Below are 55,219 nucleotides of genomic sequence, written 5' to 3' on the forward strand. Positions count from 1 at the left end.
CGGAGCCGGCGCCGGCGGGGCGGCCGGCTGCCCGGCGCTCCCCGCGGGTGCCGCCGTCGGCCAGCCACCCGGCCGCCGGCCGCCCCCCGCAGGAGTGGCGGTGGGCCAGGCGCCGGGCGCGGAGGGCTGGGCGGACGCAGCGGGGGCGGCAGCGGCGGCGGCAGCGGGGAAAGGAGCCGGGGCAGGAGCGGGAGCCGGTGCGGAGGCAGCCGTGGCGGCACCTCCGTCACCGGAACCGCCCCCGAAGCCCGTCCCCTGGCCCTCGGCTGCCGCAGCCCCGCGCTGGAAGACAGCACCGCCCCCCGTGTCGGCACCCCCGGGCCCGCCCATGCCCGCGCCCTGCCCCGCCGGTCCCTGCCCCGCCGGTCCCCGGACCGCGGCCCGGGCCGCGGCGGCACCGCCGCCCGGCGGCACCGGAGCGGCCGGAGCGCCGGCGTGGGTCTCGGGCCCCGGCACGTACCCGGCGGCCGGCAGCTCCGCCCCCGACGAGAAGTTCACGCCGCGCTCCATACGGTCCAGCCGGGCCATCACCGACCGCTCGTCGCCGTAAGCCGCCGGCAGCAGCACGCGCGCGCAGATCAACTCCAGCTGCAGCCGCGGCGAGGTGGCGCCCCGCATCTCGGTGAGCCCCTCGTTGACGAGGTCGGCGGCGCGGCTCAGCTCGGCGGCGCCGAAGGACCGCGCCTGCGCCTGCATCCGCTCCACGACGTCGGCCGGAGCGTCGATGAGCCCCTTCTCGGCGGCATCCGGAACGGCGGCGAGGATCAGGAGGTCCCGCAGCCGCTCCAGCAGGTCGGCCACGAAGCGCCGCGGATCGTTGCCCCCCTCGATGACCCGGTCCACGACCTCGAAGGCAGCTGCCCCCTCCCCCGAGGCGAACGCCTCGACGACGGAGTCGAGCAACGAGCCGTCCGTGTACCCGAGCAGGGCCGTCGCCATGGCGTACGTCACACCGTCCGCACCGGCACCGGCCAGCAGCTGGTCCATGACGGACATGGAGTCACGCACGGACCCCGCGCCGGCCCGCACGACGAGCGGCAGCACACCCTCCTCGACCGGGATGTCTTCCTTCCCGCACACCTCACCGAGGTAGTCCCGCAGGGTGCCGGGCGGAACCAGCCGGAAGGGATAGTGGTGGGTGCGCGACCTGATCGTCCCGATGACCTTCTCGGGCTCGGTGGTCGCGAAGATGAACTTGAGGTGCTCCGGCGGCTCTTCGACGACCTTGAGCAACGCGTTGAAACCGGCCGACGTGACCATGTGGGCCTCGTCGATGATGTAGATCTTGTACCGGCTGCCGGCGGGTCCGAAGAACGCCTTCTCGCGCAGGTCACGGGCGTCGTCGACGCCACCGTGCGAGGCGGCGTCGATCTCGATGACGTCGATCGAACCCGGTCCGTTCCTCGCCAGGTCGCGGCATGACTGGCACTCACCGCACGGCGTGGGCGTCGGTCCCTGCTCGCAGTTCAGACACCGCGCCAGGATGCGCGCGCTGGTCGTCTTGCCGCAGCCGCGCGGACCGCTGAACAGGTACGCGTGATTGACCCGGTTGTTCCGCAGCGCCTGCTGCAGCGGGTCGGTGACATGCTCCTGCCCGATGACCTCCGCGAAGGTCTCGGGGCGGTAGCGGCGGTAGAGCGCGAGAGACGACACGCGTACGAGGTTATAGGCGACGACTGACAACCGGCCCGGTGCCGCAGATCCCCGGACATCCGCCGCAGATCCCCCGGACGTCCCCCGGGCACTCCCCGGAGAACCCCGGGAACGCAGACGCCCCCCACGCACCCGCCAGAGCCGACCTACCCTTGCTGCCTTCCGGCCCTGGGGGAGTTCAGTCAGATAGCGCCGCGTGAGGGGCTGCGCCCAGCCTACCTGATCGCGGACCCCCGGAACGAGTTCGCGAGCACCCTCCGACGTCATGTAATGTCTCCAGCGGAGGATTCGCCTAGAGGCCTAGGGCGCACGCTTGGAAAGCGTGTTGGGGGCAACCCCTCACGAGTTCGAATCTCGTATCCTCCGCCAGTGCCTCACCGGGCACGATGTCGAAGGGCCCCACCGTTCGCGGTGGGGCCCTTCGGCGTTGTCCGTCTCGGTTTCCGTCTCAGTTCGCCGTCGGCGACTCCCAGATGGCGTCCCCGACTTGCCGCGCGACCTTCCGCAGCATGGTCCCCGTCACATGCATGTAGCGAGCGCGCATCCGGGCCGCTCCCCCGGGCTCCCATCCCATGATCGAGTCGACCACGACGTCCGGGACGCCGAGGATCAGCAGGACGGTCGCGGCGGTGTGGCGAGCGTCATGGAGACGGCCGTCCCGCACGCCGGCGTCCCGAAGCAGCCGTTTCCAGACGTGGAAGTCGGTGTTGGGGCTCAGCGGCCCACCGGTCGGCGAGGCGAACACGTACCCCTTGCCCTCCCAGTCCGCACCGGCCGCGAGCCGCTCCCGTTCCTGGGCCTCCCGGTGCTGCCGAAGGATCTTGATCAGCGGATCGGGCAGGCCGATGGTGCGCCGCCCGGCCCGGGACTTGGTGGACTTGTGCTCACGCCGGGTCTGCTCCCGCTGAGGGCAGTAGCCCGCCTTTCGGCCACACGGGTCGGCGCCGCAGCCGTGCGCGTACTTGGGGCGCAGCCGGTTCTTACGGATGCGGACGTACCCCGCCTCCAGGTCGACGTCTTCCCAGTGCAGGCCGAGCGCCTCGCCCTGACGAAGGCCGAGCGCCAGGGCGACGACCCAACGGGCGCTGTTACGGAGCTTCGCCGCTTCGACGAGCAGGCTCTGTACTTCTTCGATCGTGTACGGCTCGATGTCCTCCTCTTCGAGGTGGGGCGCCTTGGCGATCTCGGCGGCGCTGGTGGCGACGTGCCCGCGCCGGACCGCTTCCCCCAGGGCGACCCGGATCGTGCGGTGAGCGTGGTGCGCGGTGCCGGCGGAGCTCCCGGCCGCCTGCATCTTCCGGTAGAAGCGTTCGAGGTGCTCGGGCTCCAGGCGGTCGAGCTTGTGGGCGCCCAGGCCGGGGACGAGGTGGACGCGTACGTCGACCTCGTAGCCGTCGTACGTGTTCTCGGAAACGTACGGCTTGGCGATGTTCTCGACCCAGTGCTCAAGCCAGCTCTGCACGGTCCAGCCCTTGCCCGGCTTGCGGAGCTTCTTGTCGTCGCGGGCCCGCTCCATCTCGCGGACGGCCCTGGTCACTTCCGCCTTCGTCTTCCGTTCGATGTGGCGGCGGTCGGGCTTGCCGTCATCGCGGACGCCGACCGTCACCCGGCCGTGCCACTTGCCGTCCTTGCCGAGATAGATGGAGGAGGCGCCGTTGGGCTGGCGGGTGCGCTTCTGCTCTGTCATGCCCGTGCCTCCCTCTCAGGCCGCGACGGCGGGACGGTGGCGGAGCTTCGCCACGTAGGCGGGCAGGGCATCGGCCGGGACCCGGCGCAGCCGGCCGACGGTCACCGACTCGATCTCTCCGGCCAGGACGAGCCGGAAGCAGGTCGTACGCCCGATGCGGAGCCGCCGGGCCGCTTCTTCAACGGTCAGCAGCACCAAGGACGGGTCGGCCGCCTCAAGGACGGTGACCATTGCGGTGGTGGCGGACTCAGGCACGGGTGGGTTCTCCTTCCGTGCCGGGTGCGGGGGTGAGTGACTCGGTGAGCCAGGCTTCGGTGTCGGTGAGGCCGGTGCCGGCGTAGACCCAGTGGGCGAGGACGAGAGTGGTCGTCTCCGGGCCGTCCTCGTGCGCGGCTGCTGCTGCGGCTTGGGCGCGGGCGGTGCGCAGGGCGCCGAGGGTGGTGGAGTAGCGGCGGGATTTGGTGGAGAAGTGGCCGCGGAAGCCGAGCATGTGGGGCCAGGCGCGCAGGGCGGAGGTGTTCGAGGTCCTTGCGGGCGCCGAGGGTCCAGGCGGTGCGGATGAGGCGGCGGGCGTGGTCGGTGATGTCGAGCTGGGCGAGTTCGGCGAGAAACCTCAGCGGCCGGTCCAGGGCGCCGGTGGCGGTTTCGGCGCCCTTGGTGGCGTACTTGGCGATGTACGCGGCCACGGCGCGTTCGGTCAGCTCCTGGCCGCCGCTGAAGTCGGCGGAGCGGATGGTGCGGACGTCGAGCTGACGGCCGAAGGCGAAGGTGTGCGCCCGGCCGTCGATCACGGGCCCGTCGACGCGGGCGGCGGTGGCGGCGGCGCGGATGGCGTCGGTCAGCAGTTCGGCGGTGGCCCAGGCGGGAGGCGGGGTGTCGCCGCCGTCGGGGCCGTCGATACGGATCACGGCGTGGAAGTGGACGGCTCCGCGTTTCTGGTACTCGGCGACCTTGGCGAAGGACACCCGGGCGTGGTCGCGGAAGTCGCGTTGGGTGAGGCCGGCGCGCTTGGCGACCTCCCGGCGGAGGTAGATGGAGAAGCGCCGCCACAGGAGGCCGGCGTGCGCGTTCCACAACACGGCCGCTTCGTAGTCGTAGGTGTCGGGGTCGAGGGCGGTGCCGAGGGTGGGGTCGTCGGGGTGGTGGAGGGTGCCGCAGCGGCAGGGGCGGATGGTGCGGGCGGGGCCGGTGGGGCGGTTGTGGACGGGCAGGGGCGACGGGACGCCGAGGCGGGCGCGCAGCGTCGGGGTGTCGATGGCTGTCCCGGTGCGGGTGTGGTGCTCGGTGGCGACCTTGCGGGCGTGTTCGAGCAGGGCGGCCGGGACGGGTACGGCCGACGGAGCCGGCACGTCCGGGGTCGGCTCGGTGACCGGCGGGGCGGGGAGTTGCGGCCCGGGGACGGGGGCGGGCTCTTGGTCAGCGGTCGTGCCGGGGTGCGCCTCGGTCTCTTCGTCGTGTTCCTCGACGGGGTCGTGCGGTGCCGGTGCCGAGTGGGCGAGGAGGGTTCCGCCGAGGAAGGCGACGGCGGGCCAGCCCGCGACGAGGATGCGGAGCCAGGCCGGTACGTCGTCCAGGTCAAGGAGGCCGGCAGTGGCGACGTTGGCGCCCAGCGAGGCGGCGAGCGCGATCACGAACCAGCACCATCCCGCGGCTTTCGCATCACCGGAGCGCAGGCGACGCCAGGCGGCGACGAGCAGCAGGTCGACCGAGACGGGATAGGCCCACGCCTTCCATCCGTCCTGTCCGGCCGCGAGGGCGATGTCGTGCAGGTGGGCGAAGGACAGCGCGGCGGCGATGACCGCCTGGACGAGCACCGCGTCGACGCGGGCCAGCAGGGCGCGCATGCTGCGGCTCCTTCCGGTTTCGGGCATGGGAGGGGTAGGGACGCGGCGTGAGGCGGTCACACCGACCGGGTGGAGAGGGGTGGCTCAGGTCACCGGGCGGGGCCGGGTGACCGGGGCCGCCGGGGACGTGGCCGGCGGTACGGGCGCGAGGGGCTGGAAGGGCTTGAGCGCGGGCAGGTCGGGGACCAGGTGGGCCGAGGCGTGGCAGGTCGCGGCGGCGTCGGCGAGGGAGAGGTACGGCGTGCGGATGCGGGACCAGCCGCCGGAGGTGTCGCCGGCCACGGCGAGGCCGGGCCGTTCGGGAGCGATGGCGCAGGCGGCGGAGACCGCTTCGGGGGCGATGTCGCCGAGGGCCATCTTGGCGGAGGCTTCGTCGTTGACGCGGTGGCAGACGCGGCCGGTGAGCTGAGCACGGAGCATGGTGGCGCCCTTGCCGAGTTCGGCGCCGAAGCGCTGCCCGCAGACCTCCAGGTAGATGCCGGCGGCGCGGCCGAGCTGGGCGAGGCGGATGAGCTGGGTGACCATCTCGTCGCGCCGGTCCTCGTCCTTCCTGCTCGCGACGAGGAAGAGTTCGGCCACCTCGTCGACGAAGAGGACGACGGGCACGGGGCGTTCGTGCTCGGGCAGGCCCCAGATGTCGGAGGTGATGTCCTCGTACCGGGTGCCGGGGGCGATGCCCTGCCGGGCCTTGATCAGGTCGTAGCGGTCCTCCATCTCCTGGATGAGCACGGGCAGCAGGGCGGCGGCCTGTGCGGGGTCGGTGGCGAGTGCGGACAGGCGGGCGGCGAAGGGGGCCAGTTCGACGCCGCGCTTGCAGTCGATGCCGACCAGGGCGACGGGCTGAGGGGCGAGTCCGGCGATGAGGTGGCGCAGGTACATGGACTTGCCCGAGAGGGTGGCGCCGAGGGTGAGGCCGTGCGGGACGGTCCGGTAGTCGCGTACGAACACGGTGGCGTCCTCCCGCAGCGCCACCGGTACGCGCAGCGGACCAGCCGCCGTCTTGCGCGGCATCCGTACCCGCTTGAGTACGTCGAAGCCGACGAGCCGCAGGTCGACCACTCCCGGCTTGACCGTGGTGACGTAGACGGCGTGGACTCCCCAGGCGTGCCGCAGCCGCTCCGCCGAGGCGGCGACGTCGGCGGGTTCCTGCCCGGGGGCGAGACGCAGGCGCAGCCGCAGGCCGGTCGTGGTCGGGCGGATGAGGCCCCGGCGGGGAGGAACGGGCCGGACCTCTCGGCGGGTGGTGGCCTTGACCGCCAGGACCCGCAGCCGGGACGGTGCCACGGTCAGGCCGCACGCCTCCATGACCGAGCCGTACGAGCCGAGCAGCCGGGCCGTGGATATCGGCAGGCCGACCGTGGACCAGTAGACGCCGGGGTGACGGGCCCGGGTGTAGGCGGCCCCACCGCCGAGCGCGGCGACGGGACCACCCACCTCCAGGAGCGTTGCCAGGTCGGTCATCAGGCCGTGGCCCCCATCGCGGCCGGGAAGGCGGCCGGGGTGACGGCCGCGGCGCGGTAGGCGATGCCGTGGCGCTGCTGCCCGTTGAACACCGACTCCCACGGGCGGGCGGCCAGGCCGGGCAGCGAGACCGGCGCCCCGAGGCTGACCCTCGGACACCCCGCTCTCCGGAACGGTCACCTTGATCAGGGACGACTCCCCGTCCTCGATGTAGACGACGCCGAGGGTCATCAGCGCCTCCCCGCTGACGGCGTCCTTCGCGATCTCTCCGGTCTGCCGGTCGCGGACCTTGGGCTCGGGCGCCTCGGTCAGCAGGATCGTCGCGGCCGAGGTCTCCACGCGGATGGTGCGCAAGATTTCTTCCTATCTACTCGTCTAGGCAAGTTGCAGTCTGTGTGCCCGAGTTCGCCGGACACGTTGATCACCTTGCCACACAACTTGCCCACTCGTCTATACGAGTATGCGTGTTGAGGTGTACGAGTCCGGGGAAGTGGCCTCGCGCACCATCGGTCAGGTCGCCGGGAGTTGGTAGGAAAGGACGTACGCGTCTGCCGCCATCACCGTGTCGCAGACCTCCACGGCCCGCTTCTCGGTGTCGTAGGCGGTGCGGATCAGGTGGATCACGGGGACGCCGGAAGCCAGTTGAAGCGTCTTGACCTCGGAAGGAGAGGGCATCCGGGCACGGATCTCCTCCTCGAAGTGGTCCAGGCGGTGACCGAGTTCTTCGAGGCGGGCGTAGATGCCGCCGGGGCCGGGGTTCGGTTCGGCGATGGGGGTTCCGCGGGCGATGTCGAGCGGGAGGTACGAGGTGGCGAACTCGACCGGCCGGCCGTCGAGGAGGTAACGGCGCCGACGGGCGAGGACACGACGCACCGAGCCGAGCCGCGCGGAGATGTCCTGACTGGCCTTCTCCTCCTTGACCTCCAGGCTGTCCACCCTGGGGTGACTGCCGGCGGCGTCGGCCTCCACAATGAACGCGGACTTGCCCTGCTCACGATGACGCCGGGCGAACCGGTCGGAGGCGAGGCGCCGGACGGGCGGCCGGGGGCGGACGAAGACGCCCTTGCCATGCTCGGCGTGGACCAGGCCCTCACCCTGGAGGATGGAGAAGGAGTTGCGAACGGTCATCCGGGAAACGCCGTAATGCTCGACCAGCTCGGCTTCCGAAGGAAGCTTCTCCCCCTCTCCGAATCGCCCACGGTCGATGGCGTCGCGCAGCTGGTCGGCGATCTGCCGGAACACCGCACGATCGCTCGTGGGATCCAGCCCCCCGAGGATGCTCGGTAGAGACGTCACGACGTACTCCTTTAGGTATCTAGACGAGTGGGCGAGTGTTGTTGCTACGGTGGGCAGCCTAGTCAGCCGAGAGGGCCGAGGAACGTGAGCACAGACCGCCCGCACTCCGTGAGCGTCGCCGGGGTCGTCGTCGACGACCAGGGCCGCGCCCTCTTGATCAAACGCCGCGACAACGGCCACTGGGAGCCCCCGGGCGGCGTCCTCGAACGTGAGGAAACCATCCCCGAGGCCCTGCAACGCGAAGTCCTCGAAGAGACCGGCCTCAAGATCGCGCTTCCCGCGACCCTGACCGGCGTCTACAAGAACATGACCGGCCTGATCGTCTCCCTCGTCTTCCGCTGCGAGGCGGCCGACGGCACCCTGACCACCGGGGACGAGACGCGCGCACTGCGTTGGGCCACCCGCGAAGAAGTCATCGAACTCGCCGACGAGGCGTACGCGATACGCGTCCTGGACGCACTCGACGCGGCGTCCCCGCCGGCCGTCCGCGCCCACGACGGCGTGAAACTCGTCTAGCCCGAACTCGCTGCACATGGCGGCCTACCAGCATGAAGGAACTTGTATGCACGAGTATACGAGTAGGGCACGGGTCTGGGGGCTCAGTTGCCCAGGTCTCCCGGAAGAGGTCAGCAGGGCCCGCCGCTGGACCCGCGACATCCTGCGCGGTGGCGCGCTCCACCTTGACGCCCTGAACCACGCCCGCTCCACACGGTGTGTGGGTCGACGGCGGACGGGACGGAAGCTGGGGTGAGTGGTGGGTGCGGAGTGGTGGGACTCCTCAAGCAGCACACAGTTCGAGCCATTCGCCGATTTATGAACGTTCTATATGTACCGATATGGAGTGCTCTTTTTGGCAGTCCAGTCCGCCTCAAGGAGCACCCAGCCCGGCTCAAGGAGAACCCAGCCCGCCCCAAGGAGCACCCGGCCCGCCTCAAGGAGCACCCAGCCCGGCTTCTGTCATATGCCCGAGCGCCAAACGTGCAGGTGGGAGCCCTGCGCAGTTTTGCTGCCCAGGCAGTCCGTCAGCCTCGTCGTGTAGCGCTTACGCCAGCCAAAACATGCTTGTGCGGCTCTCTGCGCTAAGGGACAGCTGGTACGTTCCGTGGCCATAAAGAGCCCCGCCCGCATTGTCTGGCCAGACCCGGACGGGGCTTCGAACGCAACTCATAGAGAGCGTTAGGAAGAAGCGGCATGGAAAAACCCGGCACCCCTACCCGGCGTGAGCCTAGTGGAACGCCCAGGCCCGTTGTAAGCGCGTTGAGCTCAATTATGGCGGGCGCGGGAACTTTCCTTATCGGTGTTGCTGCGGTGATCACGGCAATCCGATAGCGACAGCGGTATAGCAGCGCAGTACCGCAACCACAGCAACCGCCCATGTCTGCTACCGACTCTCCGGAGCCTCGTACAGGCTGGTATGACCGTCCCTGACCGATCTGGTTAGAACTACGGATCAGAGGGTCGACGTAGTGGGAGGCGGTGGCCAGTTCTCGTCTGGCCACCGCCCGTCATTCTCAGAGTGCCTCGGGCACCACCATGCGATGACCGCGGCTGGTCGCTACACGCAGCACGTCCCCCAGGGCGCCGGCCAACTGGGCGGCAAGCAGGTCCAGTGCCTCCAAGTCCGCGTCTCCGTCGTCGAGCACCTGACCAGCGTCCTCCAGCAGTTCGGACGCCATCCCGAGTTGTGCCGCCTCGATGTGATCCGCCAGACGGGACATGAAGCTGTCCGCATCACTGGCGCTTAGGTAACACGGCTTGCCGTCCGGCCCCGCCCACGGGAGGAGCCTCAGTTCGTCATGAGTCGTCATCCCTAAGCCTGCCCCTCCGTACTCTTGGTGTCGGATGCCAGCGTGCCACCGCACGACCGGCCGTTCACTGCTCCACCTCCACCACGGACCCGCTCGTGCCGGGCATCGAGTGACACGGGCAGTCACACGCCTCGTAGACCACCGGAATGTCGACCGGCGCCAAGGCCGGGGAGGACACCGCGCACTCCCGGTGCGTGCCGATCCGGCAGGCAGTCGACCGGTAGGGCGCTACGCCCGGGGTGCATCGAGGGCGGGACATCAGCGCGCCCCCAGGAGAAGCGACCGCGCGTCGGCCGGCAGGTGGGGAGCGACGACCACCGCCGGGTGTCGTCGTGTACGCCTCTCCCAGGCCAGCACGTACGAGCGGACGAGCGCGTTGTCCTCGCCCGTGAGTCCGTAGCGGTGGCCCGCTCCGTCGGAAGGTCGCCGTAGAGCGACCGTCGGCGCGTCAGCGGACGCACGGGAGGCAGGGGTGACCGGCGGCCGAGAAGGTGTGACGGGGCGGCGGTGCCTGCCTCTGGAGGGGTGCCGCCCTCTGGTGAGCGTGAAGGCTCGGCGGATACGGTTGAGCACGCTGATCAGCTCCTATCGCTGATGGCTCGGTCCCCCGACATCGCCCGTCGAGGGGACCGCTTTGCGTACGACCGCCCAAAGGGTGCGGCCGTTCAGGCTGGTGACGTGAAGCCCGAAGCGGTCCGCTTCGGCCACCGCTTCCAGGACCTCCCGCCAGGACTCGGTGGTGAGGGACTCCGGTACTTCCGCCTCGACCGACGTGTGCCGGGCGTGTTCTTCCACGTGTGTGGTGAGCCCGGCGGCCGATAACCGCGCTGCGATGGCCTCCGCGCTCACACCTGAAGCAGGCACAGGGCAGCCTCCGTCACCGGCGATCACTTTCAGTGAAGCTAGTTAACTAGATTAGAGCTAGTGGACTAGATTTTCCATATGCCTGAGCAGCCGCCCTATCTCCGCATCGCCGACGAACTCCGGCGGCGGATCGCGGAGCACGAGTGGGAGCCGGGAGACCGCCTGCCCTCCCGCGCCCAGATCGGCCAGGAATGCGGCGTGGGCGAGAACGTGGTGCGGCGGGCGCAGGAGTTGCTGATCTCCCAGGGCGTGCTGGAGGGGCGGGCCGGATCGGGGACCTACGTCGCCGAGCCCCGGCAGCGGGTGCGGATCGTCCGGTCCTCGGCGCGTGAACAGCCCGCCGGGTCCCCGTTCCGGGCGGACATGAAGGCCGTCGGCAGGCAGGGGGACTGGGAGAGCCGGACCGACGCCAAGGTGCCGGCGCCCGCCGACATCGCGGGGCGACTCGGCATCGCCGAAGGGGACCTGTGCGTCCGCACGTCATACGAGTTCCTCGCTGACGGCAGGCCCGTGCAGCTGTCGACGAGTTGGGAGCCGTACGACCTCACCGCCGGCACCCTCGTCGTCCTTCCCGAGGGAGGACCGCACGCCGGGGCGGGCGTCGTGAACCGCATGGCCACCATCGGCGTCACCGTCAGCCACGCCGTGGAGCAGCCTGAACCCCGGCAGGCGACCGCCGAGGAAGCCTCGCTACTCGGCATTCAGAAGGCCGCGCTTGTCACGCACATCCGGCGGACGTACTACAGCGACGACGGGCGGCCGGTCGAGACAGCCGACATCGTCGTGCCCGCCGCTCACTGCGAGATCGTCTACGAGATCCCGATCAACCGGTAGACGACGCCGGAGCGCCTCTCAGGGCGTGCCCCAGTCGTGCCCCTTCCGTGCCCGTTCGGCCGGGAAACCAGGGGGAGCAGTGGGGCCCGGCGGGTAGTGGGCATGGCAACGGCCCCTGACCATACGTACTGGTCAGGGGCCGTCTCGCTGCGGTGGGTGTGGGATTTGAACCCACGGTGACATCGCTGCCACGACGGTTTTCAAGATCGATCGCTGTGCGTCGATCTGCGCTCAAAGCCGAGGATGTCGTATTGCCAGCGGTTGAAGTAGTGCGCCTCAGCTTCTTGATCACCCTCGACTGCCAGCCACTCACGGGCGGCGGTGACCATATGTGCCTCGGCCTGATCCGCTTCCTCAGGCCGTAGCTCGGCCCAGTCGGTCAGTTCGCCGAAGATGGACACCAGCCCGGTATCCGCTTCGTCGCCGTCGTCGACTGGGTGCCCGCCACTGGCAAGGCCTAGAATCTCTAGAGCGGGTTCGTACGGCGACGTGTCGTTCCCCAAGATGACCTTCCCACATGCCCTTACCGCGGCACGGAAGGCCTCCGAGTTGTTCACGGGTAAGAGAATAGGCGACGCGGGCCGTCCGCTGTCGTGCAAGACCCGTGCCAGGTTGGACGGAGACCCACGGGGAACGGCGAGGCAACAGATCGTCAGCTTCGAGGTGACCGGACCACTTTACCCCAGGTCAGACGCCCAACTACCGAAAGATAACCTGAGCTTCCCAAGCTGATGGCCTCTAAGCTGTTGTCACGAGCCGGCCTATGCGGCTTGCTGTGGTCGACGACGAGATGATGGCGTGGCCGAGGCCAGCAGGGGTTCAGTGAGGCACACGCGTGCCTGATCGGTTGACGCACGCGTCATGTGGCTGACTGTCGTCGACTGAGGCGCAAGCCAACCCCCACATCGATTCTCCGAGTAGAGGAGCTGGTCAGGCGAGCTTCTTCAGCTGCGCGTCGACGATGTCCTGGGGGATGGTCGGCTGGAAGGGGTGGAGGGACATGAAGGTGGCGATGGTGGAGTCCTGGCGGACGACCAGGACGGTGAGGGGGAGGCTGGGTCCCCCGCTGTTGACGACCTGGGTGGCGTCGAAAGCGAGGGCCTCGTCGCCGTAACCGGAAACGGACCGGGACTGGGTATCGGAATACCCCAACCCAGCACCGGGGTGGGCAGCGGACGGGCGTATCTCGGCGGTGGCGCACTTCGGAAGCGCTGCGCGCAGTTCGGTCATCACCGTGCGGGCGTCGGCAAGGGTGTAGGACGTCAGGCCGACACTCGCGTGCTGCCCGAGATCGTCGGAGGTGGACACGACGTCCTGGGTAACCTGGGCCGTGAAGTCGTGGAGGCTGCCCAGCTGTGCGGCCGCGTAGACGGGTCGGCACGGTGCGGGCGTGACGGCGCGGTAGGTCGTGAGGTCGCGGTCCACGGGGCTGCCCTTGCCCGTGACGGTGTTGACGGTATAGCCGGGGGCGTCGTGCGCGGTCAGCGCCAGGCGGTCGAGGCCCTTCTGGTCGAGCCCCTTCCCAGCTGCAGAGGCGGGCGATCCGGATGCCTGCTGCGGTGCCGAGCTCGCAGGCGAGGCGGATTCGGCGGTCGCAGACTTTCTACGTTTCCCAGTATCGTCCCCGCTGTCCGCACCGCACGCGCCGGTCAGCGCCAGCACCGACACGACACCAGCTGCCGCAACGACCCGTCTTCCGGCCGCAGAAGCATTCATCATTCGCCCACCCCCCGGTGCCCCGACTGGGAGCACCCGCACAAGAAGCCCCGGCGCGTGCCGAGGCTGAAGTTCACAGGGAGCCTAGCGGGAACTGGCGAAGTGCCCTTCGCCTGGCCCCGATTGAGATGCGGGACCCAGGTGGAACGCGGAGCCCTGTGCCGTCGGAGTCCAACCCTCATGCAGCGCAAGCCTGACAGCCGCGGCAACACGGGAGGGCAGTACAGGCTCAGCCTCGCGCCCTATCCAGTTGCTCGGGTGAGGCTGGTCGGTGGTGACCACCAGCGTTATGCCCGGGATGTTCGCATGCTCGACCGCGAACGTGCACGGTGACCAGGCCAGGCCATGGAAGTACGTCGGTCTGCCTCGCAGCCGCCAGCGGTAGGCCGTGCCGTCGACAATGATCCGTCGCGACCCCTTGCGGACCAGTGCCATGACTCCCCCTTCAACAGCGAAGATGCTAGCGAGCCGGCCCCACCGCCCGTCTCAGTTTCCGTCTCATTCAGCCCCGTTCACGACCGTTCAGGCGAGACTCGAAACCGTGCCCGTACCGGCGGCCAGCCGCCCATGAACGCAGGTGAACGCCCCCGAACGACGCCCCCCACTTCACCAACACAGTTGGAAAGCGTGTTGGGGGCAACCCCTCACGAGTTCGAATCTCGTATCCTCCGCCAGTGCCTCACCGGGCACGATGTCGAAGGGCCCCACCGTTCGCGGTGGGGCCCTTCGGCGTTGTTCCGCTTCGGCGGCGCGGACGCGGGCCGTCCCCGGCCGTGGGCCTCCGGCCGGGTGGGGCGGCCGGGGGCCGTCGGTCGGTGGTGGCCGCTGTCCGGCGGTGGGTGGCGTGTCGTACGTGGCTGTCACGCGCCTTCCGCTGCCTTGCGGTTCATGGGCTCGCCGGGGGGGCGGTCGCACGATGCCGAAGTCCGTCGGCGCAGCCGGTCGTTCGCGGTACGCGTTCGCCCTCATCCTCGTCCCGTCCTCGCCTCCGCCCCCGTTACGGAACCGCGTCCTCCTCCACGGCCGTGCCCTTCCCGCCGGCCGTGACGTCGCGTGCGGCGGGGTGTCAGGGGGTGATCCGCGCCCGGCCCGCCCCGGTCGTCTGGTCCACCTCCGACACCCGCACCGTCGCCCGCAGCGTCCAGGTGCCGGGGAGCGGGAGGGTGACGGAGTTGGCGCTCCAGTAACCGCCCCGGTCGGTCAGTCGCGCGTCGATCGGGCCGACGTCCCGGTCGGGGAGGGAGAAGGAGAGGCGCAGTTCGGGTACGGCGGTCAGGCCGCCGTCGGCGCCGAGGACCACGGCCTGCACCGCGTTGTCGCCACTGCGGGCGGGGTCCAGGGTGATCTGCACGGTCCCCCGGCCGCCCGGGGTGCCGACGTCGAACGGGATCGTGGTGACGGACGCGGGCCGCGGCGCCCCCACCGGTACGGCACGGGCCGCCTCGGTCCCGGCCTCGGCCCGGCCGGGCGCGGTGCCGGTGAGCACGGTGGTGATCAGCAGCACCCCGGCCGCGATCACCGTCTCGGCGAGCACGGAGCGGCGCAGGGCACGGTGGTGGGTGCCAGGGGTGGGAGTGGGAGCAGGGGCGGGGGCAGGGATGGGGATGGGCTGGGGGAGGGGGGTGGCGTCGGACGCGGGCGCCCGTGCGGATACGGGTCGGCGCAGACGGGGGGCCGCGATCCGCGCCGTCCACCGCCGTGACACCCCCGCCGCCGCCACCAGCGCCGCCACCGCGGCCGCCTTGGCCAGCAGCAGCCTGCCGTACGGCGTACCCGTCAGCGCCGTCCAGGAGCCGAGGCCGCGCCAGGACTGGTAGACGCCGGTGACGGTGAGGACGGCCACCGAGGTCAGGGCCAGCCGGGAGAACCGGGTGACCACCGCGGCCGGGAGGGCCTCGCCCGTCGGGGTGCGGCGCAGCAGGGTGAGCAGGGCCGCGAGTCCGCCCAGCCAGCAGGCCGTCGCCAGCAGGTGCAGTACGGCCGACGCGAGCGCCACCGGTACCTGGGGACCGGCCGCCGCGTGCTCGGCACCGGCCCAGGTCAGGGCGAGTACGGCGGCCGGCGCCGCGCCCGCCGCGCACGCGCCGCGCCCCGCCCGGCCGCCGGGGCGGAACAACCGGGCCGCCGGGAGCCCGGCCGCCCCGAGCAGTGCCAGCCGGGCCAGCAGCAGCATCCCGGGCCGGGTGGTCAGGGTGTCGCCCAGTACGCCGGGGTCGAGGGCGGTGGCCGGGCCGGTGCCCGTCTCGTGGGGGCCGCGCAGCAACAGCAGGGCGACGGTGGCCGCCAGCAGGGTCCACCACCCCGTCGCCGCCAGCGGACGCAGCCGCCCGGGGTCCGGCGGACGGCACAGCACGACGAACGCCACCGTGCCGACGAGCAGGGCGCCGGCGAGGTAGGCGAGGTAGCGGGCGGTGCCGTGCAGGGCGCCGGTGAGCGGGTCCCCGGCCGGGCCGGGGTCCACCGGGGCGGCCGGGGCGGAAGGGGCGCCCACGGAGAAGGTGAACGCGCCGGAGACCGGGTGGCTGTCGGCGGACACCACCCGCCAGGCGACCGTGTACGTGCCCTCCCCCAGCCGGTCCGGGCCCGGCAGGAGGACGCGGACGGTGTCCGACCCGCCGCCGGCGCTCACCGCCTCCCCGGCGCGGACGCGGTGCCCGTCGGGCCCCAGGACGCGGAAGGAGTCGTCCCGCAGGCCGACGGACTCGCTGAACGTCAGGGTGAGGTGACGGGGGGCGCGCTGGAGGACGGCGCCGTCGGCGGGGTCGGTGGCGGTGAGGGCGGCGTGGGCGGACGCCGGTCCGGCGCCGAGGACGAAGAGGATGAGGAAAGCGAAGAGAGTGAAGAGGGCGAGGAGAACGAAGAGGGGGAAGAGGGAGAAGAGGGGGGACAGGGCGGACGGGGGCGGTACGGGGTCCGGCGGCACCAGGCCGCGAACTCCGCGGCGTCCCCCGTGCCTCCGAGCCCCGCCACCCCGCACGCCATCGCGCACGACACCCCGCACGCCGCCCTTCGTGCCGCTCCTCGTGCCACCCCGCACGCCACCACCCCGTCTTGCGGCTCGTCCGCTGTCGCCATGGGGTACGTACGGACGTGAGGGGCCCGGTGCTCACCGAGGCGCGCGTTCACCAGGACGGGCGTGCCGACACCCCGCCGTCCACCACCAGGTCGTGCCCGGTGACGAAGGAGGCGAGCCGGGAAGCGAGGAACACGCACGCGTCGCCGATGTCCTCCGGTCGTCCGAGCCGGCCGGCGGGCACCGCGTCGAGCCAGCGCCGTACGCCCTCGGGCCAGGACCCGGCGAGGCCCGGACGGTCGGTCAGACCCGGGGAGACGGTGTTGACGCGGACGCCCCACGGGCCGTACTCCAGGGCCGCCGCGCGGGCGTGGGCCACGACCGCCGCCTTGGCGGCGCCGTAGTGGGCGTGCCCGGGGGCGGGGGCGCGCGCCTCGATCGAGGCGATGTGGGTGACGGTGCCGCCGGTGCCCGAGCGGCGCATCACCTCCGCCGCCGCCTGAGTACAGGCGAAGACGCTGGTCAGATCGGTGTCCACCACCGTCCGCCACTCGGCGGCCGTCATCCCGGCCAGCTCCCGCACCGGCTGTACGGCGGCGTTGTTGACGAGTGCGTCCAGCCGTCCGCCGCCCCAGTCGGCGGCCTCCTCGACCAGTCGGCGGCAGGCGTCCTCGTCGGTGAGGTCGGCCCGCAGCACGACCGCCCGGCCGCCGCGCTCCCGTACCAGGGCGGCCACGTCACCGGCCGCCGCCAGCGACGTACGGCAGTGCACCGCGACCGCCGCGCCCTCCTCGGCCAGGCGCAGCGCGATGCCCCGGCCGATGCCGCCGCCCGCGCCCGTGACCAGGGCGGTCCGCCCGCGCAGAAGGCTCATGGGCGGCACAGCCCGGCGATCCGGGCCGCCTCGGCCGGGTGACGGGCCGCCAGCTCCGCCGGGTCGCCGTGCTCGTAGTCCGCGTAGGTGAAACCCGGCGCCATCGTGCAGCCGAAGAGGGTCCACGCGCCGCCCGCCGCGACCCGGCCGCCCATCCAGGTGCCGGCCGGGACGGTGAGCTGGACGTGCTGGCCGCCCAGGACGTCCGGTCCCAGGACCGCCGTACGGGCGGTGCCGTCGGGGGCGAGGAGGAGCAGGTCGAGGGGGTCACCGAGGTAGTGGTGCCAGATCTCGTCGGCGGGCAGGCGGTGCAGGGCGGAGAAGTCGTCCGGACGGCCGGTCAGCAGCGCGACGATCGCGGTGCCCACCGGGCGGCCGTCGGACAGTTCGGGCCCGGCCCAGGTACGCCGGAACAGGCCGCCCTCGCGCGGGATCGGCTCCAGCCCGTAGTGCGCGACGAGGTCCTCGGGGGTCGGCGGACTGCTCATTGCGGCAGCGTACGCGGGCGGTCGGGCGTCGTCGTCCGCGACGGGCCGGTGGCAGCGGCGGCCGTCTTCCCGACGGCGGCGCGCAGCACGGCCGTACGGCGCACGGCGTCTCGGCGCACAGCAGCCGGCCGAGGGCGTACGGCATCTCGGCGCGCACCAGCCGGCCGAGGGCGTACGGCACCTCGGCACGCACCAGCCGGCCGAGGGCACACGGTACCTCGGCACGCGGCACCCTGACGAGGGCGTGCGCGGCGCGCGGGGCAAGGGTGAGACGGGGCTGGAACACCTCGGGGTACGCGGGCGGCGCGGCCGGCGCGGCGGAGGCGGGCCCGGCGCGGGCCGGCGGGAGGGGAGGGCGCGGGCTCACCGTCCACTCCCTCTCCCCCGTCCGGCCGCCGCCCCGTTCACCCCCACCTGTCCCTTTGATCCGCTTTTTTCGGCTCCCGCACTCCGTCTCCATGGCTGCGCCCGGAACGTCTGGGCCGGTAGGCTTTCCGTGTGATCTTCAAGCGCATCGGAAACGGCCGGCCGTACCCCGACCACGGCCGGGAGAGCACCCGGCAGTGGGCGGACGTCGCACCGCGCCCGGTCCGCCTCGATCAGCTCGTGACGACCAAGGGCCAGCTCGACCTGGAGACCCTGCTCGCCGAGGACTCCACCTTCTACGGCGACCTCTTCGCACACGTCGTGAAGTGGCAGGGCGACCTCTACCTGGAGGACGGTCTGCACCGCGCGGTGCGCGCCGCGCTCCAGCAGCGCCAGGTGCTGCACGCCCGCGTCCTCGAACTCGACTGACGCCCGCCGGACACCGGCCCGGCCCCCGGCCGACACCCCGGCACACGGCGCCTGGCCCGTTCGGGTTGCATTCGGATATCACCCCGCGCCGCCGGATGATCATCTAGTAGGCATTACCACTACGGCGCACTACGCTGCGTTCATGAGCATGCTGACTCCCCCCGGCATGGGCGGCAAGTACCGGATCACGGGTGACACGTACCCGCGGATGCGGCCTTCCCGGCGGCGCGGCAGGCTCGCTCTGCTCGCCGTCGCCTGCCTCGCCCCCCTCGCTCTGGCCGGCTGGGGCATCTGGCAGCTCGTCGGCGTCTTCACCGGCAGCGACGCGGCGTCGGCCGCCGCCGGCACCCGGGCGGACCGCTGCGTCCCGGCCGGCTCGGCCACGGCCCACGCCTCCCCCTCCCCCACGGCCGTACCGAAGCCGGGGGCGGTCACCGTCAACGTGCTCAACGCCACGACCCGCAGCGGCCTCGCCAAGAAGACCGCCGACGAGCTGAAGAAGCGCGGCTTCCGGATCGGGGACGTGGGCAACGCGCCCGCGGAGTACGACAAGAAGGTCGACGGCACGGGGGTGCTGCTCGGCTCCTCCACGGCCCTGAAGAGCACCCTGCCCGTCCTCGGCACCCAGCTCCCGGCCGCCGAGCGCCGCACCGACCCGGCCCGCAAGGGCACCGCGGTCGACCTCATCATCGGTGACGGGTTCAAGGGACTGGCGAAGGAGGCGGCGGCCGACACGGCGCTGGCCGCGCTGAGCGCGCCGCAGCCCTCCCCGAGCGCCAGGAAGGGCTGCTGAGAGGGCCGGACGCGCTGGTTACTCGGCCGCGCCGTACATCCGGTCGCCCGCGTCGCCGAGGCCCGGCACGATGTAGCCGTGCTCGTTGAGGCGCTCGTCGACCGAGGCCGTCACGACCGTCACCGGGGTGCCGGCCAGTTCGCGCTCCATGACCTCGACGCCCTCGGGGGCGGCCAGCAGCACCACGGCGGTCACGTCGTCCGCGCCGCGCCGGATCAGCTCCCTGATCGCCGCGACCAGGGTGCCGCCGGTGGCCAGCATCGGGTCCAGCACGTACACCTGACGGCCGGAGAGGTCGTCCGGCATGCGGGTGGCGTAGGTGGAGGCCTGGAGCGTCTCCTCGTTGCGCACCATGCCCAGGAAGCCCACCTCGGCGGTCGGCAGCAGCCGGACCATGCCGTCGAGCATGCCGAGCCCGGCCCGCAGGATCGGGACCACCAGCGGGCGCGGGTGGGAGAGCTTGACGCCGGTGGTCTGTTCGACCGGCGTCTGGATGTCGACCTGTTCGGTCCGCACGTCGCGGGTGGCCTCGTAGGCGAGCAGGGTGACCAGCTCGTCGGCGAGGCGGCGGAAGGTGGCGGAGTCGGTACGGCGGTCGCGCAGGGTGGTGAGCTTGTGGGCGACCAGGGGGTGGTCGACGACGTGGAGACGCATTCCCCCACAGTAACCGGGCCCCGCTTCCCGGCGTCCCCGCGCCCGGCACCCGCCCCGAGCGTGACCTTCACCCGTTCGCCCGCGTCGGACCGTCCGTAAGGGGGAAGGGGGAGGAGACGGACGCGGGGTGGTGAGACTGTGCCTGACCAGGAATTCCACGACACGCCGTCGCGGGGTGAGAAACCACGGGCGGAACGGGGCCGGGCGGAACAGGACCCGGGGGAGCGAGGCCGCGGGGAACGGGACCGGACCGAACGAGGCCGCGGGGAACGGGACCGGACGGAACGACGCCGGGGGAAACAAGGCCGCGGGGAACAGGACCAAGGGCAACAGGACCAAGGGCAACAGGACCAGGGAGAGCAGTCGGATGCCGAGCGGCGGCGGCGCCGGGAGAGGTTCCTGCGCGAGCTGCGCGAGGCCCGGGAGCTGCGGGACCGGGTGCAGCCGCGCCGGGCCCGGACCGCGCGGCTGCGGCGGGCGATGCGCATGCGCACGTTCCGCTGGTAGGCCCGCCCGTGCGGGAAAACGCGCGCGGTGCGGGGAAGATCGGACGCCGCGCCGGTGTTGCTCTGGTGCGGGCGTGCGCGGGCCGTGAGGAAAAGCCGCGTACGATCCGCACGTGGCGGCGACGACTGTGCTGGTGGGCCCCTCACGACGCGGCTCCGGTGCGCTTGCGGACCGGGACCGTGCCCTGGCGGGACCCACGATCAAAACGGCCGGACACAGGGAGCCGAAGACGTCCCCTGACGGCCGTGTTTCTGCCACGATTCCGAGTGGGTGGGGCTCGGAGCCCGCTCCTGGCCCGCCCGAGACCTCCGCCGGGGGGACCCCCAACCGGCACGCCTATGACCAGTGGGAGAGTCACGGTGTACTTCGCCGCACTGCTCGCGCGCACCGAAGACGGGTGGGAAGCGAGCGACACGGAGCTCGACGATGTGGAGACCCTGGCGGATCTGGCCGACCTGGCCCGGGAAGCCTCTCCCGACGAGGACACCGTCCTCGTCCTGATCGAGCAGGAGGGCGGGTGGTTCGGTGTCGTCCGCGTGGACGGCGAGGAGGATCCCCGCGTCTACGTCTCGGACGCCGCCGCAGCCGCCCGCAGCAGCTACGGCGAGATCCTGCTCACCGATGAACTGCTCGGCAGGGTCCCCGGTGACGGCGGCCCCGACCTGGACGCCCTCGACCTCGACGGCACGGAGGACGGTGAGCCCGGCGACGACGGGACCGCCGCCGCCGTGGACACCCCGTCCGCCGACACCGTGCCGCACGGGCCGGTGGGCGACCCCGGGGTGCTGGACGACCTCGGCGTGAGCGAGAAGGAACTGCGCTCGCTGACCGAGGACGCGCTCATCGAGATCGCCGAGTCGCTGGGCGCCTCGGAGGTACTGGAGACCGTCCGCTGACCGCACCACACCTTCCGCGACCGGTTCCGGACCCGGTACGTGACCCCTGGCGGCCCGCGATGCGGCTCGCCCTGGACGGGGCACGCCGGGCCGCGCTGGGCGGGGACGTCCCCGTGGGCGCCGTCGTGCTGTCGCCGGACGGCACCTCGGTGCTCGCGGCCGGGCACAACGAGCGTGAGGCCGGCGGTGATCCGACCGCGCACGCCGAGGTCCTCGCGATCCGGCGGGCCGCCGAACGCCTCGGTGCCTGGCGGCTGACCGGCTGCACGCTCGTCGTCACGCTGGAACCCTGCACGATGTGCGCGGGCGCCCTCGTGCAGTCCCGGGTGGACCGCGTGGTCTACGGCGCCCGCGACGAGAAGGCGGGCGCGGCCGGTTCCCTGTGGGACGTCGTGCGCGACCGCCGGCTCAACCACCGGCCCGAGGTGATCGGGGGCGTCCTCGCCGAGGAGTGCGCCGGGCTCCTCACCGACTTCTTCCGCGGCCGCTGACGTACCTCCGCATACCGATTTCAAAGCATGCCCGACCTTGCTGTAGGGTCTCCCTCGGTAGCGTGTCCGAGCGGCCGAAGGAGCTCGCCTCGAAAGCGAGTGTGGCGCAAGTCACCGAGGGTTCAAATCCCTCCGCTACCGCTTCCTCGAAGGGCCCCGTCGAAAGACGGGGCCCTTCGTGCGATCATGAGCACCGCTCGGGACAGCAGGGGCGTCGGGCAGAGGCGTCAGCGACAGGGGAGGCCGCGGTGGCGGTGAACGCGAAGAAGATCGCCGTCTATGTGGTCGTGGTCTTCGTGCTGTACCTGATCATCACGGACCCCGCCAAAGCGGCGGACTACGTCCAGATAGGGTTCGAGGGCATCTCCGACGCCGCCAAGGCCATCGGCGACTTCATGTCCTGGGTCGCCCACGGTGGACAGTGAGGAGACAGCACAGCGATGATCCGGCACCTGGTCCTGTTCAAGCTCGACGAGGGCGTCGAACGCGACGACCCGCGCGTGGTCGAGGGCGTCGAGCTGTTCCGCGGCCTCGGTGACCAGATCGGCGAACTCCGCTTCTGGGAGTGCGCCTGGAACATCAGCGACCGCCCCATCGCCTACGACTTCGCCATCAACTCGGCCGTGGACGACGCCGACGCCCTCAGGCGCTACCTGGAGCACCCGGCCCATCAGGCGGGGGTCGCCCTGTGGCGCGAGTTCGCCACCTGGGTGATGGCCGACTACGAGTTCTAGCCTCCGCCCGACGGCACGTCCGGCCCCGCGCCTCCCCGGTGCGGGGCCGTTGCGCGTCATGGGGGCCGTTCACCACCCGTTCCCCGCTCAACACGGTGTTATGCGGTGCTTGCACACAGTGCACATTTCTTGTGATGCTATGACCGCTTTTGACGGATGAGTTGACGGATGCGCTTGAACAGATCACGAGGTGGAGTTGACCGTGCCGGCCAGTACTGCGCCTCAAGCACCGCCGCAGGGACCCCAGGACACCGCCGACACCCCCGCGCCGGGAACGTCCCCGGAGACCGCCCCGGCAACCACTCCGGCAACCGCCTCGGCAACCCCCTCGGACCCCGTCCCGAATCCCGCCCGGCAACCCCTTCCCGGTTCCGCCCCAGACCCCGCGTCCGCCCCGGACCCACCCTCCGCCCCGGACCCCACGCCCTCACTCGCCGCCACCACCACCGCACCCGCCTCCACCGCCACCACCGCGCCCCCCTCCGCCCCCTCCACCCCCACCTCCTCCGCTACCCCCCAGCGCAGCAGCCGGGGTGCCGACACCCGGGCGCTGACCCAGGTGCTCTTCGCCGAGCTGAAGAACCTCGCGCCGGGCACACCGGAGCACACCCGCGTCCGCGCGGCGCTCATCGAGGCCAACCTCCCGCTGGTGCGCTACGCCGCCGCCCGCTTCCGCTCCCGCAACGAGCCGATGGAGGACGTGGTCCAGGTCGGCACGATCGGGCTCATCAACGCCATCGACCGCTTCGACCCGGACCGGGGCGTGCAGTTCCCGACGTTCGCGATGCCGACCGTCGTCGGCGAGATCAAGCGGTACTTCCGCGACAACGTCCGCACCGTCCACGTGCCGCGCCGGCTGCACGAGCTGTGGGTGCAGGTGAACAGCGCGACCGAGGACCTCACCACCGCCTTCGGGCGCTCCCCGACGACCGCGGAGATCGCCGAGCGGCTGCGCATCACCGAGGAGGAGGTGCTGTCCTGCATCGAGGCGGGACGCTCGTACCACGCCACCTCGCTGGAGGCCGCCCAGGAGGGCGACGGACTGCCGGGGCTCCTCGACCGCCTCGGCTACGAGGACCCCGCCCTCGACGGCGTCGAGCACCGCGACCTCGTGCGCCACCTCCTCGTCCAGCTTCCCGAGCGGGAGCAGCGCATCCTGCTGCTGCGGTACTACAGCAATCTGACCCAGTCGCAGATCAGCGCGGAACTCGGCGTCTCCCAGATGCACGTCTCACGGCTACTGGCGCGTAGCTTCCAGCGCCTGAGGTCCGCGAACCGGATCGACGCGTAATCGCAAGCGCGAGCGGGCCATAGCCGGGGAGAGCGAACCGCCCACCAGGGCATTTGTGGGCGATTCGGGGTCGAAAGGCCGTCAGACCCCCTGTTTCCAGGGGGTTTTCGCGTCTCGCATGTCGACATGTCACTACAGCGTGTTGCCGACATGTGACATTCTGCGTGAGACGCGTTTGCCGGAGCTCCGGCTCCGGTATTCAGGTGAGGGCTGCGCTCCTGAAGTGGGGGCGCGACGCCACGACCGTCCCGCGACCCAAAGGGGGTGGCATGTCCGCAGACCAGGGCAGCTCGAAGGTGCTCACGCTCGCCGAGAGCGAGACCGCGCCCGACGCGCTCGACGCGCTCGGCTCCATCGACGAGACCGCTACGCTCGACGCAGTGCCGGCCCAGCCTCTTCCGGCTCTCCCGGTGACGGAGGCCATCGACACCCGCACCCTGTCCCGCTCCCTGTTCCTGCGGCTCGCCGCCCTCGACGAGGACAGCCCGGAGCGCGCCTACGTCCGGGACACGCTGATCGAGCTGAACCTCCCGCTGGTGCGGTACGCCGCCGCCCGCTTCCGCTCCCGCAACGAGCCGATGGAGGACATCGTCCAGGTCGGCACCATCGGCCTGATCAAGGCGATCGACCGGTTCGACTGCGAGCGGGGGGTGGAGTTCCCGACGTTCGCGATGCCGACCGTCGTCGGCGAGATCAAGCGCTTCTTCCGGGACACCTCCTGGTCGGTGCGCGTCCCGCGGCGCCTCCAGGAGCTGCGCCTGGCCCTGACCAAGGCGTCCGACGAGCTGTCCCAGAAGCTGGACCGCTCGCCCACGGTCACCGAACTGGCCACCGTCCTCGGGGTGTCCGAGGAGGACGTCGTCGACGGCCTCGCGGTCGGCAACGCGTACACGGCGTCCTCGCTGGACTCCCCGGCCCCCGAGGACGACGGCGGCGAGGGCTCGCTGGCGGACCGCCTGGGCTACGAGGACACGGCCCTGGAGGGCGTGGAGTACCGCGAGTCCCTCAAGCCGCTGCTGGCCAAGCTGCCGCCGCGGGAGCGCCGGATCATCATGCTCCGCTTCTTCGCCAACATGACCCAGTCACAGATCGGCGAGGAGGTCGGCATCTCCCAGATGCACGTCTCCCGGCTGCTGACCCGCACCCTGTCCCAGCTCCGCGAGGGCCTCATCTCCGACTGACGCCGTGCACCGGCACCGCGCACCGACGCCATGCGCTGCCCCCGTGCACCGACGCCGCGCGCTGATCCCGTGCGCCGACGCCGTGCGGCGGCATCGCGCACCGGCGCCGTGCGGCGGGGCGACCGCCGCGACGGTCTACCGGGAACCGGGCGCCGCCCCTCCGTGAAGACGGTGGAGCGGCGCCCGAGCGGAACGGAAGGCGGCGGGTTACTTCAGCGCGAGCCAGGCCACGGCCGCGACGACCACGACGGCCACCACGACGCCGATGATCAGGCCGACGCGGGGGCCGGAGGAGCCGGCGGCCGTCGTCTGCCGGGCACCCGGACCCTCCTCGTCGACGAACGCGCGGAACATCTGGGTGCTGCCTGCGGGGTCGTAATTGCCCTGGGGGCCCTGGGTGTTAGCCATGGGCCGAGACACTAGCGAATCCGGCGGAAGGTCCCAAGCGCGGGTCCACCGGGCGGACCCGCGCCCGGCCGGACACCGCGCCTCCACCGCCCGGCACCCGCTCCCACCTCCGCGACCTGGGCGTTTACGGTCGCAATACTTGCCTTTGCCAACCTTTTAGCGCCTCCTTACCTTCTTTATTTGCCTTCAGCAACCATCAGTCTTATGGTTGCCCTAAGCAACAAATCAGGAGGTGCAGATGGCCCAGAAGGCGCAGTACGAGGAACTGATCCGCCAGTTCAGCGCCTTCGGCGCCGTGAAACGGGAGCTGGGCCGCATCCTGCCGGCCGACTGCCCCGGAGGCTCCGCCGCCGTACTGACGTTGCTCGGCCGCCACGGCGACATGCGCATGAGCAAGCTCGCCGAGCTGCTCGCCGTGGACATGTCGGTGACCAGCCGCCATGTCGCCCACATCGCCGATCGGGGTTGGATCGAACGGTCCCCCGACCCGGCCGACAAGCGCTCGCGCATCCTGCGTCTGACGCCCGAGGGCCAGGCGCAGCTCGACGAGCTGTCCGAACGGACCACCCAGCTGCTCGCCCACCGGCTGAGCGACTGGACCGACGCCGAGGTCGGCCAGCTCGCGGGGCTCATGGCCCGGCTCAGGGCGAGTTTCGACGACTGCCGGTCGGCGGTGCCGCCGCGGCCCGCCGCGCCGTCCGCGGCCGAGCAGTCCACCCGTACACCCGCGATCACCACGTAAGCAAAGGAAGTCCATGGCAACGACCACACCAGCCGGTGTGCGGGCTCATGCCAAGCACGGGGGAGGCTCCGCCGAAGGCGCTCCTATGTCGCACCGGCAGATCATGGAGGCGCTGTCCGGGCTGCTGCTCGGCATGTTCGCCGCCATCCTGTCCTCGACCATCGTCACCAACGCCCTGCCCGAGATCATCGGGGACCTGGGCGGCGGCCAGAGCGCCTACACCTGGGTCGTCACCGCCTCGCTGCTGGCGATGACCGCCTCCACCCCCCTGTGGGGCAAGCTCGCGGACCTGGTCAGCAAGAAGGCCCTGGTCCAGATAGCCCTGCTCGTCTACGCCGCCGGATCGGTCGTCGCCGGTCTCTCGCAGAACCCGGCGATGCTGATCAGCGCGCGTGTCATCCAGGGCCTGGGCGCCGGCGGTCTGTCCGCCCTGGCCCAGATCATCATGGCCGCGATGATCTCCCCCCGCGAGCGCGGCCGTTACTCCGGCTACCTGGGCGCGACCTTCGCCGTCGCCACCGTCGGCGGTCCGCTGCTCGGCGGTGTCATCACCGACACCAGCTGGCTCGGCTGGCGCTACTGCCTCTACGTCGGTGTGCCCTTCGCGCTCATCGCGCTGTTCGTCCTGCAGAAGACGCTGAAGCTGCCGGTCGTCAAGCGCAAGGTCAAGGTCGACTGGGCCGGTGCCTTCTTCATCACCGCCGCCGTCTGCCTGCTGCTCATCTGGGTCACCTTCGCCGACGACAAGTACGACTGGATGTCGTGGCAGACCGGTGTCATGGTCGGCGGCTCGATCGTGCTGGCGCTGGTCTTCTGCCTGGTCGAGACCAAGGCCAGCGAGCCGATCATCCCGCTGCGCCTGTTCAGGAACCGCACCATCACGCTGGCGTCGATCGCCTCGCTGTTCGTCGGCATCGCGATGTTCGCGGGCACCGTCTACTTCAGCCAGTACTTCCAGCTGGCCCGGGACAAGTCCCCGACCATGTCGGGCGTCATGACCATCCCGATGATCGGCGGTCTGTTCGTCTCCTCCACGGTCTCCGGTCAGATCATCACCAAGACCGGCAAGTGGAAGGGCTGGCTGCTGGCCGGCGGCGTGCTGCTGACGGCCGGCCTCGGCCTGCTGGGCGGCATGCGGTACGACACCCCGTACTGGCACATCGCGATCTTCATGGCGCTGATGGGCCTCGGCGTCGGCATGATGATGCAGAACCTCGTGCTCTGCACCCAGAACCAGGTGGCCCCCGGCGACCTGGGCGCCGCGTCCTCCACCGTGACCTTCTTCCGGTCCCTGGGCGGCGCGGTCGGCGTCTCCGTGCTCGGCTCGGTCATGTCCACCCGGATCAGCCACTACGCCTCCGACACCATCGGGCAGCTCAGCCCGCAGGAGCAGGCGGCGGCCGCGAAGGCGGCCGGCGGCAGCTCGATCCCGGACATGGACCTGCTGCCCCCGGGCATCCGCGAGTGGCTGGAGAGCGCCTACGGGCACGGCATCGCCGACATCTTCCTGATCGTCGCGCCGATCGCCTTCCTCGCCTTCCTCGTGACGCTGTTCATCAAGGAGGTCCCGCTGCGCACCTCCGGCGCCCTGGCCCAGGCCGCCGAGGCGAACGGCCAGACCGCCGCCCCGGCGGCTTCGGCCCCCGCCCAGGCCGCCGCCCCGGCCGCCGAACCGGTCCCGGCCGGTGTGGCCGCCGCCTCGGTCTCCGAGCCCGGTGCGGCACGGACCCAGCGGCTCGCCGCGGTCGCCACGGCGGCCACCGCCTCCGGTGGCTCCCCGGCCCCCGCCTCCGGTGGCGTCCCGGTCCGCGGCTTCGTCCGCGGCGCCGAGAACACGCCCGTGGCGCAGGCCGCGGTCACGCTGATCTCGCTCGGCGGACGGCAGCTCGGCCGCTCGGTCGCGCAGGCCGACGGCTCCTACGCGGTGGACGCGCCGGGTGCCGGGTCCTACGTCCTGATCGCCTCCGCCGACGGCTACCAGCCGCAGGCGTCCACGATCGTGGTCAACGACGAGCCGGTCGCCCACGACGTGCTGCTCAGCGGCACCAGCGGCCTGACCGGTCTGGTGCGGGCCGCGGCGAACGGCGAGCCCGTCAAGGACGCGATGGTCATCGTGACCGACGTCCGCGGCGACCTGCTGGCCACCGCGGCCACCGGTGAGGGCGGCGACTTCGCCCTCGCCGAGCTGGTGCCGGGCACGGTGACCGTGGCGGTCAACGCCGCCGGGTTCCGGCCGCGCGCGCTGCCCGTCGAGGTCGGCGGCACCGGGGCCACCCGGGTCGAGGTCGACCTGGAGGCCGGCGCCCGCGTGCAGGGCACCGTCAAGGCGCCGCACGGCCCGCTGGCCGACGCCCGCGTCACGCTGGTCGACGCGGCCGGCAACGTGGTCGGCACCGCCACCACCGGGCCGGACGGGGCGTACGCCTTCACCGACCTGGACAGCGGCGAGTACACCGTCATCGCGACGGGTTACCCGCCGGTGGCCACCTCCCTGACCGTCAGCGGCCAGGGCGCGGACGGCCACGACATCGAACTCGCCCACCCCGGCGAGTAGCGAGACCCCGGCCCGTGGTGGTGTGCGCGCTCTGAGCGGAGGCGCGCTCACCGCCACGGGCCGGTTCTTTTTTGACCGCTTACCAGCATTTTCTACGCCTTTGCAGGGAGAAAACGGGATGGGACTGACCGCGAAGATCCGAACGCGGGACGGATGGGCCGTGTCGCACGCGGTCGTCACGGTGACCGACATGACCGGTGCGCAGGTGCTGCGCGCCGAGGCGGACGCCGAGGGGGCCGTACGCGACACCACCGAGCTGCGGCCGGGGGCGTACACCGTGATCGTCACCGCCGTCGGCTACGCGCCGGCCGCCTCCAGCGCGATCGTGACCGCGAGCGGCCGGGCCGAGGTCGGCACGGTGACGCTGGCCCGGCAGGGCGGCACCGAGCTGCCGCCGCCGGGACCGTGGACCATCGACCCGGTGCACTCCAGTGTCGCCGCGGTCGCCCAGCACCTGGGCATCTCCAGCGTGCACGGCCGGTTCACGGAGTTCGGCGGGCTGGTGGAGATCGCCCCGGACGACGTCACCAAGTCGCGGGTGGAGGCGGTCATCCGCGCCGCGTCCATCGACACCGGCAACGGCCTGCGGGACACCCACCTGAAGTCGGCGGACTTCCTGGACGCCGAACGGTTCCCGGAGATCACCTACCGCTCCACCGGCGTCACCGAGGCCGGGCGGGACCGCTGGACCGTCCACGGCGAGCTGGGCCTGCACGGCGTGGTCCGCCCGGTCGACCTGGACCTGTCCTACCTGGGCACCGGCGCCGACCCGTGGGGCGGCACCCGGGCGGCGTTCAAGGCCACCACGGAGCTGCGGCGCGAGGACTTCGCCATGAACTACAACCAGGTCCTCCAGGCCGGCATCGCCGCCATCGGCACCACGCTCCGGGTGGAGCTGGACATCCAGGCGGTCCAGGGCGACTCACTGCCGGCCGTCTGAGCGGGAGGCGCCGCCGACCCGGTCCACCAGGTCCTGGCACAGGTCCCGGAGCTTGACGTTGCGGTTCTGGGAGGCGCGGCGCAGCCGCTCCAGCGCGGCCCGGGCGTCGACCCGCTCCCGGGACATCAGGATGCCGATCGCCTGGTCGATGACGCTGCGGGAGAGCAGGGCGGTGCGCACGTCTGCGGCCGAGGAACGCTGCCGCTCTATGCGCAGCGCCGCGTCGACGGCACCGGCGGTCCGCTCCGCGAAGGCGCGGGCCGTCTCCCGTCCCTGGGCCAGCGAGCCCGGCCGCAGTCCGTAGAGGTTGAGGGCGGCACCCGTCTCGCCCTCCAGGAGGAGCGGCAGCGCCAGGACGCAGCGCACCCCGGTGGCGAGCGCGTACGCGGTGTAGGTCGGCCAGCGGGTCTCGGTGGCCAGGTCGGGGACGTAGCGCGGGCTCCCCGTCGCCGCGGCGTCCACACAGGGACCGGAGCCGTTCTCGTACTGCCTCAGGTCCAGGCCGGACGGCAGGCCCCGGCTGCCGGCCAGCGTCAGCAGCCGGTCGGCGCGGCGCACGGTGATGCTGCACGCGTCGGCGCCGGGCACCTCGCGCACCGCCCGGTCGGTCAGATCGCGCAGCAGGGTGTCGAGGCCCTGGCTGCGCACCAAAGCGTGGTCCAGCGTGTCGGGCGTCTCGGCGGTCATGACCGTACGGATATCCCGTCCCCGTCCGTTGACGCCTCGCCCCCCGTCCGCCGGCGCCCCGCCCGCCGTCCGGCCCGCTCGCCGCCCGGTCCGCCCGCCGCCTCCCGTCCGGGCCCGGGTGGGCCTCAGCGCTCGCCGGCGCCCCGGGCTCCGGGCACGTCGGGCGCGTCGACGATGCGGCGGGCGAGGTCGCGCAGCTTCACGTTCTCCCGCTGGGACGCCTTGACCAGGCTCTCGAAGGCACCGGCGGCGTCGGTCTCCATGCGTTCCATCAGGATGCCGGTGGCCTGGCCGATCAGGTCGCGGGTGCGCATCGCCTCGGTGAGCTGCTCGCGTTCGGTCGCCGAGTCCAGGGCCAGGCTGACGTGCGCGGTGAACAGGCGGCCGACGCGGGTGGCGTCGTCGTCGAAGGCGCGGGGGCGGCTGGCGTACGCCGTCAGCACGGTGAGACTGCGCCGGTCGGCGCGGAGCCGCAGCGACAGCGCGGAGCGCAGCCCGGCGTCGGACAGGGCGGTGTCGGGGGCCTCCGCCAGGCTGTCCGCCAGCCGGGCCACGGGCGCCGTCCACAGGCGGTCCAGGAGCGGATGCGGTTCCCGGCCGCAGGGGCGGGACTCCGCGGTGCGTACGGCCTCGTCGGTCCAGGCGAGCACGCGGCGCTGGTTGCCGCGCTCGACCACCGAGATGCCCGCCTGCTCGGCTCCGGGCACCAGGGTCACCGCCAGTTTGACCGCGGTGCGCAGGGTGCCGTGGGGAGTGACCGTCGCGTGCAGTTCCCGAGCCGCCGCGGTCAGGACCTCGGCCAGCTCGAAACCAGCAGCCGGAAAACGCGGCATATCGGTAAAATCGGGCGCAGTCACCACGAACCTCTTCGGCATGCACGGCCGTACGGCCGTGCGCAGGAGAGCTCCGCAGCACATTCCCGACTGCGAGCACAGGACGTACAGCACTCTAGCTGCTCGGTTGCGCGCCGGTGACGCCCGCCTGACGGTCCGCCCGGCCACCTTCCGCACCCTGGCCCCGGCATGGTGAAATGGGTGCCGGGTCAGGAAGCGGCCACCTCTTTCGGAAGCCGGACGGACGTCTGTCAGGTGAGTGACGTGTCTTTCCTCCCCCCACCCGGTGCGCCGTACGAGCCGCCGGGCTGCGCCGTGCTCGCGCTGCCCCCCGAGATCGACTTCTGCAACGCGCCGGGGCTGCTCCCCCTCGTCCTCGAAGCGGCCGGCGCCCGGGACGAACCGCTGCGGCTGCTCGTCCTGGACCTCACCGGGACCGTCTTCATGGACTCCCAGGGCGTCCGCCTCCTCGACGAGGTGCGCCACCGGCTGCCCGACGGGGTCCGGCTGCGGCTGGTCGCCGACCCGTACGGGGTGCCCAGCCGGGTCCTGGAGCTCTCCGGGCTGCGCCGGGACATCCCGGTCCACGACAGCCTCGCCGAGGCGCTGGGGAGTCAGCGCGGGGCGGCGGCCTAGGCTTGCGGGCATGGCACCGAACATCGCGACGAACACCCGCGTCTCCCTGGACGAGTTGCTCGACTTCGTCCGTCCCCGCCACCGGGCGCTGCTGCTGACCCGGCGGGCCGACGGCGGTCCCCAGGCCTCGCCGCTGACCTGCGGGGTCGACGACTCGGGCCGGATCGTGGTCTCCACGTACCCGGAACGGGCCAAGACCCGCAACGCCCGGCGCGACCCCCGGGTCAGCCTGGTCGTGCTCAGCGACGACTGGAACGGCCCCTGGGTGCAGGTCGACGGCACCGCTGAGGTCATCGACAGTCCGGACTCCGTGGAGCCGCTCGTCGAGTACTACCGCAACATCGCCGGCGAGCACCCCGACTGGGACGAGTACCGGGCGGCCATGCTCAAGCAAGGCAAGTCGATCATCCGGGTCACGCCGGAGAGGTGGGGGCCGGTGGCCACGGGCGGCTTCCCGGCGCGGCTGGTGGAGGAGGGCTGAGGCCCTGCTCCGGTCCGCCGCGCCGGGGCGCGGGCGCCGTCAGCTTCCGCCGGCCGGCCGGGTGAGGTCGTAGAAGGTGGCCGAACCGGCCGTCACCTGCTCGAAGTTCTCCTCGACCCAGGAGGAGATCTGCGCCGACGTACCGCTGTCGGAGCCGCCGGCGCCGCCGCCCATGCCGCCTGCGGTGCCGCTGGAGACGAAGTAGTGGATCTTTCCTTCCGCCACGTACTCCTTGAACTGGGCCAGGGTCGGTGAGGGGTCGGTGCCGTTGAAGCCGCCGACGGCCATCACCGGGGAACCGGTGGCGAGCTGGTAGCCGGCGGCGTTCTGGGCGCCGACCGCGGCCGCGACCCAGGTGTAGTCGTCGGCGTCGGCCTCCAGCAGTTCCTTGGCCTCGGAGTCGACGTCGGCGCCGTTGAGCAGGCCGCCCATGCCGCCGCCCGAGCCGCCGGGGCCGCCGGACTCGCCGGGCGTGCCGCCGCCGGGCATGCCGCCGCCCTGGGGCAGTTGGCCGCCGTTCTGGCCCTGGCCGGGGGTGCCGCCGCCGGGGAAGCCGCCGGTGCCGTTCCGCCCGCCCGGCCCTTGTCCCTGACCGGGCGTGCCGCCGCCCGGCATGCCGCCGCCACCCGGCGTACCACCGCCGCCCGGCATGCCGCCGCCCGGGCCGCCGCCGCCCATCATGCTCGCGCCGGACGGACCGGCCGTGACGATCGAGCCGGTGTGGCCCTCGGCGAGGGTGCTGAGCGTGTACGCCGTGGGACCGGCCAGCGAGGCCGCCAGCCCCAGCGCCGCCGCGGCGAGCGCGAGCCGCCGGGGGAGCCGGCCGGCGAAGACCAGACCGAGCGCGGCGGCCAGGCCGCCGACCAGCACCAGCCACTTCAGCCACGGGAGGTAGTCGGGCGTGCGGTTGAGGAGCACGTATCCCCAGGCCGCGGTCGCCGTGACGGCTCCGGCGAGGACGATCGACGCCCACGGCTCGCGCCGCCTCTCCCACAGGGCCGCGGCGCCGATGCCGACCACGGCGGCCAGGTAGGGGGCGAGGGCGATCGTGTAGTACTGGTGGAAGATGCCGGCCATGTAGCTGAAGACGGCCATGGTCGTCACCAGCGAGCCGCCCCAGGCCAGCAGTGCGCCGCGGGCCGCGTCGGCGCGGGGGGCCCTGCGGGTGAGGACCAGGCCCGCGACCAGCAGGATCAGGGCCGCCGGGAGCAGCCAGGAGATCTGGCCGCCGATCTCGGAGTTGAACATCCGGTCCCAGCCGGTCTCGCCCCACTGCCCGGTGCCGCCCGCGCCGCCGCCTCCGCCGCCGACGCTGCCGGTCTCCTCGCCGTTGAGGCGGCCCAGACCGTTGTAGCCGAAGGTCAGCTCCAGGAAGCTGTTGTCCTGCGAGCCGCCGATGTACGGCCGCGAGGACGCCGGCCACAGCTCGACGATCGCGACCCACCAGCCGCCGGTGACGGCCATCGCGACGGCGGCGAGGCCCAGTTGGGCGAACCGCCTGCCCACCCTCACCGGCGCGCAGACCGCGTACACCACGGCCAGCGGCGGCAGGATCAGGAACGCCTGCAGCGTCTTGGCGAGGAACGCGAGACCGACCGCCGCCCCGGCCCACAGCAGCCACTTGGTACGGCCGTCCTCCAGGGCGCGGGTGACGAAGTACACGGTGAGCGCCATCAGCAGCGCCAGCATCGCGTCGGGGTTGTTGAAGCGGAACATCAGCGCCGCGACCGGGGTGAGCGCGAGCACGGCCCCCGCGATCAGACCGGCGGCGGGACCGGACCGGCGCCGTACGCCCGCGTACACGACGGCGACCGTGCCGACGCCCATGAGCACCTGCGGGGTCAGGATCGCCCACGAGTTGAGCCCGAAGATCCGGACCGACAGCTCCATCGGCCACATGAACGCCGAGGGCTTGTCGACGGTGATGGCGTTCGCGGCGTCCAGCGAGCCGAAGAAGAAGGCCTTCCAGGACTGGCTGCCCGCCTGCACGGCCGCCGAGTAGAAGGAGTTGGCGTAGCCGGAGGCGCTCAGGTTCCAGAGGTAGAGCACCGCGGTGACCAGCAGCAGACCGAGGAAGGCCGGGCGTGCCCAGCGCGGGTCCTCGGGCCGGCCGCGCCACAGCCCGCGGACCGAGGGACGCTTCGGCGCCGGCTCGGGGGGCGCGGTCGGGGGCGGGTCCCAGGTGGCGGGGCCGGCGCCGCCCTGTCCGGCCGTCGCGTCGTGGTGCGTGGTCATCGCGGGTCCCTCGGGTCGGTGTCGGCCGGGCTCACCGGCTCGATTCGCGTCGTCGCGTCCTGGTGGGCCTGGAACTGTGCCGTGGGGTGCTGCGTGGTGAGGTGCTGCGTGGTGAGGTGCTGCGTCGTCGCGTGCGATGCCGCCGGGACCGGGGCCGGGGCCGTGGGCCGGTGCGGGAGCGGAGGGTGGCCGTACGTGTGGGGACCGTACGCGTTGGAACCGTACGGGTGGGGACCGTACGGGTCGGCACCGTACGCGTTGGGCCCGTACGGATTGGGCCCGTACGGATTGGCGCCGTACCGGCCGGTGCCGTCGGCGACCGGCGGGCGGACGGCCGCTCCGGCCGGCGGCACCGGGTCCTCACGGCGGTCCGGGAAGACCCACGCCCGGAAGAGCAGGAACCGCAGCACCGTGGCCGCGAGGTTGGCGGCGATGAGCACCGCCAGCTCGGTGGAGTGCGCCGCGCCGTCCGTGGCCGCGTTCAGCGCGGCGAGCGAACCGCTGGTGAGGACCAGGCCGATGCCGAAGACGACCAGCCCCTGCGCCTGGTGCCGGACGGCACCGCTGCGGCCGCGCACCCCGAAGGTGAGCCTGCGGTTGGCGGCGGTGTTGGCGACCGCCGAGACCAGCAGGGCGAGGGCGTTGGCGATCTGCGAGCCGCAGAAGGTCCGGAAGCCGCTGTAGAGCAGCAGGTAGAAGAGGGTGGACAGGGCGCCGACGACGCAGAACCCCACGAGCTGCCGGGTCAGCCCGCGGGGCACGTCCTCGATGTCCCGGTCACGCGGGTCGTCCCCGAACGGCCGGGCCAGCCGGTCCAGCGGCAGCGAACCGGTGGCCAGCGCCTTGCCGACCCGCCAGACGCCCTTGAGGTCGTCGGTCGCCGTCTTGACGATGTGCACGGTGGAGTCGGGGTCGTCGACCCAGTCGACGGGGACCTCGTGGATGCGCAGCCCCGCCCGCTCGGCGAGCACCAGCATCTCGGTGTCGAAGAACCAGCCGGTGTCCTCCACCAGCGGCAGCAGCACCTGGGCGACATCCCGGCGGATGGCCTTGAACCCGCACTGGGCGTCGGAGAAGCGGGCCTGGAGCGAACCGCGCAGGATGAGGTTGTAGGAGCGGGAGATGAACTCCCGCTTGGCGCCGCGCACCACCCGGGAGGAACGGGCCAGCCGGGAGCCGATCGCCAGGTCCGAGTGGCCGGAGATCAGCGGGGCGACCAGCGGCAGCAGCGCGTTGAGGTCGGTGGACAGGTCGACGTCCATGTAGGCGAGGACCGGGGCGTCGGACGCCGACCAGACGGTCCGCAGGGCCCGGCCGCGGCCCTTCTGCTCCAGCCGGAACGACCGCACCTCGGCCAGCTCCGCCGCCAGCCCCGCGGCCACCCGCGGGGTGGTGTCCGTGGACGCGTTGTCGGCGATCGTGATGCGGAAGGCGTACGGGAAGGTGCGCGCCAGGTGCTCGTGCAGCCTGCGCACGCACGGCTGGAGGTCCTTCTCCTCGTTGTAGACGGGAATCACTACGTCCAGGACAGGCGTACCGGCCCCCACGGCCGGGAGGTGCTCCCGCGCCGGCAGGGTGCCCGGAGAAGAGTCGGTTCGCATGGAACCGACTCTTCTCAACCGCCCTGTCGCACCGGTGTGCTGGCGCTGTGTCACACCTGTGAGTACGATGCCCAGTTTGTCCGGGGGTCGGGTCCGGCGTCCAGGGCGGTGTCGGGGGCGGGAAGCGCGGGCAGATAGACGGTGAACACCGTCCGCCCGGGCACGCTGTCCACGGTCACCGCGCCGCCGTGCGCGGTCGACACGGCCTGCACGATGGCCAGGCCCAGACCCGTCGAACCGGTCGACCGGGAGCGGGCGGAGTCGCCGCGCGCGAACCGCTCGAAGACGTGCGGCAGCAGCTCGGGCGGGATGCCCTGCCCGTTGTCCTCGACGTCCAGGCACAGCCAGGGCCCCTGCCGGCGCACCCGGGCGGTGACCGTCGTACCGGGCGGGGTGTGGTTGCGGGCGTTGCCGAGCAGGTTGACCAGCACCTGCTGGAGCCGGGCGGCGTCCGCCGAGACCAGGGCCGGTTCGTCGGGCAGTTCGAGGCGCCAGTTGTGGTCCATGCCGGCCGCGCGGGCGTCGCTGACGGTGTCCACGACGAGGGGGGCGAGGTCGGTCTGCTCGAACTGCAGGGGCCGTCCGGCGTCCAGCCGGGCCAGCAGCAGGAGGTCCTCGACGAGCAGGGTCATCCGTCCGGCCTCGGACTCGATCCGGCCGAGCGCGTGCCGGGTGTCGGGGCCGACCTGTTCGCGTCCCCGGCGGGTGAGTTCGGCGTACCCGCGGATGGAGGCGAGCGGGGTGCGCAGCTCATGGCTGGCGTCCGCGACGAACTGCCGCACCCGCGTCTCGCTCTCCTGGCGGGCGTGCAGCGCGCCGTGCACGTGGTCGAGCATCCGGTTGAGCGCGGCACCGACCCGGCCGACCTCGCTGTGCGGGTCGCACTCGGACTCCGGGACCCGTTCGTTGAGGTTGACCTCGCCGGTGTGCAGGGGGAGTTCGGAGACGCGCTTGGCGGTGGCGGCGACCTTGCGCAGGGGGCGGGTGGCGACACCGACGATGATCAGACCGGCGAGCGACGCGGCGATCAGACCGGCCGCGGTGACGCTCACCTCGACGATGATCAGCGTGTTGATGGTGTTGTCGACGTCGGCGGTCGGGATGCCGACGTAGTACGCGCCGTCGGGACCCGACTTGTAGGTGACCCGGTACTCACCGAGGCCGGGGATCTCCACGGTGTGCTTGTTGCCGTCCTGGGCGACCGAGGCGAGCGCGGCGATCTGCGCGCTCTCCAGCGACGTGCCGTTCAGCGACAGGTCCTCGTCGGACTTCTTGCCGTACGCGGCCTCCGTGATCTCGCCGTCGACGACCTCGCCCGCGATGGTGCCGGAGGGCTGCGGGCCTTCGGAGACGAACACGGTGACGTCGGACTGCTCCTCGGGCTTCTGGACGCCGACGCCGCCGCCCTTGCCCCCGTCCTTCCCGGCGCCCGGCGGCGTGAAGTCGCCGGAGGCGCGCATGGCGACCTCACTGAGCTGTCCGTCCAGCTGCTCGTACAGGTGCGACCGCAGCGCCAGCGTGGTCACACTGCCGATCACCGCGCACACGACCGCGATCAGCACCACCGACGCGACGACGAGCCGCGTCCGCAGGGTGCGCGGACGCGGGCGACGCGGGCGCCGGCGCGGTCGCCGGCCCGTCATGACGCCGCGGGCTTGATCAGGTAACCGGCGCCGCGCCGCGTGTGGATCATCGGCTCGCGGCCGGCGTCGATCTTGCGCCGCAGGTAGGAGATGTACAGCTCGACGACGTTGGCCTGGCCGCCGAAGTCGTAGGACCACACCCGGTCCAGGATCTGCGCCTTGCTGAGCACGCGCCGCGGGTTGCGCATGAGGAAGCGCAGCAGCTCGAACTCGGTGGCGGTGAGGTGGATGCTGTCCCCGCCCCGCGTCACCTCGTGGCTGTCCTCGTCCAGGGTGAGGTCACCGACCACGAGCACGGAGTCCGACCGGCGGTCGGCCGCGCCGGAGCGCCGGATCAGCCCGCGCAGCCGCGCCACGACCTCCTCCAGGCTGAACGGCTTGGTGACGTAATCGTCCCCGCCGGCCGTCAGTCCGGCGATACGGTCCTCGACCGCGTCCTTGGCGGTCAGGAACAGCACCGGCACGTCGGGCAGCTCGCGCCGCAGCCGGCCGAGCACGCTCAGCCCGTCCATGTCCGGCAGCATCATGTCCAGCACCACAGCGTCGGGGCGGAACTCGCGCGCGATCTGGATCGCGCCCTGTCCGTCTCCCGCGCTGCGGATCTGCCAGCCCTCGTAACGCAGGGCCATGGACAACAGTTCGGTGATCGACAGCTCGTCGTCCACCACAAGCACTCGGACGGGGCTCCCGTCCGGCCTCAGCAGTTCGGTGCGCCCCTGGGGCGAGGTCGTGGTCATGCTTCACACCATGTCGGGGCCCTCTGAGAACACGCTTTCCCCAACCTGTGATTTCCCTGAGAAACACAGGTACCTCTCAGGAAGCCCCGGCCGCTCCCGGCACCCGGGTCAGACGGGTCAGAACAGCCCGTCCTGCCGCGCCCCGCCCGCCACCGCCCGCGAGGACGGCAGCGCCCGCAGCGCCCGCACCGGCACGTCGAACCGCTCGTCGCCGGCGGCCGGCTCCAGCCCCCAGCCGGTCATCAGCCGGGTGTCCAGTACGACGGTCCCGCGCTCCGTCGCCAGATGCAGATCCGGCCCGGCGGCCGCCACCAGCTCACCGCTGACCACCCCTCCCCCGACCAGCTCGGTCACCTCCCCCAGGACCCCGGCGCCGCCCCCTCCCGCACCGACCGCCCCTGCCCCGGCCCCCGCACCGGACGCCCCCGCCCCGGCCGTCGCACCGACCGTCCCTGCCCCAGCCACCGCACCGACCGCCACACCGGACGTGTTCACCGCGGCCGCCTCCCCGGACGCCTCCGCCAGCCCGAACACCCGGACATGATCCACAGCCCGGAACGGCTCCGGCGTCAGCGACTCGGGCCACCCGCCCAGCCCCAGCGCCCGCCCGTGCAGCTCCTCGATCTCCGCCGCGCGCTCCGCCTCCGTCCCCGGCAGCGTCATCCGCACGGCGCGCTTGTGGGCGTACGGAATCCGGTCGGGCACCCGCAGGGCCGCCCGCAGCAGCTCCTCGCTGCGCCGGGCGGCCATCAGCGGACCGCTGCCCAGCCAGCTGAAGCAGACCGCCCCCTGCTCCAGCAGCCGGGCCGGTCCGCGCTCCAGCGCGGTGATCCCCACCTTGACGAGCCCCGGCCCGAACCACGCCAGGTACACCCGGTACGGACGCGGGTCGTCCGCGACCGTGTCGGCGGCCACGGAGTGCGCCCGGTCCAGCCGCGCGCACTCCCCGCACCGGCCTCCCGTGCTCCGCCCCGGCACGGCCGCCCCCAGCGGGCAGGCGTTCCCCCGCGCCCCGCCACACGTCCGCCCGCCCCCTTCCCCTTCCGCGACCCTGAAGGCCACCCGTTTCCCCCAGGTCAGCGCGGTGCGCCGCCCGCCGTCCCAGCCCAGCACGGGCCCCCGCGCCGACCACCGCAGCCCCGTGCACCGCCACATCCGTGCCATCTCTGACGAGAGTAGGGGGCACCACTGACAACGCCGCCGGCCCCGGACTCCGGCTCCGGCTCCGGCTCCGGCTCCGGCTCCGGGGATGGTCCAGGGGCGGATCTAGCCGCGCGGGCCGGTGCGCAGGACCGCGAACAGCCCCCGCGCTCGCGTGCCGTCCGGCAGTCGCCAGGAGCCGGCGACATGACCGGCCGCGTCCGCGGGGCGGAGGGCCGCGTCGTCCTGGACGGGGCGCGGCACCCGGTGGAGGCGCAGGGTCGTGCCGGACGGTCCGGACAGCTCGGTGCCCTCCTGGTCGTCGACGACGGCGGTGAAGTCCGCGGGAACGGGGCCCGCGCCCGCGTAGGAGCGGATGACCTCCGGGTCGGGGGTGTCGCTGACGTTCTGGTCCTGGGCCCGGACCCGGCCCTCGATCAGCGCCGTCAACTGAGCCGCCAGCACCGGATCGTGGCAGCCGTCGTAGACCCAGCGGCGCCCCAGCACCCCGTGCTCCGCCGTGCCGACGAGGGCGTGTTCCGCCCCGTCGAGCGGGGCGCCGCGATAGGTGAGCGGCACCAGGTAGGTGACCGGGCCGGCCCCGGAGGCCCCGGTGACCACCATGAACTCGATCCCGACCGCGCCCTCCGGGTCGTCCAGCCGGAAACCGCCGGCCTTGGCCAGCCCCGGTCCGCCCGCGCCACCGCGGTACCAGGGGCGGGAAGGCAGCCAGGAACCGAGCAGTTCCAGCTTGGTCGGCTTGAGGACGGTGCGGTGAATGACGGCCATGCCCGGATTCCCTTCCGTGGAACGCACGCCAGGGGCCCCGCGGACTGATCCGCGGGGCCCCTGATCTGCTGTGCACTCGGCAGGATTCGAACCTGCAACCTTCTGATCCGTAGTCAGATGCTCTATCCGTTAAGCTACGAGTGCTTGTCTCACTGCTGTTCTGTTGTCGTCTCCGCTTTCGTCCTTCCGGCCCGCTCGCGGCGACAGGAAGAACATTACATGACTGCCGCCGTCATGTGAAATCCATTCCCCCCACCCCTTGTGACCTGCACAAACACCCCTCCGCACCCTCGATGCTCCCTTCGGGGGGGGCATACGACGAAGCCCCGGCCGCGGGGCCGGGGCTTCGTGTTCCTGTGCGGAGGCGGAGGGATTTGAACCCTCGATGGGCTTTAAGGCCCAAACCGCATTAGCAGTGCGGCGCCATAGACCGGACTAGGCGACGCCTCCAGACATCACACCCTCTCGCGTGAACGCGAGTGGTGCTTGCCGATGATGACACAGCCGAGCGCGGTGTCACCAATCGGCTCCCACGGTACTAGGCGGGTGGCCCGCAGGGCAAAGCCCTTGCCGTCGGCAGGGCGAGCGCAACATCCGGCGGGTTGACGCGTTGGACAGGCCATGTACCAGGTCACCCGCTTCCTGGGCGCCGCCGCTCTCTGCGCCGCCGCCCTCGTGTCCGTGTCCGCCGCGCCCACCACCGCGGCCACCGCCCCGGCCGCCCCGGCCGCCGGCGCCACCTCCGCCTCCCCCGCCCTCCCCGCCACCCCCGCCGACCGCTTCGTCCCGCCGCCGGTCCGGGACGAGGACCGCGCCCATCACCTGACCGTCACCGTCCGGGGCGCGGGCGAGGGCAAGGACGGTACGTACGAGCTGTACTGCCGGCCGAGCCGCGGCAGCCACCCCGACCCGGCCGGCGCCTGCGCCGCCGTGGACCGGAGCACCCGGGCCGGCCAGGACGCCTTCGCCCCGGCCCCCGAGGGCGGCGTCTGCACCATGCAGTACGGCGGCCCGGCCACCGCCCACGTCACCGGCACCTGGGCCGGACACCGCGTCGACGCCACCTACGACCGGCGCGACGGCTGCCGGATCGCCCGCTGGAACCGGCTGGTCCCGCTCCTGCCCGACCTGGGGCCGGCCGCCTCCTGACGCCGCCCGCCGAAGGCGCTCCGGACACGCCCCGGAGCGCCGGGACAGGCCGGGGACAGGGAACGGAACGGTTCCGCGAAGGTCTCGCAAAGGTCCCGCGACGTCAGGGCGTACGGACACGCGTTCCACGTCACTTCCCCGTGCGACGTCCCCGCCATCCGGCGCCGCACGCACGACCCCAGCCCTTAGACTCCCTCGGGTGACACGTCGCGGGCCGGTTGGCAAGATGGCCCGAACGGTCGGCAAGGTGCGGTAACAGGGAGGAAGGCGTCTCGTGAGCGGCAGGCCATCCCGGGGCGCTGCTCGCCTCGCAGCCATACTGGACGCGCTGCCGGACGCGTTGGTCCTGGTCAACGCCAACGGAACCGTCGTCAACGCGAACACCATCGCGCTGGAGGCCTTCGAGGCGCCCGGCACCGCGCTGGTCGGACGCGGGCTGCTGGACCTGCTCCCGGAATTCGACTCCAAGCTCATCCCCGGCTCCATGCGGCGCCCCGACCACGTCGACCCCCGGGCGCGCACCAAGCCGACCCGCATGGTGGCGCGGCGGACGGACGGCTCCGAGTTCCCCGTCGAGGTCGCCAGCGCCAACCTCGACTCCGGCCAGCAGGCCTACGACGCCTACGGCTATCCCGGCGACGAACTGCTGATGCTCGTCGTCCGCGACCTGTCCGGCACCGTCGACACCGAGGCCGAGCTGGCCCGTTCGCAGCGGCAGACCGAGATGATCCTGCGGGCCGCGTCCGAGGGCGTCGTCGGCACGGACACCGACGGGCGGATCGTCCTCGTCAACCCGGCCGCCGCCCAGACCCTCGGCTACCGCGCCAGCGACCTCGGCGGACGCGAGCTGCACACCCTCGTCCTGCACTCCCGCCCCGACGGCTCCCCCTTCCCGTACGCCGAGTCGCCGCTCGCCGACACCCTGCGCTCGGGGCGCAAGCACCGGGTGCGCGGGCAGGTGGTGTTCACCAAGAGCGGCGACCCGCTGCCGGTCGACCTGACCACCGCCCCCGTCCGCGACGGCGACCAGCTCGTCGGCGCCGTGATGACCTTCACCGACCGCCGGCCCCTCGACGCGCTGGTGAAGGAGAAGGAGGAGGCGGACCGGCGTCACGCCGAGGAGCTGGAGCGGCTCACCGCGGAGCACGCCTCCGAGCTGACCGCGCTGCGCCAGCGGCACGTGGCCGAGCTGGAGGAGCTGACCGAGAAGCACGAGGAGGAGCTGGCCGCGAACGAGGAGCGGTACGCCGCCCTCGGCGAACGCGAGAAGGACCGCTACGAGGCCCTCTCCGCCCGGCACGAACAGCTGCTGACGCTGCTCGGCACGTCGCTGCGCGGCCCGCTGGAGGAGCTGCGGCGGGAGCTGGGCGCCCTCGCCTCCGACGACGCCGGTCAGCTGTGGCCCGAGGCCAACCAGGTGCTGCACCACCTCGCGGCGGGCTACTCCCGGATCACCACCCTCATCGACAACGTGCTGGGGTACCAGCGGCTCGACGCCGAGGGCGGCGCGGGCGGGGTGACCCGTACGAAGGTCATGCTCGACGCGGTCGTCGCGGCCGGGGTCGACGGGGCCGTGGAGCTGGTCGGGCCGGGGCGGGTGCAGTTCGCCGTGCACGCGCCGCCCATCGAGGCCGAGGTCGACGCCCGGCTGCTGGCCACCGCGCTCGCCCACCTCGTCGCCGACGTGGCCGGGGTCGACGCGACCGGCAACGCGCCCGTCTCGGCGGGCGGTTACATGGACAACACGGTCGTGGTGGCCGCCGCCCAGCGCGGCGAGGTCGTCCGCATCGAGGTGCGCGGGCCGTACGCCGGCGGGGACCCGGTGCACGAGCCGATCGTCCGCGGGATCGTGCGGGCGCACGGCGGCGTGCTCCAGACGCACGAGGTGCCGGGGATGAGCGGCAGCGCGTACGTCCTCGAAGTGCCGATCGGCGCCGGGGCGGGGGCCGTCCCGGCCGCCGCCCCGGCTCCCGGCGGGGTCGTCGCGGTGCCGGAGTCCGGGCCACAACCCGCTCCGGAAGCAGCGTCGCGGGCAGTACCGGAGGCGGCGCGGGAGCCGGTGCAGGACGGTCCGGTCCCCGGGCCGGAGGGGACCGCGCCCGGCGAGCAGGGAGCCGGAGCCGGTGGTGGCGGCGGGCGGCGGCGGGCCCGGCGGGCCTCGGTCGACGCCTTCCTGGAGAGCGAGGCCGGGGACCCCGCCGACAGCGGCGGGACGGAAGCCGGTACGCCGACCGGCCGGCGCAGGCGCCGCGCGGCTCCGGAGCCCGGGGCGGAACCGGCGCGGGCATCCGTGCCGCTCCCGGCCCCGGCGCAGGCCGAGGGCTCCGGTGGCACCGGGCGGCGGCGCGGGCGGCCCGCCGAGGACGCGGGCGGCGGCCCGGCCGCCCTGGAGGCGGCCGCCGGGCTCCCCGGGATCTCCGAGGGCGCCGTCGTCACCGCGGCCGAGCACGCCGCCGGGACCGCGGCCACGGGCAACAACCTGGGCGGGACGGTTCCGCCGCACGGGGTTCCCGCGCCGGCGCAGGGGGTTCCCGGCCCCGAGGGGTCCGGCCGGCGTGCCCTGGGCGCCGACGGTGAACAGCACGCGCTGCCGCCGGCGCTTCCCGCGCAGGGCGGCGAGGCAGCCCCGCGGGCCGAGGCGGACCAGCCGACCGGACGGCGGCGCCGGGCCCTGGCCTCGGCGGCCGAGCGCGCCGTCGCGCAGGAGGCGGGTCCCCGGCAGGTCTTCGCCCTGCCGCCGGCCGAGGCCGACCGCCCGGCGGCGCCGGGGGGCGAACAGGCCACGGCCTCCGGGGCGGCGGGGGTTGCGGGGGCGCCGGGAGTTCATGGGGTCCAGGGGGCCCAGGGGGTCCAGGGGGCTGACGGGACCGGGCAGGCTTCGGCGCCGGGCGCGGGTGCGGGTCAGGTGCCGGGACCAGTGCCGGTGCCGGGTCAAGCATCGGCGCCGGTCGCGGGCCAGGTGTCGGTGCCGGGTGCCGGTCAGGTGCCGGTACCGGCCACGGGTCAAGTGCCGGGTCAAGTGCCGGTGCCGGCCGCGGGCCAGGTGCCGGTGCCGGCCGCGGGCCAGGTGCCGGTGCCGGCCGCGGGTCAGGTGCCGGTGCCGGGTGCCGGTCAGGTCCCGGTACAGGTCCAGGTGCCCGGGCAGACGACGGTCCCGGCCCAGAACCCCGTACCGGCTGCGGGCCAGTCCCCGGTGCCCGCTCCAGGACAGCCACCGGCTCCGGCTCCGGCCCAGCCGCCCGTCACGGCCGCGGGCGGCCAGATCCCGGTCCAGGTGCCCGGGCAGATGCCAGGTCAGGTTCCGGCCCCGGCCCCCGTACCGCCTCCGGGCCAGGCGGCCCCCGTACCGGCCCCGGGCCAGACCGCCGTACCCGTACCCGCTCCCGCCCATGTCCACGCCCCCGTCGCTCCTCCTCCCGGCCCCGCTGACGTACCGGCGGACGGTGGGCGGCACGACGCCGTTCCGCGGGACCAGGGCGAGGACCACACCCCGCCGCAGCCGCACCCCACCAGCGCGCCGACGGGCCGTCGTCGCCGGGCGGTCGGCACGCCGGCGGAGCCGTCGGACACGGCGGAGGCCGGGGTGGACGTGGCCGGGGCGCAGCCCGGGGCCGGTCAGCCTCTGCCCCAGCCGCGCCACCAGTCCCGGGCGTCCGCACCGTCCCCCGCGCCCGCTCAGGCGCAGGCGCACGTACCGGCGCAGGCGCACGCCCGGCCGCAGGTCCCGCAGCAGGACGGTGCCGGCCGGCCGCAGCCGTGGCCCGCCGCCGGCGACACGTCCGGCGCCGGTCTCCCCGTACCGCCCCGGGCACCCGCCCCGAACGCCGCCGAGTCCTCCGCCACCTCCGGGCGGGGCACCCCGCTGCCGCCGGAGAACGCCCCCCGGGCGGCGCAGCCGCTGCCCGCCGAGGCCGCCGTCCCGGTCGATCCGGACTCGACGCAGGGCCGGGCGATCAGCGTGCGGACGCTGGGGCAGGGGGTGCCGTTCAACCGGCAGGCGGCCCAGGCGCAGCAGCCGACGGCCACGCCCGCCCCGCACCACCCGAGCGGTTCCGGCCGCCGCCGCAAGCTCGGTACGCCGCCCGATCCGGCCGCCACCCGTCCGGAGCAGGGGACGCAGGCGGCGGGGGCCGCCCGGCCGCATCCGCAGGCCGGGCAGCAGCCGCCCAGGATCGGGCAGCCGACCGAGGGCACCGGACGGTCGTACGCCATAGGAGCACCGGACAAGAACGCCGCCGAGGGGCCCGAACCGCTGGACGGGCCAGGTGGCGCCGTGGAGGTGGCGGACCCGCCGCGTCCACAGCCGATGGACGACGAGCTGCCGCCGGAGCCGCTGGACAACCCGCGTCGGCTGCTGGTGTGGCCCGCGCCGGACGTCAGTACGCAGCAGGCGCTGAGCGACCGGGGCTACCGGCCGGTCATCGTGCACTCGCGCGAGGAGGTCGACGCGCAGATCGCCGCCTTCCCCGCGGCCCTGTTCGTGGACCCGCTGACCGGGCCGATCACCCGGACCGCCCTGCAGTCGCTGCGGCAGGCGGCCGTCGCGGCCGAGGTGCCGGTGATGGTCACGGCCGGACTGGGACAGGCGTCGCGGGACGCCGCCTACGGGGCCGACCCCGCCGTACTCCTCAAGGCGCTGGCCCCCCGGGACAGTGAGCAGCATCCGCCGCGGGTGCTGCTGATCGAGGAGCACGCGGAGATCGCGCTGGCGCTGACGGCGACGCTGGAGCGGCGCGGGATGCAGGTGGCGCGGGCGGCGAGCGACGCGGACGCGGTGACGCTGGCGGGACAGTTCCGGCCGAACCTGGTCGTGATGGACCTGATGCGGACGCGGCGGGAGCCGGGTGCCGGGTTCGCCGGGATCATCGACTGGCTGCGGGCGAACGGGCAGCTCAACCGCACCCCGCTCGTCGTCTACACCGCCGCCGTCGACCAGGCCGACCTGCCGCGGCTGGCCTCGGGCGAGACGGTGCTGTTCCTGGCGGAGCGGTCCACCAGCCCCGAGGTGCAGGCTCGGATCGTGGAGCTGCTCGCCCGGATCGGGACCAATTAGCGCCCCCGACGGCGATGATCCCGCGCGCCGCCTCCTTGAGGGAGGCGGCGCGCGGGCGGTCGGCCCACGGACGTCACAGGCGGGGGCGGAGTCACAGGCGGGTGACGGACAGCTCCCCGGCGGCGTACCGGCGGCGCAGCACCTTCTTGTCGAACTTGCCGACGCTCGTCTTCGGCACCGCCTCGATGACCGTCCAGCGCTCCGGGAGCTGCCACTTGGCGATGCCCCGCTCGTCGGCGAGGAAGGCGCGCAGCGCCTCGAAGCCGACCGTGGCCCCCTCCCGCAGGACGACGGTGGCCAGCGGGCGCTCGCCCCACTTGTCGTCGGGTACGGCGACGACGGCGGCCTCGGCGACATCGGGGTGGGCCATGAGCGCGTTCTCCAGCTCGACGGACGAGATCCACTCACCGCCGGACTTGATGACGTCCTTGGCCCGGTCGGTGAGGGTGAGGTAGCCGTCCGGGGAGATGGTCCCGACGTCGCCCGTCTTCAGCCAGCCGTCCTCGCTGAACTTGTCGGCGGGGCGCAGTGGTTCGGCGGCCGGTCCGCCGTAGTAGGCACCGGCGATCCACGGTCCCCGGACCTCCAGCTCGCCGGCCGACTCGCCGTCCCAGGGCAGGCGCTCGCCGCCCGGCCCGGTGAGGCGGGCCTCGACGCCGGCCGCGAACCGGCCCTGGGTGAGGCGGTAGCCGAACTCCTCCTCCGTGCCGACCGCGTGGGCCGGCGGCCGGGCCACCGTGCCCAGCGGGGAGGTCTCGGTCATGCCCCAGGCGTGGCAGACCCGCATGCCCAGCGCGTCGAACGCCTCCATCAGCGACGGCGGACACGCGGACCCGCCGATGGTCACCTGGGTGAGCGACGAGACGTCCCGGGGCCGGGCGGTCAGCTCGGCGAGCAGGCCCTGCCAGATGGTGGGGACGGCGGCGGCGTGCGTCGGCCGCTCGGCCTCGATCATCCGGGCGAGCGGCGCGGGCTGGAGGAAGCGGTCCGGCATCAGCATGTTGATGCCGGTCATGAAGGTGGCGTGCGGCAGCCCCCACGCGTTCACGTGGAACTGCGGTACGACCACCAGTGAGGTGTCCTGGTCGGTCAGGCCCATCGACTGGGCCATGTTGACCTGCATGGAGTGCAGGTAGACGCTGCGGTGGCTGTAGACCACGCCCTTGGGGTCGCCGGTCGTGCCGGAGGTGTAGCACATGGCCGCCGCCGCGCGTTCGTCCAGCTCCGGCCAGTCGTAGGCGGCCGGCTTCCCGGCGATCAGCTCCTCGTACTCGTGGACCTGGGCGGACGCCCCTGCGAGCGGGGTCCGGTCACCGGCTCCGGAGACGATGACGTGCTCCACCGTCTTCAGGTGGGGCAGCAGCGGGGCGAGCAGGGGGATCAACGAGCCGTTGGCGATCACGACACGGTCGGCCGCGTGGTTCACGATCCAGGCGAGCTGCTCGGGCGGGAGGCGGAGGTTGAGGGTGTGCAGGACCGCGCCCATGGAGGGGATCGCGAAGTACGCCTCGACGTGTTCGGAGTTGTTCCACATGAACGTCGCGACACGGTCGTCGTCGCCGATCCCCAGGTCGTCGCGCAGGGCGTGCGCCAGCTGGGCGGCACGGGTGCCGATCTCGGCGTAGGAGCGGCGGTGCGGCTCCCCCTCACCGGTCCAGGTGGTCACCCGAGAGGTGCCGTGGACCGTCGACCCGTGGGTCAGGATCCTGGAAACGAGCAGCGGTACGTCCTGCATCGTGCTCAGCACGGTGACCTCCCGGGGCGACATTGCCTACGCGGCGGTAAGGGTTGCGCCGATTCTGCGCACGTACCACGCGGTATGTCACTAGGTACCGGTGATCGATCACTGCGGATCGGGGGCGGGGCTCGGCCGGGCCTGCCCGGACCCCTCGGACCGGGGGCTGGCCGGGACATACCAGGGCGTGCCCGAACCCCCTCGGGCCAGGGACCTGGCCGGGGCCTGCCCGCCCCTGCCCGGGCACGCCTGGGACCCGCACGACCGCTCACCGGGACCCGCCCGCTCACTCGCCGGAACACGCCCGGCCACTCACCAGGACCCCCGCTCGTCGGCCCCTCGCAAGGATCCGGCGGTCAGTTCCTCGCAGGGACCTGGCGGTCAGTTCCTCCAAGGCCCCGGGTCACCGGGACATACCCAGCTCAGGGTGGAGTTCGGGGTCGTCCCGGAGCTTTCCCAGGGCGCGGGACACCGCCGACTTCACCGTGCCGACGGAGACGCCGAGCACTTCGGCCGTCTGGGCCTCGCTGAGATCCTCGTAGTACCTGAGGACGACCATCGCCCGCTGGCGGGCCGGCAGCTTCAGGATCGCCCGCCACATCGCGTCGTGCAGCGCCTGCTGCTCGGCCGGGTCGTGCCCGCCGGGCACGGGCTCCGGCTCGGGCAGCTCGTCGCACGCGAACTCGTCGACCTTGCGCTTGCGCCACTGTGACGTCCGTGTGTTCAGCAGGGCCCGCCGGACGTAGCCGTCCAGTGCCCGATGGTCCTCGATGCGCTCCCAGGCGACGTACGTCTTGGTGAGCGCGGTCTGCAGCAGGTCCTCCGCGTCGCTCGGGTTCGCGGTCAGCGACCGGGCGGTGCGCAGCAGCACCGGCTGCCGGGCCTTCACGTACGACGCGAAGGACGGGTACGAGAACGGCTGGTACGGCACGGTCTGCGTCGCCGGCCCGGCGACGTTCGAAGCCCTGGTGCAGACGGGTGTGGTCATGCCCCAACGCTATGAGCGACGGGTACGGCCCCGGATCGGCCGCAGGTCCCGAAGCGGGCTCCGCCTCAGGTTGTAGGGACGGGCCCGGCCGCACCTCCTGTGGGTGGACGAGGGGTGCGGGGCGGATGAGGGATCACCCCTGGGGGCGGACCCGGAGGGTGGACGCCCGGCGGGGGGAACGCCTGCGCGACGGTACCGGAGTACCGCCGCGCCGACGCGTCGCGACCCCATGAAGCACACCCACACCTCGGAGGGAGGGACCGGCCGGGCCGGCGCCGGTGAGCAAGCGCCCGTACCGGTCCCTCAGCCCACTACCACAGCGGGGTGAAGTTGACGGCCACGTTCTCGTTGCCCTGGTTGATGGCCGTGAACGCGGAGCCGTCGACCTGCGCGGTGTTGCTCTGGTTCGAGGCGCCCGAGCCGACCGCCTGCTGCTGCGTGGTCGCCGAGTTGCCGTTGTTGTCGCCGCCGACGCCGCTGCCGATGATGCCCGCGTAGGCCTCGGAGGCGGTCGCGTTCGATCCGTCGTCCGCGATGGCGCCGTTGTCAGCGGTGGCCACGCCGGCGAAGAGGGCGGCGGCGAGCGGCAGGGCGGAGACGGCGGCGATGACGCGAGCGGTACGGATGCTTGCCATGTTGTTCCTCCTGAAGATGCGCACCGGCCGCTGCCGGCGACACGAGAAGTACCTGGACCAGCCTGTTCACCAGGACAGTTGGCCGCCCGTCCCGGTGCCGTGCACGACGTCGCGTGATCAGAGTTGCCCACCGATCACCCGCGAACCACCCCCATAGCCCCGATTCGCCCTCAAGCGTGAGGAGAAGTGGATAAACCCTTTCGCACCCTTGCGTCGCACCTCAGGACAGGAGGGACAGCAACACCCCAAGCAGTACAAGAGGTGAAGCGTTCCGGCATCACCGCTCCCGCCACCCCGCACCCGGCGCGTCGTACGCACTCCCCTTCCCTTTCTCGAACAGACATACGAAAATGAAGTCATGGCCACCACCGACCGGCAGGCCACGACGCCGGCCCTCGCACACGCTCTGTCCGCCGCCGAGCGCGGACTGGCCGTCATCCCGCTCTCCCGGACGAAGCTCCCGGCCCTGCGTTCCCCGCACCGCGACGGCCCCGACGGCACCACCCCCTGCCGCGGCGAGTGCGGACGCCCCGGCCACGGGGTCCACGACGCCTCCACCGACCCCGCCCGCATCCGCGAACTGTTCGCGGCCGCCCCCTGGGCCACGGGGTACGGCATCGCCTGCGGTCTGCCCCCGCACCACCTCATCGGCATCGACCTGGACACGAAACCGGACGGGAACTCCCCGACCGCCCTGCGCGAACTGGCCCTGCGGCACCTGTTCACGATCCCGCCCACGATCGTCGTCCTCACCCCCAGCGGTGGCCGCCACCTCTGGCTGACCGGCCCGCCCGACACCGCCGTGCCCAACTCGGCCGGCCGCCTCGCCCCGGGCGTCGACGTCCGCGGCACCGGCGGCTACCTGGTCGGCCCCGGCTCCCGCACCCGGCACGGCACGTACGCCATCGCCCCCGGGACCGCGCACCTGGCGCCCGCGCCCTGCCCGCGCGCCCTCCTGCGCCTGCTGCTCCCCGCGCCCCGCACGCACCACCCCACGCCCTCCCCCGACACCGCCCAGGGCCAGGGCCTGGTCAACTTCGTCCTCTCCGCCCACGAGGGCCAGCGCAACACCCGCCTGTTCTGGGCGGCCTGCCGCGCCTACGAGAACGGCATCGGCCCCGCCCTCACCGACGCCCTCCTCGACGCGGCCCTCCACACCGGCCTCACCGAACGCGAGGCCCGGGCCACCCTCACCTCAGCCGCCCGCATGACGGGACACCGCCCCTGACATCCCCCACTGCCGAACGACCACGGCCCCCGACCGTCATGCCTGGTCAGGGGCCGTCTCGCTGCGGTGGGTGTGGGATTTGAACCCACGGTGACATCGCTGCCACGACGGTTTTCAAGACCGTTCCCTTAGGCCGCTCGGGCAACCCACCTCTGCCCCGGCCCGCCTGGGGCGGAGCGGGTACAGCGTACCGGCACCCGGCGGTGTGCGGGGGCCGGAGGTCCGGGGAGACGGATGGCTGCCCGGGGCCCCGGGTTCCGGGCCCCGGGTTCCGGGTTCCGGGTTCCGGGTTCCGGGTTCCGGGTTCCGTTCGATGGTGTGTCGCATCGCGGGGCGTACTCGGTGCCCGGCCGGCCGGGCAGCGGGTGTGCGTCGGGTCCTGCTGCCGGCCACGACGGTGAGGAGGCCGTGCCGCCGGCCAGGTCCTCACCGTGTGCGAGAAGCGGCCGGGCGGCTCAGTCGTCGCCGGTCTTGGAGCCCAGGGTGAGTTCCACCGTGTTCTCCTTGCCGTCGCGCTCGTAGGTGACCTTCACCTTGTCGCCGGGCTGGTGGGTCCAGATCTCGCCGATCAGGGTGGGGCCGCTGTCGATGACGTGGTCGTCCAGCTTGGTGATGACGTCACCGGGCTTGAGGCCGGCCTTGTCCGCGGGGCCGCCGGACTCGACGGGCTCGGCGCCGCTGACGCCCTGCTCGGTGATCTGGGCGCCGTCCGTCGTCTCCTCCAGGGAGACGGAGGCGCCGATCTTCGCGTACACCGGCTCGCCGGTCTTGATCAGCTGCTGGGCGACGTACTTGGCCTGGTTGATCGGGATGGCGAAGCCGAGGCCGATGGAGCCGGCCTGGCCGGTGCCGCCGAGGCCGTTGCTCGCGGACTGGATCGCGGAGTTGATGCCGATGACGTTGCCCCGGGCGTCCAGCAGCGGGCCGCCGGAGTTGCCCGGGTTGATGGAGGCGTCGGTCTGCAGGGCGCTCATGTAGGACGCCTTACTGGTGGCACTGCCGTCACTGGAGGCGACGGGGCGGTCCTTGGCGCTGATGATGCCCGTGGTGACGGTGTTGGACAGGCCGAACGGGGCGCCGATGGCGATCGTGGAGTCGCCCACGGCCACCTTGTCGGAGTCGCCCAGGGCGAGCGGGTTCAGGTTCGACGGCGCGTTCGCCAGCTTGATGACGGCGACGTCGTAGCCCTGCGCGTGGCCGACCACCGAGGCGTTGTACTTCTTCCCGTCCGGGAACGTGGCGGTGAGCTTTCCGCCGTCGACCGCCTCGGCCACCACGTGGTTGTTGGTGAGGATGTGGCCCTGCTTGTCGAAGACGAAACCGGTCCCGGTGCCGCCCTCGCCGCTGGTGCTCTCGGCCTCGATGGTGACCGTGCTGGGCAGCGCCTTGGCGGCCACGCCCGCGATGGTGCCCGCGTCGCGCTTGACCGAGCCGCCGGTGTCCGAGGCGGAGACCGTGGTGGAACCCGAGTCGTTGTTCTCGGCCAGGGTGTAGCCGAGGCCGCCGCCGAGGCCGCCCGCCACCAGCGCGGCGACCAGGACCGCCGCGAACAGTCCACCGCGCCCGCCGCCGGACTTCGGCGCGGGCGGCTGGTACGGGGCGCCCCAGCCGCCGCCTCCGCCGCCGGAACCGTCACCGCCGCCGAATCCGACGCCGCCACCGGTGCCGCCGCCCGCGTACGGGGTGGACGGCGGCGGGGGCGGCGGCCAGGAGGCGTCGGGGGCCGAGCCCTGCGCGGCCGCTCCGTACGGGGCGGGTGCCGGCGCCGGGCCGCCCTGGAGCGGACTGCCCTGGCCCGGACCGCCCTGGTGGCTCTGGGAAGCTGCGGCGGAATCCACCGGCACGGGGGGTGCGGACGGGGCCGGAGGTACCGCGGTGCCCTCGTTCTCGGTGCTCACAGCTTTTCTCCTCGGTCCACGGCTGTTGTTCGTCCCACTCGGTCGCACTCAGTCGCACTCAGTCGCACTCAGTCGCACTCGACCGTGTCCGGCCATGCTCGTGCGCGCTCGTACGCGCTCGTGGGCGCCGGGCCCGGAGGGTCCGACGCGTGCAGCTGCGCATGTCTTTTTTGTATGCCCCAGCTTTTCCCACGAGCCGTCAGAGCACCATAAGCGGTCGCTGTGGGTCCGTGGTTATTCCTTACTTAGGAAATGTAAGACATACCGGCCCGGATGCCCCGCCCGCGTCTTCCGCCCGCCTCACACCTGTCCCCGCCCGGTGGCACCATGACGCGGTGACCCACGCACGACAGCACCGTATCCAGGTCGTCGCCCACCGCGGGGCCTCGGAAGAAGCCCCCGAACACACCCTCGCCGCGTACATGAAGGCCATCGAGGAGGGTGCGGACGCCCTCGAGTGCGACGTGCGCCTGACGGCCGACGGCCACCTCGTGTGCGTCCACGACCGGCGCGTCAACCGTACGTCCAACGGGCGCGGCGCGGTCTCGGCGATGGAGCTGGCCGACCTGGCGGCACTGGACTTCGGCTCCTGGAAGACGCGCGAGGCGTGGCGGATCCGCGGCGAGGAACCCCAGTGGGAGCACCGTCCGGAGGACCGGGAGGCGACCTCCGTACTCACCCTGGAGCGGCTGCTCGAACTCGTCGCCGACGCGGGACGCAGGGTGGAGCTGGCCGTCGAGACCAAGCACCCCACGCGCTGGGCGGGGCAGGTGGAGGAGCGGCTGCTGGCGCTGCTGAAGCGGTTCGGGCTGGACGCCCCGGCCGACCCGGACGACACGCGCGTGCGCGTGATGAGCTTCTCGGCGCGTTCGCTGCACCGGGTGCGGGCCGCCGCGCCGACCCTGCCCACCGTCTACCTGATGCAGTTCGTCTCGCCCCGGCTGCGCGACGGGCGGCTGCCGGCCGGCGTCCGGTTCGCGGGTCCCTCGGTGCGGATCGTGCGCAGTCATCCCGCCTATGTCGAGCGTCTGAAACGGGCCGGCCACCAGGTGCACGTGTGGACCGTGAACGAGCCGGGGGACGTGGACCTCTGCGTGAACCTCGGCGTCGACGCCATCATCACCAACCGCCCCCGCGCGGTCCTGGACCACCTCGGCCGCTGAGACCGCCGACCGGCACGCGCACTGCTGCGGAACGCACACCTGGTCGGCCACCGGCCTGATCCGGTAGCCAAACCGGCACATTCCAGCCATCCGGGCGCCGTCTGATCACCGGGAGTGCTCCGGCGCGTTCGGCCCGTGTCCGGGTGTGCCGAATGCGTCACCGGGCGCGGATCGGCCGGTTTCCGGTTCAGGCCAAAGGGGCATTCACACCGTGGCGTGGGGCGAAGGAGGTCTCGGGGGTGGCGTTGGTGGTGGCACAGGAGGTGCCGACGTCGTCGAGTATGGCCGTTCCCCATGGTCCTTCGGGCGTGGGGGAAGCAAGGCACCGCATGCGTGATCAGTTGCGCGAGAGCGGAGTCACGGAAGCGGTCATCGACGACGCCGTACTGATCCTTTCAGAACTCTTGAGCAATGCCTGCAAGCACGGCCGGCCCCTGGGGGACGCCCTGGCCGGAGACGGCGACGTACGGGCCGCCTGGCGGGTGGACGCCGGCGGCCGGCTCCTGGTCGAGGTGACCGACGGCGGCGGACCGACCCGTCCGGCCCCGGCGACCCCCTCGGTGACGGCGCACGGGGGCCGCGGGCTCAACATCATCACCGCGCTGGCCGACGACTGGGGAGTGCGCGACGACGCCCGGGGCGAGGTCACGGTCTGGGTCGTCGTCCACGACGACGTGTACGACCCGGACGCCGGACACCGGCGCGACGACTTCGCCGCGCGCGTGGGCGTCCCGGCGGTGGCCGACATCCCGGGACTGGACTTCGCGGACGCCTTCGACGATCTCGGCTGACCACGACGGGCCGACGCCGCGTCGGGCCGACGCCGCGGTGAACCGGGTCGGCGGGCGGGCTGGAGCGGCGCGTCCAGCGGACGGGGCGGCGGGTGGGGGACTTGACCGGCGCGCTCGGCGGACGGGGTGGCGGATGCGCGGACTTGACCGGCGCGTCCAGCGAACGGACCGGCGGACAGACCGACTCGACCGGCCCGCCCAGCGGACGGACCGGCGGACAGACCGACTCGACCGGCCCGCCCAGCGGACGGACCGGCGGACAGACCGACTCGA

46 protein-coding genes, 5 tRNA genes, 1 other RNA gene and 4 pseudogenes are annotated in these 55,219 nt (G+C 72.8%); 23 read left to right on the plus strand and 33 right to left on the minus strand.

Translation table 11 applies throughout. From position 1 onward, the window contains the following. Both ACY1JF_RS09080 and ffs read right to left on the minus strand, forming a co-directional pair. A partial coding sequence (locus ACY1JF_RS09080; RefSeq protein ID WP_462704497.1) for a DNA polymerase III subunit gamma and tau occupies positions 1-1,653 on the minus strand: 1,653 nt, incomplete at its 3' end. A 113-nt stretch (positions 1,654-1,766) separates the two neighbouring features. Continuing rightward, positions 1,767-1,861, minus strand: an RNA gene (gene ffs / locus ACY1JF_RS09085) — signal recognition particle sRNA small type. A gap of 73 nt (positions 1,862-1,934) precedes the next feature. On the opposite strand from ffs, the gene ACY1JF_RS09090 reads away from it, so the two are divergent. Continuing rightward, positions 1,935-2,022: transfer RNA gene (locus tag ACY1JF_RS09090), tRNA-Ser, on the plus strand. 79 nt (positions 2,023-2,101) lie between these two features. On the opposite strand, the gene ACY1JF_RS09095 is transcribed toward ACY1JF_RS09090, so the two are convergent. The 7 genes and pseudogenes from ACY1JF_RS09095 to ACY1JF_RS09125 all read right to left on the minus strand — a co-directional run bounded on the left by ACY1JF_RS09095 (position 2,102) and on the right by ACY1JF_RS09125 (position 7,941). After that, entirely contained in the window at positions 2,102-3,340 is a 1,239-nt protein-coding gene (locus tag ACY1JF_RS09095) for a tyrosine-type recombinase/integrase (protein ID WP_462704498.1), read from the minus strand. Between the two features lie 15 nt (positions 3,341-3,355). Continuing rightward, positions 3,356-3,571, minus strand: a complete 216-nt coding sequence (locus ACY1JF_RS09100) for an excisionase family DNA-binding protein (protein ID WP_462704686.1) — start codon at positions 3,569-3,571, stop codon at positions 3,356-3,358. A 16-nt stretch (positions 3,572-3,587) separates the two neighbouring features. Further along, positions 3,588-4,587 (minus strand): annotated as a pseudogene (locus ACY1JF_RS09105) (replication initiator); the annotation flags it as partial. A gap of 300 nt (positions 4,588-4,887) precedes the next feature. After that, positions 4,888-5,211, minus strand: a pseudogene (locus ACY1JF_RS09110) (DUF2637 domain-containing protein); the annotation flags it as partial. A 57-nt stretch (positions 5,212-5,268) separates the two neighbouring features. After that, complete coding sequence (locus ACY1JF_RS09115) at positions 5,269-6,645, minus strand: FtsK/SpoIIIE domain-containing protein (protein ID WP_462704499.1); 1,377 nt, start codon at positions 6,643-6,645, stop codon at positions 5,269-5,271. Beyond that, positions 6,645-6,999, minus strand: a pseudogene (locus ACY1JF_RS09120) (SCO3933 family regulatory protein). The gene ACY1JF_RS09115 and the pseudogene ACY1JF_RS09120 overlap by 1 nt, the downstream one beginning before the upstream one ends. A gap of 156 nt (positions 7,000-7,155) precedes the next feature. Further along, a complete protein-coding gene (locus tag ACY1JF_RS09125; protein ID WP_462704500.1) occupies positions 7,156-7,941 on the minus strand; it encodes a GntR family transcriptional regulator in 786 nt (261 codons plus the stop codon). Between the two features lie 108 nt (positions 7,942-8,049). Here ACY1JF_RS09125 and ACY1JF_RS09130 point away from each other — a divergent pair, with 108 nt between their 5' ends. Together ACY1JF_RS09130 and ACY1JF_RS09135 are read left to right on the plus strand one after the other, a co-directional pair. Then, on the plus strand, positions 8,050-8,457 hold the full coding sequence (locus ACY1JF_RS09130; protein WP_190011612.1) for an NUDIX hydrolase: 408 nt from the start codon (positions 8,050-8,052) through the stop codon (positions 8,455-8,457). A 46-nt stretch (positions 8,458-8,503) separates the two neighbouring features. Then, positions 8,504-8,629 (plus strand): annotated as a pseudogene (locus ACY1JF_RS09135) (ATP-binding protein); the annotation flags it as partial. A gap of 823 nt (positions 8,630-9,452) precedes the next feature. Here the strand turns inward: ACY1JF_RS09135 and ACY1JF_RS09140 are convergent. Both ACY1JF_RS09140 and ACY1JF_RS09145 read right to left on the minus strand, forming a co-directional pair. Further along, positions 9,453-9,749: a hypothetical protein gene (locus ACY1JF_RS09140; protein ID WP_462704501.1), complete on the minus strand. Its 297-nt coding sequence runs from the start codon at positions 9,747-9,749 to the stop codon at positions 9,453-9,455. A gap of 585 nt (positions 9,750-10,334) precedes the next feature. After that, positions 10,335-10,613, minus strand: a complete 279-nt coding sequence (locus tag ACY1JF_RS09145; protein ID WP_462704502.1) for a hypothetical protein — start codon at positions 10,611-10,613, stop codon at positions 10,335-10,337. Between the two features lie 78 nt (positions 10,614-10,691). Here ACY1JF_RS09145 and ACY1JF_RS09150 point away from each other — a divergent pair, with 78 nt between their 5' ends. Continuing rightward, positions 10,692-11,447: a GntR family transcriptional regulator gene (locus tag ACY1JF_RS09150; protein ID WP_462704503.1), complete on the plus strand. Its 756-nt coding sequence runs from the start codon at positions 10,692-10,694 to the stop codon at positions 11,445-11,447. Positions 11,448-11,647: 200 nt separating this feature from the next. Here the strand turns inward: ACY1JF_RS09150 and ACY1JF_RS09155 are convergent, their stop codons facing one another. The 5 genes from ACY1JF_RS09155 to ACY1JF_RS09175 form a co-directional block, all read right to left on the minus strand. Further along, positions 11,648-12,004 carry a hypothetical protein gene (locus ACY1JF_RS09155; RefSeq protein ID WP_462704505.1) on the minus strand — a complete coding sequence of 119 codons (357 nt, stop codon included), beginning with the start codon at positions 12,002-12,004 and terminating at the stop codon, positions 11,648-11,650. A gap of 373 nt (positions 12,005-12,377) precedes the next feature. Then, positions 12,378-13,115, minus strand: a complete 738-nt coding sequence (locus ACY1JF_RS09160) for a hypothetical protein (RefSeq protein ID WP_462704506.1) — start codon at positions 13,113-13,115, stop codon at positions 12,378-12,380. A gap of 1,114 nt (positions 13,116-14,229) precedes the next feature. Then, complete coding sequence (locus ACY1JF_RS09165; protein WP_462704687.1) at positions 14,230-15,984, minus strand: copper resistance CopC/CopD family protein; 1,755 nt, start codon at positions 15,982-15,984, stop codon at positions 14,230-14,232. Positions 15,985-16,285: 301 nt separating this feature from the next. After that, entirely contained in the window at positions 16,286-17,050 is a 765-nt protein-coding gene (locus ACY1JF_RS09170) for an SDR family NAD(P)-dependent oxidoreductase (RefSeq protein ID WP_462704507.1), read from the minus strand. Further along, positions 17,047-17,538 (minus strand): cupin domain-containing protein, encoded by a 492-nt coding sequence (locus tag ACY1JF_RS09175; RefSeq protein ID WP_462704508.1) that lies wholly within the window; start codon positions 17,536-17,538, stop codon positions 17,047-17,049. The genes ACY1JF_RS09170 and ACY1JF_RS09175 overlap by 4 nt, the downstream gene beginning before the upstream one ends. A gap of 498 nt (positions 17,539-18,036) precedes the next feature. On the opposite strand from ACY1JF_RS09175, the gene ACY1JF_RS09180 reads away from it, so the two are divergent. Beyond that, complete coding sequence (locus ACY1JF_RS09180) at positions 18,037-18,333, plus strand: type II toxin-antitoxin system VapB family antitoxin (protein WP_003999914.1); 297 nt, start codon at positions 18,037-18,039, stop codon at positions 18,331-18,333. A 166-nt stretch (positions 18,334-18,499) separates the two neighbouring features. Beyond that, positions 18,500-19,126 carry a LytR C-terminal domain-containing protein gene (locus tag ACY1JF_RS09185; RefSeq protein WP_462704688.1) on the plus strand — a complete coding sequence of 209 codons (627 nt, stop codon included), beginning with the start codon at positions 18,500-18,502 and terminating at the stop codon, positions 19,124-19,126. 18 nt (positions 19,127-19,144) lie between these two features. Here ACY1JF_RS09185 and upp read toward each other — a convergent pair whose 3' ends face one another. Beyond that, positions 19,145-19,780 carry a uracil phosphoribosyltransferase gene (gene upp / locus ACY1JF_RS09190; RefSeq protein ID WP_462704509.1) on the minus strand — a complete coding sequence of 212 codons (636 nt, stop codon included), beginning with the start codon at positions 19,778-19,780 and terminating at the stop codon, positions 19,145-19,147. Positions 19,781-20,646: 866 nt separating this feature from the next. Between upp and ACY1JF_RS09195 the strand changes: the two genes are divergently transcribed. From ACY1JF_RS09195 to ACY1JF_RS09225, 7 genes are all read left to right on the plus strand, one after another. Then, positions 20,647-21,183 carry a tRNA adenosine deaminase-associated protein gene (locus ACY1JF_RS09195; RefSeq protein WP_462704689.1) on the plus strand — a complete coding sequence of 179 codons (537 nt, stop codon included), beginning with the start codon at positions 20,647-20,649 and terminating at the stop codon, positions 21,181-21,183. A gap of 59 nt (positions 21,184-21,242) precedes the next feature. Further along, on the plus strand, positions 21,243-21,674 hold the full coding sequence (tadA, locus tag ACY1JF_RS09200; RefSeq protein WP_462704510.1) for a tRNA adenosine(34) deaminase TadA: 432 nt from the start codon (positions 21,243-21,245) through the stop codon (positions 21,672-21,674). Positions 21,675-21,730: 56 nt separating this feature from the next. After that, positions 21,731-21,815: transfer RNA gene (locus tag ACY1JF_RS09205), tRNA-Ser, on the plus strand. A gap of 107 nt (positions 21,816-21,922) precedes the next feature. Next, positions 21,923-22,099 (plus strand): hypothetical protein, encoded by a 177-nt coding sequence (locus tag ACY1JF_RS09210; RefSeq protein ID WP_215174105.1) that lies wholly within the window; start codon positions 21,923-21,925, stop codon positions 22,097-22,099. Between the two features lie 15 nt (positions 22,100-22,114). Further along, complete coding sequence (locus tag ACY1JF_RS09215) at positions 22,115-22,408, plus strand: Dabb family protein (RefSeq protein WP_462704511.1); 294 nt, start codon at positions 22,115-22,117, stop codon at positions 22,406-22,408. Between the two features lie 559 nt (positions 22,409-22,967). Continuing rightward, positions 22,968-23,699 carry an RNA polymerase sigma factor SigF gene (locus ACY1JF_RS09220; protein ID WP_462704512.1) on the plus strand — a complete coding sequence of 244 codons (732 nt, stop codon included), beginning with the start codon at positions 22,968-22,970 and terminating at the stop codon, positions 23,697-23,699. A gap of 269 nt (positions 23,700-23,968) precedes the next feature. Further along, positions 23,969-24,880, plus strand: coding sequence for an RNA polymerase sigma factor SigF (locus ACY1JF_RS09225; protein WP_462704513.1), 912 nt, complete (start codon positions 23,969-23,971; stop codon positions 24,878-24,880). 207 nt (positions 24,881-25,087) lie between these two features. Here ACY1JF_RS09225 and ACY1JF_RS09230 read toward each other — a convergent pair whose 3' ends face one another. Continuing rightward, on the minus strand, positions 25,088-25,288 hold the full coding sequence (locus ACY1JF_RS09230; protein ID WP_462704514.1) for a hypothetical protein: 201 nt from the start codon (positions 25,286-25,288) through the stop codon (positions 25,088-25,090). Positions 25,289-25,526: 238 nt separating this feature from the next. Between ACY1JF_RS09230 and ACY1JF_RS09235 the strand changes: the two genes are divergently transcribed. The 3 genes from ACY1JF_RS09235 (at position 25,527) to ACY1JF_RS09245 (ending at position 29,524) form a co-directional block, all read left to right on the plus strand. Next, entirely contained in the window at positions 25,527-26,030 is a 504-nt protein-coding gene (locus tag ACY1JF_RS09235; protein WP_462704515.1) for a MarR family winged helix-turn-helix transcriptional regulator, read from the plus strand. Between the two features lie 85 nt (positions 26,031-26,115). Beyond that, positions 26,116-28,584, plus strand: coding sequence for an MFS transporter (locus ACY1JF_RS09240; RefSeq protein ID WP_462704516.1), 2,469 nt, complete (start codon positions 26,116-26,118; stop codon positions 28,582-28,584). A 118-nt stretch (positions 28,585-28,702) separates the two neighbouring features. Next, positions 28,703-29,524: a YceI family protein gene (locus ACY1JF_RS09245; RefSeq protein WP_462704517.1), complete on the plus strand. Its 822-nt coding sequence runs from the start codon at positions 28,703-28,705 to the stop codon at positions 29,522-29,524. Here ACY1JF_RS09245 and ACY1JF_RS09250 read toward each other — a convergent pair. Both ACY1JF_RS09250 and ACY1JF_RS09255 read right to left on the minus strand, forming a co-directional pair. Beyond that, positions 29,507-30,211 carry a GAF and ANTAR domain-containing protein gene (locus tag ACY1JF_RS09250; protein ID WP_462704518.1) on the minus strand — a complete coding sequence of 235 codons (705 nt, stop codon included), beginning with the start codon at positions 30,209-30,211 and terminating at the stop codon, positions 29,507-29,509. The genes ACY1JF_RS09245 and ACY1JF_RS09250 overlap by 18 nt on opposite strands. A 125-nt stretch (positions 30,212-30,336) precedes the next feature. Continuing rightward, positions 30,337-31,044 (minus strand): GAF and ANTAR domain-containing protein, encoded by a 708-nt coding sequence (locus ACY1JF_RS09255; RefSeq protein WP_462704519.1) that lies wholly within the window; start codon positions 31,042-31,044, stop codon positions 30,337-30,339. Between the two features lie 264 nt (positions 31,045-31,308). Here ACY1JF_RS09255 and ACY1JF_RS09260 point away from each other — a divergent pair, with 264 nt between their 5' ends. Beyond that, positions 31,309-31,680 carry an STAS domain-containing protein gene (locus ACY1JF_RS09260; protein ID WP_462704520.1) on the plus strand — a complete coding sequence of 124 codons (372 nt, stop codon included), beginning with the start codon at positions 31,309-31,311 and terminating at the stop codon, positions 31,678-31,680. A 10-nt stretch (positions 31,681-31,690) separates the two neighbouring features. Continuing rightward, positions 31,691-32,161: a PPOX class F420-dependent oxidoreductase gene (locus tag ACY1JF_RS09265; protein ID WP_462704521.1), complete on the plus strand. Its 471-nt coding sequence runs from the start codon at positions 31,691-31,693 to the stop codon at positions 32,159-32,161. Between the two features lie 39 nt (positions 32,162-32,200). On the opposite strand, the gene ACY1JF_RS09270 is transcribed toward ACY1JF_RS09265, so the two are convergent. The 8 genes from ACY1JF_RS09270 to ACY1JF_RS09305 all read right to left on the minus strand — a co-directional run bounded on the left by ACY1JF_RS09270 (position 32,201) and on the right by ACY1JF_RS09305 (position 40,756). Beyond that, positions 32,201-34,396, minus strand: coding sequence for an ArnT family glycosyltransferase (locus ACY1JF_RS09270; RefSeq protein ID WP_462704522.1), 2,196 nt, complete (start codon positions 34,394-34,396; stop codon positions 32,201-32,203). Further along, on the minus strand, positions 34,393-35,997 hold the full coding sequence (locus ACY1JF_RS09275; protein WP_462704523.1) for a bifunctional glycosyltransferase family 2/GtrA family protein: 1,605 nt from the start codon (positions 35,995-35,997) through the stop codon (positions 34,393-34,395). The genes ACY1JF_RS09270 and ACY1JF_RS09275 overlap by 4 nt, the downstream gene beginning before the upstream one ends. A gap of 50 nt (positions 35,998-36,047) precedes the next feature. Then, positions 36,048-37,640 (minus strand): sensor histidine kinase, encoded by a 1,593-nt coding sequence (locus ACY1JF_RS09280; RefSeq protein WP_462704524.1) that lies wholly within the window; start codon positions 37,638-37,640, stop codon positions 36,048-36,050. Then, complete coding sequence (locus tag ACY1JF_RS09285) at positions 37,637-38,377, minus strand: response regulator transcription factor (RefSeq protein ID WP_462704525.1); 741 nt, start codon at positions 38,375-38,377, stop codon at positions 37,637-37,639. The genes ACY1JF_RS09280 and ACY1JF_RS09285 overlap by 4 nt, the downstream gene beginning before the upstream one ends. Before the next feature lie 117 nt (positions 38,378-38,494). Continuing rightward, complete coding sequence (locus ACY1JF_RS09290) at positions 38,495-39,541, minus strand: DUF2797 domain-containing protein (protein WP_462704526.1); 1,047 nt, start codon at positions 39,539-39,541, stop codon at positions 38,495-38,497. 102 nt (positions 39,542-39,643) lie between these two features. Continuing rightward, positions 39,644-40,306 (minus strand): maltokinase N-terminal cap-like domain-containing protein, encoded by a 663-nt coding sequence (locus ACY1JF_RS09295; RefSeq protein WP_462704527.1) that lies wholly within the window; start codon positions 40,304-40,306, stop codon positions 39,644-39,646. A 71-nt stretch (positions 40,307-40,377) separates the two neighbouring features. Further along, positions 40,378-40,450 (minus strand) — tRNA-Arg (locus ACY1JF_RS09300). Between the two features lie 215 nt (positions 40,451-40,665). Then, positions 40,666-40,756, minus strand: a tRNA-Ser gene (locus ACY1JF_RS09305). Positions 40,757-40,927: 171 nt separating this feature from the next. Here ACY1JF_RS09305 and ACY1JF_RS09310 point away from each other — a divergent pair. Beyond that, on the plus strand, positions 40,928-41,455 hold the full coding sequence (locus ACY1JF_RS09310; RefSeq protein ID WP_462704528.1) for an SSI family serine proteinase inhibitor: 528 nt from the start codon (positions 40,928-40,930) through the stop codon (positions 41,453-41,455). A 274-nt stretch (positions 41,456-41,729) separates the two neighbouring features. Then, the gene (locus ACY1JF_RS09315) at positions 41,730-46,508 is read left to right on the plus strand and encodes a PAS domain-containing protein (protein ID WP_462704529.1); all 4,779 of its coding nucleotides are present in this window, start codon (positions 41,730-41,732) and stop codon (positions 46,506-46,508) included. A 91-nt stretch (positions 46,509-46,599) separates the two neighbouring features. Here the strand turns inward: ACY1JF_RS09315 and ACY1JF_RS09320 are convergent, their stop codons facing one another. The 3 genes from ACY1JF_RS09320 to ACY1JF_RS09330 all read right to left on the minus strand — a co-directional run bounded on the left by ACY1JF_RS09320 (position 46,600) and on the right by ACY1JF_RS09330 (position 49,866). Next, the gene (locus ACY1JF_RS09320; protein WP_462704530.1) at positions 46,600-48,276 is read right to left on the minus strand and encodes a long-chain fatty acid--CoA ligase; all 1,677 of its coding nucleotides are present in this window, start codon (positions 48,274-48,276) and stop codon (positions 46,600-46,602) included. Between the two features lie 370 nt (positions 48,277-48,646). After that, complete coding sequence (locus ACY1JF_RS09325; protein ID WP_462704531.1) at positions 48,647-49,231, minus strand: SigE family RNA polymerase sigma factor; 585 nt, start codon at positions 49,229-49,231, stop codon at positions 48,647-48,649. A gap of 311 nt (positions 49,232-49,542) precedes the next feature. Next, on the minus strand, positions 49,543-49,866 hold the full coding sequence (locus ACY1JF_RS09330; protein ID WP_462704532.1) for a hypothetical protein: 324 nt from the start codon (positions 49,864-49,866) through the stop codon (positions 49,543-49,545). A gap of 358 nt (positions 49,867-50,224) precedes the next feature. On the opposite strand from ACY1JF_RS09330, the gene ACY1JF_RS09335 reads away from it, so the two are divergent. Then, positions 50,225-51,094, plus strand: coding sequence for a bifunctional DNA primase/polymerase (locus tag ACY1JF_RS09335; protein WP_462704533.1), 870 nt, complete (start codon positions 50,225-50,227; stop codon positions 51,092-51,094). A gap of 64 nt (positions 51,095-51,158) precedes the next feature. On the opposite strand, the gene ACY1JF_RS09340 is transcribed toward ACY1JF_RS09335, so the two are convergent. Both ACY1JF_RS09340 and ACY1JF_RS09345 read right to left on the minus strand, forming a co-directional pair. After that, a tRNA-Ser gene (locus ACY1JF_RS09340) sits at positions 51,159-51,245 on the minus strand. Positions 51,246-51,549: 304 nt separating this feature from the next. Then, entirely contained in the window at positions 51,550-52,992 is a 1,443-nt protein-coding gene (locus tag ACY1JF_RS09345; RefSeq protein WP_462704534.1) for a S1C family serine protease, read from the minus strand. A 335-nt stretch (positions 52,993-53,327) separates the two neighbouring features. Here ACY1JF_RS09345 and ACY1JF_RS09350 point away from each other — a divergent pair, with 335 nt between their 5' ends. Together ACY1JF_RS09350 and ACY1JF_RS09355 are read left to right on the plus strand one after the other, a co-directional pair. Next, on the plus strand, positions 53,328-54,155 hold the full coding sequence (locus tag ACY1JF_RS09350; protein ID WP_462704535.1) for a glycerophosphodiester phosphodiesterase: 828 nt from the start codon (positions 53,328-53,330) through the stop codon (positions 54,153-54,155). Between the two features lie 152 nt (positions 54,156-54,307). Then, complete coding sequence (locus tag ACY1JF_RS09355) at positions 54,308-54,946, plus strand: ATP-binding protein (RefSeq protein ID WP_462704536.1); 639 nt, start codon at positions 54,308-54,310, stop codon at positions 54,944-54,946. Positions 54,947-55,219 lie beyond the last annotated feature (273 nt).

The sequence above is a fragment of the Streptomyces sp. SYSU D01066-1 genome (assembly GCF_054956795.1).

Excerpts from the sequence above, each read along its gene's own strand:
- ACY1JF_RS09095 (WP_462704498.1), bottom strand. The coding sequence starts at position 3,340 with ATGACAGAGCAGAAGCGCACCCGCCAGCCCAACGGCGCCTCCTCCATC.
- ACY1JF_RS09100 (WP_462704686.1), bottom strand. The coding sequence starts at position 3,571 with ATGGTCACCGTCCTTGAGGCGGCCGACCCGTCCTTGGTGCTGCTGACC.
- ACY1JF_RS09115 (WP_462704499.1), bottom strand. The coding sequence starts at position 6,645 with ATGACCGACCTGGCAACGCTCCTGGAGGTGGGTGGTCCCGTCGCCGCG.
- ACY1JF_RS09140 (WP_462704501.1), bottom strand. The coding sequence starts at position 9,749 with ATGACGACTCATGACGAACTGAGGCTCCTCCCGTGGGCGGGGCCGGAC.
- ACY1JF_RS09150 (WP_462704503.1), top strand. The coding sequence starts at position 10,692 with ATGCCTGAGCAGCCGCCCTATCTCCGCATCGCCGACGAACTCCGGCGG.
- ACY1JF_RS09170 (WP_462704507.1), bottom strand. The coding sequence starts at position 17,050 with ATGAGCCTTCTGCGCGGGCGGACCGCCCTGGTCACGGGCGCGGGCGGC.
- ACY1JF_RS09175 (WP_462704508.1), bottom strand. The coding sequence starts at position 17,538 with ATGAGCAGTCCGCCGACCCCCGAGGACCTCGTCGCGCACTACGGGCTG.
- ACY1JF_RS09185 (WP_462704688.1), top strand. The coding sequence starts at position 18,500 with ATGGGCGGCAAGTACCGGATCACGGGTGACACGTACCCGCGGATGCGG.
- upp (WP_462704509.1), bottom strand. The coding sequence starts at position 19,780 with ATGCGTCTCCACGTCGTCGACCACCCCCTGGTCGCCCACAAGCTCACC.
- tadA (WP_462704510.1), top strand. The coding sequence starts at position 21,243 with ATGCGGCTCGCCCTGGACGGGGCACGCCGGGCCGCGCTGGGCGGGGAC.
- ACY1JF_RS09215 (WP_462704511.1), top strand. The coding sequence starts at position 22,115 with ATGATCCGGCACCTGGTCCTGTTCAAGCTCGACGAGGGCGTCGAACGC.
- ACY1JF_RS09225 (WP_462704513.1), top strand. The coding sequence starts at position 23,969 with ATGTCCGCAGACCAGGGCAGCTCGAAGGTGCTCACGCTCGCCGAGAGC.
- ACY1JF_RS09230 (WP_462704514.1), bottom strand. The coding sequence starts at position 25,288 with ATGGCTAACACCCAGGGCCCCCAGGGCAATTACGACCCCGCAGGCAGC.
- ACY1JF_RS09235 (WP_462704515.1), top strand. The coding sequence starts at position 25,527 with ATGGCCCAGAAGGCGCAGTACGAGGAACTGATCCGCCAGTTCAGCGCC.
- ACY1JF_RS09240 (WP_462704516.1), top strand. The coding sequence starts at position 26,116 with ATGTCGCACCGGCAGATCATGGAGGCGCTGTCCGGGCTGCTGCTCGGC.
- ACY1JF_RS09245 (WP_462704517.1), top strand. The coding sequence starts at position 28,703 with ATGGGACTGACCGCGAAGATCCGAACGCGGGACGGATGGGCCGTGTCG.
- ACY1JF_RS09250 (WP_462704518.1), bottom strand. The coding sequence starts at position 30,211 with ATGACCGCCGAGACGCCCGACACGCTGGACCACGCTTTGGTGCGCAGC.
- ACY1JF_RS09255 (WP_462704519.1), bottom strand. The coding sequence starts at position 31,044 with ATGCCGCGTTTTCCGGCTGCTGGTTTCGAGCTGGCCGAGGTCCTGACC.
- ACY1JF_RS09265 (WP_462704521.1), top strand. The coding sequence starts at position 31,691 with ATGGCACCGAACATCGCGACGAACACCCGCGTCTCCCTGGACGAGTTG.
- ACY1JF_RS09270 (WP_462704522.1), bottom strand. The coding sequence starts at position 34,396 with ATGACCACGCACCACGACGCGACGGCCGGACAGGGCGGCGCCGGCCCC.
- ACY1JF_RS09275 (WP_462704523.1), bottom strand. The coding sequence starts at position 35,997 with ATGCGAACCGACTCTTCTCCGGGCACCCTGCCGGCGCGGGAGCACCTC.
- ACY1JF_RS09280 (WP_462704524.1), bottom strand. The coding sequence starts at position 37,640 with ATGACGGGCCGGCGACCGCGCCGGCGCCCGCGTCGCCCGCGTCCGCGC.
- ACY1JF_RS09285 (WP_462704525.1), bottom strand. The coding sequence starts at position 38,377 with ATGACCACGACCTCGCCCCAGGGGCGCACCGAACTGCTGAGGCCGGAC.
- ACY1JF_RS09290 (WP_462704526.1), bottom strand. The coding sequence starts at position 39,541 with ATGGCACGGATGTGGCGGTGCACGGGGCTGCGGTGGTCGGCGCGGGGG.
- ACY1JF_RS09295 (WP_462704527.1), bottom strand. The coding sequence starts at position 40,306 with ATGGCCGTCATTCACCGCACCGTCCTCAAGCCGACCAAGCTGGAACTG.
- ACY1JF_RS09310 (WP_462704528.1), top strand. The coding sequence starts at position 40,928 with ATGTACCAGGTCACCCGCTTCCTGGGCGCCGCCGCTCTCTGCGCCGCC.
- ACY1JF_RS09320 (WP_462704530.1), bottom strand. The coding sequence starts at position 48,276 with ATGTCGCCCCGGGAGGTCACCGTGCTGAGCACGATGCAGGACGTACCG.
- ACY1JF_RS09325 (WP_462704531.1), bottom strand. The coding sequence starts at position 49,231 with ATGACCACACCCGTCTGCACCAGGGCTTCGAACGTCGCCGGGCCGGCG.
- ACY1JF_RS09330 (WP_462704532.1), bottom strand. The coding sequence starts at position 49,866 with ATGGCAAGCATCCGTACCGCTCGCGTCATCGCCGCCGTCTCCGCCCTG.
- ACY1JF_RS09335 (WP_462704533.1), top strand. The coding sequence starts at position 50,225 with ATGGCCACCACCGACCGGCAGGCCACGACGCCGGCCCTCGCACACGCT.
- ACY1JF_RS09355 (WP_462704536.1), top strand. The coding sequence starts at position 54,308 with ATGCGTCACCGGGCGCGGATCGGCCGGTTTCCGGTTCAGGCCAAAGGG.